Source organism: Sulfuriferula nivalis (assembly GCF_009937995.1).
GTDB lineage: Bacteria > Pseudomonadota > Gammaproteobacteria > Burkholderiales > Sulfuriferulaceae > Sulfuriferula > Sulfuriferula nivalis.
On record NZ_AP021881.1, the window covers coordinates 343,315 to 397,259 of the forward strand.

The following is a 53,945-nucleotide window of genomic DNA, read 5'->3' on the forward strand; positions in this document are numbered from 1 at the left end:
CGGGTATGGGATACTGAATACAATAACGGCGTGCTGATTTACTTGTTAATGGCTGATCATGATGTGGAAATTATCGCCGACCGCGGCATGCACCAGCGTATAGCGACTGGCGAATGGGAAAATGTGTGTCGGGCGATGGAAGCATTGTTGCGGCAAGGTCAATATGAGGCGGCGGTGTTGCAGGGCGTGGCTTTGGTGGGCGCTTTATTGCAGCAGCATTACCCCGCGTTAGGGGAAAAGCGTAATGAGCTGGATAATCGGCCGGTAGTGGTGAAGCATTAGTATTAGTCGATGTCTTGTGTCATTTCGGATCATATAGCATTGTCACAAAATATCGCAGTTCAATGCAATCATGCTAACCCCGTCATCAGTGAAGATGTGTGGATCCGTCGTGGCCAGAAGTCTGTGCACAAAGTAATAGAAAAAATGGTCTTTATTCATAGTGGTTGTGCTTCCGTGTACTGTGCTTCTAGCTTCGCTAACTGGACTCCTTTGCCCGTGGTTATCTGTGCAGAATGCAGGGATAAATGACGGATTGTTGTAGTGTTTGTGTCATTACTCTACAGTACGTCTATGTATCAATCGTGAAGTCACAAGCAAATTAGCACGGTCAATAAAAGGATACTTCATGGATAACTCACTACAGTCACTTAATCAGGTTAAGGCTGATCTGCTCGATATGGCTATCAGGTTTGGTCCTAAGCTGATCGTTGCAATAGCGATACTGATTGCAGGCTATATGGTGGGGCGTTGGGCGGGTCGCTTACTTGAACGGCTGTTGGTACGGTTGAATCTTGAATCACCAGTGATCTCTCTGCTGGTGCGCATTGCGCGGGTGCTGATTCTGGGGCTGTTCACCATCATGGCACTCCAGAATCTCGGGATAGAATTATTGCCGCTCATCGCCGGCCTCGGCGTGGCAGGCGCCGGGATTGCGTTTGCGATGCAGGGAATTATCGGTAATCTTGTTTCGGGTCTTACCATTATCTTTACCCGCCCTTTCCATGTTGGTGATTATATTTCCATCTCTAATGAAGAAGGCGAAGTGCTCGATATCAGCCTTTTCAGTACCATACTGGGACATACGGATCGATCCAAAGTGTAAAGTGGACCCCGATTTCTGGACAATGAATTAAGATGGTAACCTGCTGTAAAAAGGAGCGGGTTGTGAGTGAAACAAATCGTAAGCATTTTTCGGGTGAGTTTAAAGCCAAGGTTGCAGTGGAAGCGATTCGTGGTGTCAAGACGGTTAACGAAATAGGTCAGGAATTTGGCGTGCATCCGACCCAGGTTGGATTGTGGAAGAAAGAGTTGCAAGAACAAGCTGCTGGCTTGTTTAATGCCAAACGCGGCCCGAAGCCAGTGGATCTCTCTGCTAGTCCAGAGCGACTGTATTCCGAGATTGGCAGACTCAAAATGGAATTGGACTGGCTTAAAAAAAAGTCCGGGATCAACCCATAGCACTGCGCAAGCAGTGGATTAGCCAATGCACATCTTTAGCACTCAGTCAGCAGTGTGCATTGGCGGGTGTGGCGCGATCCAGCGTTTATGCGCCCAGATTGATCAAAGCCACTGACGAACAAGAATTGGCATTGCTGACGTTGATAGACACAGAATACACACGGCATCCATTTTATGGCAGCCGCAAGATTAGGCATTACCTGAGTAGCATAGGACACCACATCAATCGCAAACGAGTGCAACGATTAATGCGCACACTGGGGTTAGCTGGCATGGCGCCAGGACCGAACACCAGTCGTGCGCACCCGCAGCATAAGATTTATCCTTACCTGCTCAGAGGTGTCGCAGTGACCCGTCCCAATCAGGTGTGGAGTACGGATATCACTTACCTGCGCCTGCCACGAGGATTCGTGTATTTGGTGGCAGTGATAGATTGGTACTCGCGCAAAGTGCTGGCATGGCGATTATCGAATACGATGGACAGTGGCTTCTGTGTGGACTGTCTGGAACAGGCACTACAGTCGCACGGCATACCTGAGTTATTTAACACTGATCAGGGCAGTCAGTTCACCAGTGACGCGTTTACGGGTGCACTCAAGGAAAACGGCATTACGATTAGCATGGATGGTCGCGGACGGGCATTGGATAACATCTTTGTGGAACGGCTCTGGCGTAGCGTCAAGCACGAAGACGTATATTTGAAAGGCTATGCTACATTACCAGCACTGCTGCTAGGATTGACGGAATACTTTGTGTTTTATAACGCTGAACGTATCCATCAGTCACTGGGTTATAAAACACCAGACGAGGTTTATCGAACAGCCAGTGGCGGTGGTGCCAGCATCGTGGACAAGTTCACTACGTCAGGAAAAGCGTTGTTAGAAAAAGATCGAAAACCAGAAACAAAACCGGGGCAGCGCCGTGCAGCTGCATATGAAAGGTTACCCTCTTAAACTCGACGTATTATTGTCTTGACGGAGGGGTCCACTTTAGTGGTTATTCCTAACCGCAAAATTGTCGGTGAGATACTGCATAATTATGGGCCGATACGACAGCTCAATATCGTGGTGGAAGTGGCCTACGGAACTGACATCAATGTGACCTTGGGTCTGATAGCGGAAATTCTGCATGCCAGTTCTCGCGTGTTGCAGAATCCAGCGCCAGTATGTGGGGTCTCGCGACTTGCCGAATCTGGCATTGCGATCAGTATTACGCCGTGGGTGAATGTGCCAGATTATGTTGCGGCAGTAAACGAGGTTAATAAAACGATACTGGAGAGATTCTCCGCGCACGGAATAGTCATCCCCGTACCGCAACGTGAAGTCAAAATGCTGGGATAATGCGGGCATGATACCTTCCTCCCCTAAACGTACCTGGATTTTTTTGTTACTCAGTTCTCTGGCTTTTTATGTCCCCAGCCTGTTGGCGCCAGCTTCCTGGGACAAAAACGCAACCTATGTAATGTTCTCCAGTCTGTATCAGGGAGGTTTGGTGCTGGCAGGATTCTGGTATGGCCCCGCTATTTGCCGCGCGCTCATCATCACCGAGGTGGTAGACGGACCATTATGGGTAGCGATGGACGCAACGTTGGCAGCATTGCATAACAACCCTGAGCGTACTCAGTTAGCTAATATCCCAGTGGTGCTGGTCGAATATGCTGCACCATTTATTGTTACCGCAGGGTTATTGCCTCAGCACAGCCAGATATTTACTTCTTCTTATATGGTGGAGCGTTTAGGGGCTGATGGGCTACGTTTTGCGCTGGCGCGTGCTCTGGTGCATAGCAACTGGCTGCATCGTCTGACTGCCATATTGCCAGTGCTGATATTGACGGTGATGCTTCCTGATACACCTTCGGATATGCGTGACTGGTTAAGTTTAGGCGGGTTTCTTTTAGGTTGGCTGGTATTGCATTGGTCGTTTGAATTGTGGGTTGATCATCAAGCGGCGCAAGCAATGGGTGCGGCTGAGGCGGTTCGGGGTTTGCGGGAATTGTTAGCTGGCACGACAAAATCGGCTGGCTGGCTTATGCTGCATCCTCCTGTCCGCTGGCGTTTGTATATGGTGGCAGGCAAGTGAATCTTCATATTACTGTAATGTTGTTTAAGTAACTCATGATCTGGTACACCTGACTCAGGTTCCAATATATTTACTGTACGCATAAAAGATGTCATCCCTGACCCAGCCTAGTTTTTCGTATGCGGCTTGCGCAGGTTTGTTGGTTTTTGCTGTTGTCAGATCCATGCGCGATTTACCGTTGTCGACGGCTAACTGCTCGGCACGTTGTAATAGTAGTTTACCTGCGCCAGAGCGTCTGGCTGCTGGCGCTACAAACAAGTCATAAAGCGTGTAAATTGGTTTTGCCTCTACCGAACAGAAGGTGGGGTAAAGCTGGCAGAAGCCAATAGCCTGCTGGTGTTCATCGAGCGCAAGAATAATAACAGACTCGTCGTTCTGTATACGGTTACGAATGAAGTCCGTGGCTAATGGCAGGTCTGGTGCTTGTTCGTAAAACTGGCGATAGGCGTCAAATAGTGTGGCCGTGGCTGCAAGGTCATCTATTGTTGCGATTCGGGTATTGATGGTGGTCATAAAGTTTTATATAAGTTATCCGGTTACAAATCAAAAAATCAAAGATGGAGCATCCGATGTCGGGGAATTCCAGCCAGAACAGGTAGATAGCTAACCATGAAGCATCTGCTATTTTTTCGCATCCTACCATGAAATCTGGTGCGTAAATTGATGTATGTATCGACCTGATATCCAGACCCTGTGGCGGTTTTAAGTAACAGTTAAGTATTCCTGTTTTATCCTCCAACCAATTAATACTTTGAGGCGATATCATGAATAAATTATTTAACCGTGTGCCTGAAATCACGCTGTTTTTCTGGGTAATAAAAATCATGGCCACGACAGTCGGTGAAACGGCCGCGGATTTTCTGGCGTTTACCATGAAGCTGGGGCTGATCAATACATCCTGGGTGATGAGTGGCTTGCTGGTGTTTGCGCTGTTGATTCAGTTCAAATTAAAACGCTATGTACCTGTCAGTTATTGGCTGGTGGTAGTCATGGTCAGTGTGGTGGGTACTCTGATTACCGATAACCTGGTGGACAATCTGGGCGTGAGTCTGGTCACCATTACTGTGGTGTTCAGCATCGCTTTAGCCGTCGTATTTGCGTTGTGGTATGCGAGTGAGAAAACCTTGTCTATACACAGCATTTACACAGCCAGACGCGAATTGTTTTACTGGGCAGCCATCCTGTTTACCTTTGCGCTGGGTACAGCGGCGGGTGATCTGGTGGCCGAGCATATGGCTTTGGGCTATGCAATATCAGCATTGATGTTTGGCTCGGTTATAGCGGTAATCGCACTGGCCTATTATCGATTTAAACTGAACGCGGTATTGGCATTCTGGCTGGCTTACATACTGACTCGCCCATTTGGCGCTTCTATGGGTGATCTGCTGTCGCAGCCTGTCAATGTTGGCGGTTTGGGTTTTGGAACTATCGGTATCAGCGGTGTATTTCTTGGCGCTATAGTGATTTTGATTGCATACTTATCTATGCAGCAAAAACAGCAACTACTTACAGCCAGCTCGGCTGAGTAATAATCAGGATTAAGGTCAGCCATGCGTTTACTGTTGGTAGAAGATGATGCAATGATAGGCGAGAGCCTGCATGAGGCGCTGGTGGGCGAGAACTATGCGGTAGACTGGGTACGTGACGGGCGCAGTGCCGAGCTGGCGCTGGGTAACGATGTGTATGATTTGTTGCTGCTCGATTTGGGATTGCCGAAGAAACAGGGCTTGCAGGTGTTAAGCGAGTATCGGCAGCGTGGTGGCATGTTGCCGGTACTGATTATTACCGCGCGTGATGCAACGGCGGACAGAGTGAGTGGTCTGGATGCGGGAGCAGACGACTATCTGGTCAAGCCATTTGATCTGGATGAATTGTTTGCACGCGTGCGTGCGCTGTTACGCCGTCAGGCAGGGCGTGCCCAGCCGATAATTGCATATGGCGGGGTGACACTCAACCCGGCAAGTCGGGAGGTGTTTCTGAATGGTAGCGTGCTGAATTTGTCTGCGCGTGAGTTTGCCCTGTTGCAAGCCTTGCTCGATCCGCCCGAGCGGGTGCTGTCACTGGCTGAGCTGGAAGAAAAGCTCTACGGCTGGGATCAGGAAATTGGTAGCAATGCTGTGGAAGTCTATATACATCATTTGCGTAAAAAGCTTGGTACCAACTTTATACGCAATGTGCGCGGAGTAGGTTATAAAGTGGCTGCAATATGAATTCTATCCGGCAACGTCTGTTGCTCTGGCTTATCGTCGGCATGCTGATCAGCACTGGTATCGCGGGCTTGAGCATGTACTTGCTGGCACAGGACGAGGCGAATGAGCTATTCGATTACCAGATCAAGCAAATCGCGTTGTCATTGCCCGGCTCTAGCCAATTACCAGTGGTAACTGCGGATGATGAAGATCCCGAAGAAGATAATGTTATTCAGGTGTGGGATGCGCAGGGTAAGCCATTGTTCGTATCGTATCCGTCACGTGCTTTACCCCGTTATGTCGCTACGGGTTTGCATACAGTGAATTACCGGCAGCAACCTTGGCGGTTGTACAACACCCAGCGGCGCGGGCAATTTATTCAGGTTGCGCAGCCGATGACGGTGCGTGAGGAATTGGCGGCGGCGCTGGCATTGCGTATGTTGATGCCGTTTTTTGTGCTTATCCCATTGCTGGCGGGGTTGATCTGGTGGTCAGTGGGGCGTAGTTTGCGCCCCATGCAAGATGTAACCACCGCTTTAGCAACGCGTCATGCCGATGCCATGCAGCCGCTGGATGAAACGGATTTACCACAAGAAATTAAACCCATGGTTATAGCACTCAATCAATTACTCATGCGTCTGGATCAGGCAATGCAGTCGCAGCGGGCATTTGTTGCGGATGCGGCACATGAATTACGTAGCCCGTTGACGGCGTTGAAGTTGCAATTGCAACTGACTGAACGTACTTCAGGTGACGAGCAGCGGACGATTGCTTTTACCAAACTTAACCAGCGTGTGGATCGCAGTATTCATCTGGTGCAACAGTTGCTGACACTGGCGCGTAGCGAGCCACGTTTGGAGCAGGCACAGTTTACGGACGTCGATTTAAGCGCATTAGCGTATGAAGTTGCTCAGGATTTTATGCCCTTAGCTGAAGCACACCAGACCGAATTACGGCTTGAGTTGCAGCCTGATGTTCGGGTGTCGGGACAGCAGGTTGATTTGCGTACTTTGATCAGCAATCTGGTTGATAACGCAATCCGCTATTCGTCCGATGGAAGTCAGGTGCGACTTTGTGTTGCGCGCGAAACGGGTCACGCAGTGTTGCAGGTGATTGATAATGGCAGCGGGATTCCAGCTGATGAGCGTGAACGTGTGTTTGATCGCTTCTATCGGCGCGAAGGTACGGAAGTGATTGGCAGCGGACTGGGGCTGGCCATCGTGCGTAATATTGCAGCAGTGCATCATGCTGATCTGGAGCTATCAGATAATTCGTCGGGCTCGGGTTTGGTAGTGACTGTTATTTTTCCCCTATAGTGGAAGCTTGCTGTGGCGTGCCCATGATGAAATGATGTGTATGACGTATTAATATGAAAGTTGAATAAATGAACTGGATCGCCGGATTGCGACAACTGGGTGTACCTGCGGCATTAGGAGCTGCATTGCTATTTGGTGCAGGCACACCACTGGCTAAGTTGTTGCTCGGTGGTATTGATCCGTGGCTCCTGGCAGGATTGCTGTATTTTGGTTCGGGAATTGGCCTGACGCTTTATCGTTATCTGATCCATGCACCCGCCGTTCACCTGCCGCGCAACGAGCTGCCCTGGTTTGCAGGCGCGGTAGTGATGGGTGGGATGGTTGCGCCTGTGTTGTTGATGACGGGGCTGACGAATATGGCAGCTTCTGGCGTTTCACTGTTGCTGAATGCCGAGAGTGTGTTTACCGCGTTGTTGGCGTGGTTTGTGTTCAGGGAAAATTTTGACCGGCGTATTGCGCTGGGTATGCTGTTTATCGTCGCTGGTGCGCTGGTACTAAGCTGGCCGTCGCAAGCTGGTGCAGTGCAACTATGGCCGATGCTGGCGGTGCTGGGGGCATGCCTGGCATGGGGTATCGACAATAATCTGACGCGCAAGGCGTCACTTAGCGATGCGACCTGGATCGCTTCCGTGAAGGGTCTAGTATCGGGTAGCGTGAATTTGCTGCTGGCTTTATGGCTGGGTGCTGCATTTCCCTCTGTGCCGCATGTGGTTGGCGCAATGGTGGTGGGGCTGTTCGCCTATGGGGTGAGCCTGACGTTGTTCGTGGTGGCAATGCGTCATTTGGGCACAGCGCGTACAGGTGCGTATTTTGCTGTAGCGCCGTTCTTTGGCGCGCTGCTTGCATTACTGATGGGCGAACCACTTACACTGCCACTGATCATAGCTGGATTGCTAATGGCACTGGGCGTGTGGCTGCATTTGACGGAGCATCATGTGCACAGGCATACCCATGAAGTCATGGAACATGAGCACGAGCATTCCCACGATGAGCATCATCAGCACCATCATGATAATCAGCCGCCACTTGGCAGCATGCATAGCCACCCGCATCGGCATGAACCCTTGTCACACGAACATGCACATTTTCCGGATGCCCATCATCGACATCATCATTGACGATGCAGGAGGTTGGCAGCATGAGAGGGGTAAGTCAGAACGCAATAATAATGACGGAGCCAGCTGCGATAAGCATGCCGCCCAGTGCGACAGTCCAGCTCAGTTTTTCCCCGAGAAATATGATACCTAGTGCGATGGCAAGCACGACACTGAGTTTGTCTATCGGTGCGACTTTCGATACCGGCCCCAGTTGCAGGGCACGGTAGTAGCATAGCCACGAAAGCCCGGTAGCTACACCTGACAGCACCAGAAACAGCCAGCTGCGTGCTGAGATCAGATCGAGTTTCTGCCATTCGCTACGCAACGAAACGATGCTGGCAATGATAGCGAGGATGACGATGGTTCTGATCAGTGTGGCCAGGTTGGAGTTCAGCCCGGTAACACCGATTTTGCCAAAAACTGCGGTGAGTGCGGCAAAGAATGCCGATCCTAGCGCGTAGATTACCCAGCTTTCCCTAAACATTGTGCGCCTTTCATGGTGGTCTGCCGATATTTTAACGGTGTTCGGCGATAATTCATGAATGAATTTGGAAAGGTGCTAAATAAAAAATAACGTAATTTTTAAGTATTAGTTAAGTGTTGACCCCTTACTCTGTGAATATGGCAAAACATTTCGTTGCGCTGTTTTAATAAAGGAGTTCCATCATGGTTCAGAATAAAAGCGTAATAGCAGTGGCATTGGTGTTGTTGTTGGGTGCGGTGAGTGCGCAGGCTTATACAGGTGTAGCATTGGCAAAACATGCTAAGGTGACAATGACTGAAGCGCGTGCAATCGCATTGAAAGCTCACCCAGGCAAAATTACCGATGAAGAGCTGGAAAAAGAGACTGGTGGTAGCGGGCTGCGCTATTCGTTCGACATTCAGAACGGCAAGGTCACTCAGGAAGTAGGCGTTGATGCACAGACAGGTGCGTTATTGGAAAACAAAGCTGAGGGTGCCAATCCGGATTAATGGTTGGCTACATCTTGATGCCACGGCAACTTGACAATGACTAAAACGGAATAGAACAATGAATACAAAACAGCAAGCGATATTCAGTAAGGTGCCAGAGGTAACGCTGGTGTTCTGGATAATCAAAATTTTTGCCACTACGTTAGGTGAGACTGGCGGTGATGCAGTATCCATGTCCATGCGTCTCGGTTATCTGCTCAGTACCGGGATATTTGCGGCCATATTTATGGTTGCGGTCATTGTGCAGATTGCTGCCAAGAAGTTTCATCCTGTCATTTACTGGACAACCATTATTGCCACAACCACAGTTGGCACGACGCTGGCAGATTTTGCAGATCGTTCGCTGGGTATCGGTTATGCGGGTGGTACAGCAATTCTGTTTACTTTACTGATGGCATCTCTGTTTATCTGGTATCGCGCACTGGGTACGATAGCGGTGGATAGTGTGAGCTCACCTAAATCAGAGATGTACTACTGGATCACCATCATGTTTTCACAAACGCTGGGTACGGCGCTTGGTGATTGGACGGCGGATACGGCAGGTCTCGGATATGGCGGTGGTGCTATTGTGTTTGGTGCGATGTTGGCGATTATTGCTGTGGCGTATTACCGAACCAGAATTTCACACACCGTGCTTTTTTGGGCAGCATTCATACTTACCCGGCCGCTTGGTGCGGTGGTTGGTGACTTTCTGGATAAACCTATCAGTAAGGGTGGGCTGGCGTTAAGCCGTTATTCGGCTTCGGCGACATTAGTTGCGTTGATTGTGATTGCTATCTTCATGTTTTCGCATAAACCAGCAAAACAAGGGCATTGAACATCCTTATTTCATTGCCCTTGCGTAGTCCTCAAACTGAGCCGCTGTCAGAGGTTTGCTAAAGTAGTAGCCTTGAGCCTCATTGCAGCCTTGTGAACGCAGGAAGTCCAGTTGCTCAGCCGTTTCTACCCCTTCTGCTATAGTCTGCAAACCAAGATTGCTGGCCAAATTAATGATGGCGGTTACGATAGCTCTGTCTTCAAGATCGACAATGATGTCTCTTACAAAGGACTGGTCTATTTTAAGCTTATATACATTGAATTTTTTTAGATAACTCAGGCTGGAATAGCCGGTGCCAAAGTCATCAATGGCCATGCGGATACCTTGATCATGTAACTTGTCCATGACGACTATGGCAGTCAGTGGGTTATCCATTGCCACTGCTTCAGTTAATTCAAGCTCAAAATATTGATGCGGTAACTCGACTTCATCCAGGATGCTGGTGATGAGTTCTGGTAAATTACTCTGGCGGAATTGTACGGCGGATAAATTAACTGCCATCACCATAGGCTTAAAGCCACTGACTATCCAGTATTTCAATTGCTGTGCTGCAGTACGCAAAACCCATTCTCCAATTGCGATAATAAGTCCGTTACTTTCGGCTATAGGAATGAACTCGGCTGGTGACACCATTCCCAGCTCAGGGTGATACCAGCGCAGCAAGGCTTCCACGCCGATGATATGCCCTGTATTAATCGACAATTGCGGTTGGTAATGCAGCTGCAATTCGTTGCGTTCCAATGCGTGACGTAGTGCATTGGCCAGAGTCAACTTACGTGCATATTGTGTTTGCATTTCAGGCGTGTAAAAACTGAATTGGTTGCGCCCCTCATTCTTGGCTCGATACATTGCAATGTCGGCATTTTTGGATAGTAATTCGAGAGTGGTGCCGTCATTGGGGTAGATGGCGATGCCAACAGATGCTGTAACGGATAATTCATGCTGTTCGATAAGGCATGGTAGTGCAATTATTTCGATTAGCTTGGAAGCTACCAGTGCTGCACCATCAGCATCGGTGTTAGGCAGGATCAGAATAAACTCATCTCCACCCTGGCGTGACAGAATATCTTGTTCGCGCAGTACAGACTTAAGTCGATTTGCTATTTCCATCAGAACTTTGTCGCCTATGCTGTGACCTAGTGTGTCATTGATATCTTTAAAATGATCAAGATCGAGGAATAGTACCGCTATGGGTTCATTGTTACGCTGGGCCAGGTTGATCGCATATTTGAAACGGTCATTTAATAATAAACGATTGGGCAAGCCTGTCAGCTGATCAAAATGAGCCAGTTCTTCGATTGCCAACTCAGTCTGCCTGCGTTCGGTAATATCTTGCAGGGTACCGACTATAGCGAGAGGTATGTTATGTGCATTCAGTACGACCATTCCCTTATTGCGTACCCAGCGTTTAGATCCATCACTTTGGCGAGTTATCCAGTATTCCTGTTCTATTTTCAGATTGTGTTCAAGCGCTTTATTCAGATATGCCTGTACTTCCTGACGCAAATCCGGGGTGACCAGTTGTTGCCAATGTTGAACGAAGCCGCTATCGCGGAGAAATATTCCCGAACCATCAAATTACGCAGCATAATTTCGTCTCCCCCAGCAATGGAATTTTGATTACTGTACCACGAGGAGACGACATTGACAGCCCCCACACCCATCCCCGCGCACTTCGAGCACAATCACCAGCGACTGCTGAATTGCCTCAAGCTCAGAGGCATGCAGCCTAAAACCATCGCCTTGTATTCACACGGCGTACGGCGCGCAGCGGTGTATTTTAATGACCAGATAGACGCGCTCACCAAGCCACAATTAACCGACTATTTTGTTCGCATCCTGGATACCCATTCATGGAGTACGCTCAAACATGATCTGTATGGACTGAAGTTCTATTATGCCCATGTACTCAGCCAACCCTGGCCAGGTGCGGATCTGGTTAAACCACCCAAGTCATATAGCCTGCCCGACATCATTACCGTCGCCCAGGCACAACAAATCTTCATGGCCACCCGCGTATTGAGCTACCGCGTATTCTTCTTCACCCTCTACAGCCTGGGCTTACGATTAGGCGAAGGCTTACGCTTGCAGGTAGGGGATATCGATGCGGATCGGATGCGGGTGCAAGTACGCAACGCCAAAGGCAACCGTGATCGATTGGTGCCGTTATCAGAGAACACCTTGCAGGTATTGCGCCGTTTCTGGCTCACCCATCGCAACCCAAGCTTGCTCTTTCCTAATCGACACGGCGGTCTTGCCAAATCGCACTTGGCACGCACCCCGCTGGATCGTGGTGGTATCCAGACCACCTTGGGTCAAGTGACCCGTGACTGTGGCTTAAAAAAAGAATTACACCACACAGCCTGCGCCACAGCTATGCCACCCACCTGATAGAAGCTGGCATCGATTTACTCGAAATTCAGCAGATACTCGGACACCAGTCCATCCTCACCACCATCCGCTACACCCACCTCACCGAACAACGCCATCAGAGCGCACACACTCGCCTTAATCAATTAATGGAGAAATTCCACATTCATTGGGGCAAAGTCAAATGATCAGACTGGCGCACATCGTAGCAACCTACGCAGCTAAACTGCTTGCACAACACGGTCATCACCTATTGCCCAGCCAGCAAGCTGCCTTAACCGCCTTTCAAACCTGCCGTAGCCAGATGAGCCCGAGGATGCAACTTGCCTGTGATGATTGTCAAACACCCAGCTACCTGCCACATTCCTGCGGTCATCGGCATTGCCCGCATTGCCAGGCGCACGAATCACAGCGCTGGATAGACCAGCAATTACACAAATCCATCCCCGCCAACTACTTCATGCTCACCTTCACCGTGCCCGCCCAGTTGCGCACACTGGCCTGGCAACATCAGCGCGTCATGTATGACTTGATCACACGCTGCGCGTGGGAAACAGTCAACACCTTCAGCCAAAACGACAACAAGCTGCGCGGCAGCGCAGGGGCGGTGACTGTACTGCATACCCATAACCGCCGACTGGACTATCACCCCCATGTGCATCTCGTCATGCCCGCTGTCGCCTTTAACCCCAAACAGCGACGCATGCGTCATAAACACGGCAACTACCTGTTTAACCACAAAGCCCTGGCCAAAGTATTTCGTGCCAAATTACTGGCAGGCATCAGACAAGCAGGACTCACCCTGCCAAACGATTACCCGACCGATTGGGTGGTGGATTGCAAAGCCGTCGGCACTGGACAGCACGCTCTGATCTACCTTGGGCGCTATCTGTATCGGGGGGTGATACAGGAGAAAGACATCCTCTCCGACCGGCATGGTCAGGTCACCTTCCGTTACCGGAACAGCCAAACCAAACAAATGGAAACCCGTACCTTGAGTGGTGTAGCCTTCCTGCGACTGATACTGCAACACATTCTGCCCAAAGGCTACCGCCGCGCCCGCAACTTTGGCTACCTGCATCCCAATAGCAAACTACTCACCCAGCTACAGCTGACCCACCTATGGCGACGGAACAATCCGCCGCCAGCGCAACCCAGACCAGCGATACGTTGCCAATGTTGCGGTGGGGTGATGAAGATAGTGCGCACACGTATCAAAGCGATACCGCTAGCCACATCAGCCCCATCTATAAAACGGGAACACAGAGCAGATGACACAGGGTGGGAGACCATGCGCTAAACCAGCCCACACCGCCCACCTGCCAGACTAGGCAGGTATGGCCGTGCTCGCCCTGAAGAAGGCTGAAATTGGGTTAACATGCCCGAAAAGCCGACTAAAAACGGTGAGTTGAATAGAATAAGTTGCTGCAATGGCAACGTGAAGGTCGTGAAATGGCGGGTGGGATGCGTAACGCGTCCAGTTATGCCAGCATAGTCAAAAAGATATTTCCATAAGCGCTCAAGCAACACCCGCCCCAGCCATGCCGGGCTTGTCCAACAAACGGTTCAGATTGTGGCTCGCTTCGCGATCACAATCTAACCTTATTCGTTGTGCATCGTGAGGATAGTCTGGGGTAATGCCTAAAATTCGATCAAGTGTAGTCGAGCTGGTCCAGTGGCCGGTTTTTAAGTCGATAGTATAGTTGCCGAGATTCGCTATTTCTTGTGCTTCAGTAAGTGTCACCATGCTTTTTTCCTGGTTATGCCAGGCGCTGGTGATGAGTCGTGCAAATGCTAATGTTGCTAAAATAAACGCAGCCACCAGTCCAGCAAGTGTCCATGCCTGTTTGTGCCATACTTCCAATGCGGCTTCTCTTGATATCCCGACATTAACGTAATAGCCATATTTTGCGCTACGTCGATAGGATTGCGTGCGGCTGATAGCATCAATACTTGTTCCCCCGCTAATGTAGGTGCCTAGCTGTGGATTTGCCCTAAGCGCATCAGCAAAAGGCTGGGCAATTTTTTTATTACCGGGAATAACAGGTTTGTTTAGGTTAAACACATGGCGTGCAATAACCCCGAGTTGTGCATCGCGCAGCGTCGCGACATCGCCCGTATTTAATGTGGTCTTAGTCAGCATTTCATCCAGTTTGTCGACATAAATACTGGCAGTTACGGTTCCGTCAAATGAACCATCTGGCTTGTTGATACGTCTGGCAAATAACCATACCCATTTATTGTTTGTTCTTAAAAACAATGGGCTGCTGATATATAAGCCCGCATTAGCGTTGTTCTTTAACGTTTTAAAATGCTCACGGTCAGAAACATTGACGTGGGGGTTAAGAATGTCCTGCCCATATACGATATTGCCATGCTCATCGGTCACGCGTATGAAAGCGATACTGGGTAGGCGCGACTTTTGGCGTACCAGATATTGTTCAATTGATTGTGAACTCATATCTCCGCTATGTATTTGCCCGCTTAGTTCATCGGCTGTAGTAAGTAGCGCAATGTCTATGGTATCAATCAGGCCGTCGTAGGTTTGTTCCATAGACTTAGCCATATTTTCTGTGGTGATGGCAGTCCGCTCATCGGTCATTTGACGCATTTTTATTAACGCAAACAGCACGATAAATACCATAATAATGATGGCCAGCGTCATGCCGCTGTAGAGCAGCATGCGATTGCGTTGAAATGATGAAGAAGATGATCTATTTTTCATTTTTTATTAGATTCCATCATTCAAAAATATGGACGATATTAGTATTTTTTGTTCAGTGCGTTGTGTTGAAGATATTACATTGAAATTGTGAAGCTGTTGCAGAAACCTTTATTCAAACAGTGTTTATCGTAGAAGGCAAAAATTTGATCAACTGGAATTATGCGATGAAGCGTATCGTAAGCCGTTGCCAGTTTCAGTTATGCTGAACTGGCAACGGACTCGTGCTTGCCTATTTCATGGTAGGCATGACGAATTCTGCGGCTAACCGGGTGCCGGCTGGCCAACGTGTGGTCAAGGTTTTGAGACGGGTGTAGAAGCGCACGCCTTCCGGACCGTAGACGTGATGGTCGCCGAACAGTGAGCGTTTCCAGCCGCCAAAGCTGTGGAATGCAATCGGCACTGGTAGTGGGATGTTGATGCCGACCATGCCGACCTGTACCCGACGTCCAAATTCGCGTGCAGTATCGCCGTCACGCGTGAAGATGGCAACGCCATTGCCGAATTCATGGTCGTTGATTAGCTTCAGTGCAGTTTCGAAATCATTGACGTGCATAACTGATAACACCGGTCCGAATATCTCTTCCTGATAAATTTTCATATCGGTGGTGACATTGTCGAACAGGCAAGGACCCATGAAGAACCCGTCTTCGTGCCCTGCCAGCTTGAAGTCGCGGCCATCGATGACCAGTGTGGCGCCTTCGGCGACGCCGGAATCGACGTAATCTCTGACCTTGGCAAAGTGCTGTGGGGTGACCAGCGGGCCCATATCGGCTTCTTCGTCCAAGCCCTGGTTAATACGTATGCTGCGGGTTTTTTCTGCCAGTTTTGCCACCAGTGCCGGGCCGACGCCGCCTACCGCAACGGCGACGGTGATTGCCATGCAGCGTTCGCCTGCCGAACCAAAGCCAGCGCCTATGAGTGCATCAGCAACCTGATCAAGGTCGGCATCAGGCATGACTACCAGATGGTTTTTGGCACCACCCAGCGCCTGTACGCGTTTGCCACGTGCAGTGCCGGTGGTGTAGATGTATTCGGCAATTGGCGTTGAGCCGACGAAGCTCACGGCTTGTACGCGCTTGTCTTCCAGTAGTGTATCGACGGCAAGCTTGTCGCCTTGTACTACATTGAATACCCCTGCTGGCAGACCAGCCTGCGCCAGCAGTTCGGCCAGCATCAGGCTGGCGCTGGGGTCACGCTCTGATGGTTTGAGTACGAAAGTATTGCCTGTGGCGAGCGCCATCGGGATCATCCACAGCGGTACCATGATCGGAAAGTTGAACGGGGTGATGCCTGCAACCACGCCCAGTGGCTGGCGCATGCTGTGCGTGTCGATGCCGGTACCGACCTGATCGCTGAACTCGCCCTTGAGCAAATGTGGAATACCACAGGCGAATTCAACGACTTCGATGCCACGAATGATTTCACCACGGGCATCATTGATGGTCTTGCCGTGTTCCAGTGTAATCGCGCGTGCCAGCTCATCACTGTTTTGTTCCAGCAATTCTTTGAATTTGAACATGACGCGAGCGCGCTTCAGTGGCGGTGTAGCCGACCATGCAGGGAAAGCTTCTTCTGCCGCGGTGATGGCGAGACGGACTTCGTCTGCGGTGGCAAAGCTCACCTGCGCTTGTATCTTGCCGGTTGCCGGGTTGTAAATGTCGCCCATGCGCTCGCCGCTACCTGCGACGTTGCGACCATCTATATAGTGGCCGACGATCTGCTGTGTTGCTTGTTGCGTGGTCATGCTGTTTGCTCCAGAGTGGCTTGCTGTTGATGAATTTCCTGTTGGTGTGCGGCCCATAGCTGCTCGTTTTTGAGGTAGCGGGTTGGATCCATCCCTTGCTCGCCTTCGGCGGCAAGTTCGGTAAGGGCTTCAGCGATGCAGCTGAAAATACGGTCGATTTCGTGTTTCTCGATGGTGAGCGGCGGCGAAATAGCGATGACGTCACCGGTATAACGCACCAGGACTCCCATTTCATAGCACTTGAGATAAGTGGCAAATGCGCGCGCACCTGGTCTGCCCGGGGTTGGCTCCAGTTCGATACCAGCCACCAGACCCATGTTGCGTATGTCTTTGACGTAGGGGATGCCCTTCAGGCTGTGCGCGGCTAGTTCAAAGTGTCCGCTGAGGCCGGCGGAGCGTTCCACTAGTTTGTCATTGGTGAATATGTCGAGTGTGGCAATAGCTGCGGCACAGGCGACGGGGTGCCCGCTGTAGGTATAGCCGTGCGGCAACTCTATGGCATTAGCCGGGCTGTTGCTCATGAACGCGTCGTGGATTTCGCGCTTAACCGCGACAGCACCCATGGGCACGGCACCGTTGGTCAGTGCTTTGGCGCAGGTGATGATGTCCGGTACGACGCCAAAGTAATCCGAGGCGAATGTGGTGCCGAGACGACCAAATCCGGTAATGACTTCGTCGAAAATTAGCAGGATGCCATATTTGTCGCAGATCTCGCGCAGGCGCTTGAGGTAGCCTACTGGCGGTAATACTACGCCTGCCGAACCTTGCATGGGCTCAACAATCAGCGCGGCGATAGTGGCCGGGTCGTGCAGGGTGGTGATGCGCTGTTCGAATTCGTTGGCGAGGGCGATGCCGCCATCCTGCGGCAAGCCGCGGGTAAAGGCGTTGCGTGCGATATCCAGCGGGTGACGAATATGGTCGACGCCTGCCAGACCATTACCGAATGATTTGCTGTTACCGGCGATACCGCCAACTGAAAGCCCACCGAAGTTGACGCCGTGATAGCCGCGCTCGCGTCCGATCAGCTTGTTGCGCAACGGATTGCCGGTGACGCGGTGATACGCCAGTGCGATTTTCAGCGCGGTATCGGCAGACTCGGAGCCTGAGCCGGTAAAGAAGATACGGTCGAGACCTTGCGGCATGAATTGCGCCAGGCGTTCCGCAGCTTCGAACGCCAGCGGGTGGCTGTTCTGAAAAGCAGGAGCGTAATCCAGTGTGCGCAACTGCTGCGCTACGGCACTGGCAATTTCCTCGCGGCCATGGCCGGCGGCAACGCACCACAGGCCGGCGGTGCCGTCGAGCAGCGTGCGGTCGTCTATGGTGGTGTAGTAGTTGCCCTTTGCTGCCTTGAACAGACGAGGCATGCTTTTGAACTGGCGGTTGGCAGTAAACGGCAGCCAGTAGTGATCGAGATTCGGCAGGTGTGACACGGTAGCTCCTAGATGAACAATGTAGCCAGTGTCGGGGTGTTCAATACTTACTGTCAAGACTGTATCTGAGTTAATTTAAGTGACTGATTTAATTGGGTTGTGCTATCTTAGTGTTATTGTATGTTTAACAGTTTTAACACTTGGGGGTGAATGTGGATCAGGAAGTGGGTTTTCGTTTGCGCATGGTCAGATTGCGTCGTCAGTTATCACAGCGTGCTTTAGCCAAACAGGCGGGGGTCGCTCATGCGACTATTTCACTGATAGAGTCGGGGCGTACTTCACCCTCGGTGAGTGCGCTCAAACGCATACTGGCAGGCATACCGATGACGCTGGCGGAATTCTTCTCAGACGAATTGCCGCCTGTGGAAAGCAATGTGTTTTATCGTGCCAGCGAGCTGACCGAGATTAGCGGGGGCGACGGTATTTCTTACCGTCAAATCGGTTCAGCACGGGCGGGGCATGTGTTACAGATACTGTATGAGCGTTATGAAGCGGGTGCAGATACGGGGTTGGTGATGCTGCGACATGAAGGTGAAGAGGGTGGCATTATTTTGTCGGGTCAGCTGGAAGTCACAGTGGGTGAATCAACCCGCGTATTGAGTGTGGGTGATGCCTATTATTTCAACAGCCGCCAGCCCCATCGTTTTCGTAATGTGGGTGCGGAGGTTTGTACATTGGTGAGTTCAGGTAGTCCTCCATCATTCTAGGAATGTTTATGTCTTATATAAGACATCATAGACTTCTGTTAAAAATGTACGCTATACTTCGTCCACGATGATGAATGAACAATTAACTCCTAACTTCATGCCGCTGTATGAGCAGATCAAGCGGCTGATCACACGCAGCCTGTCCGATGGAGAGTGGCAGCCGGGTGCAATGATCCCTAGCGAAATGGCGTTGGCGCGCCGGTATCAGGTGAGTCAGGGCACGGTGCGCAAAGCCATTAATGAGCTGGTTGCGGAAAATATGCTGATGCGGCGTCAGGGTAAAGGCACTTTTGTGGCTACCCATGCCGATGATGGCACGACCTACCGCTTTTTGCATTTGCGTAATCTGGCGGGAGAGCAGGAATATCCGCAGAGTCGTTTTGTTAATTTTGGTCGTGGTAAGGCTGATGCGCAGATTGCCAGACGTCTGGATATTCGTAGCGGCAGCGCGCTGGTGCAGATGCAGCGGGTGCTGACCTTGTCTGGCGAGGCAGTGGTATATGACGATATTCGTTTGCCAGCGACCCTGCTCAAGGGTATTTCCAGCGTGATGGTCGAAGAGCACGTCAATGCCTACAAGGGTACGCTGTATTCGTTGTATGAAACCCAATATCAGATACGGATTATCTCGGCACAGGAACGTATACGCGCGGCACTGGCTGATGCGCAGGTTGCAGCGCTACTGGGTGTTGATGTGGGTGCGCCGCTGTTATGCATAGAACGGGTGGCGTTTACCTACAAGAATCAGCCGGTGGAATGGCGTATGAGTTATGTGAATACTGAACATCATTATTATTTTGATGAGCTCAATTAGGAAAACTATGGCTACCCGTCGTCCTGTTTATTTAAATCTGCTGAAAATCAGGCTGCCGTTGCCGGGCATAGTCTCCATCATGCACCGTGCCAGCGGCGCGCTGCTGTTCCTGCTGTTGCCGCTGTTGTTATATGTATTGCAGCAGTCGCTGAGTTCGGCGCAAGGTTTTGCCGAGGTGCAGTCCTGGTTTCAATCGCCGCTGGCAAAACTGGCACTGATAATAGTGATCTGGGCTTATTTACATCATTTTTGCATGGGTCTGCGTTATCTGGCGCTGGATCTGGATATCGGCGTCAAGCTGCCGCAGGCGCGTTTCAGTGCCAAACTGGTGCTGGTAGTTAGCATCGCGCTTACCCTGCTGATCGGAGTAAAAATATGGTAGACCGGATAGTCAGTGGTGCGCATTACGGCCTGAAAGACTGGCTGGCGCAACGCGTCACCGCAGTAGTGATGGCGCTGTATAGCTTGTTCATGGTGGGTTATTTGCTGTTGCAGCCGGTGCTTGATTACGCTGCGTGGCACACGCTGTTCCATAGTCAGCCGGTGCGACTGGTTAGCCTGCTGTTCGTGTTAAGTCTGTTGCTACATGCCTGGGTGGGGATGCGCGATATTTTTATGGATTATGTCCATCCCACGCTGATTCGTCTGGCGTTGCACGTGGCGGTGATACTGGCGCTGGTGGTTTACGCCGCCTGGGCGGTGCAAATTTTGTGGAGCGGATTATGACGATTGCCAAGCGTACATTTGATGCAGTGATTATCGGCGGTGGCGGTGCCGGATTGCGCGCCGCTTTGCAGCTGGCCGAGGCCGATATCAAAGTGGCAGTGGTGTCCAAGGTGTTTCCCACCCGTTCGCATACCGTGTCGGCACAGGGCGGTATCGCCGCCAGCCTCGGCAATGTGAGTGCGGATAACTGGCACTGGCACATGTACGACACGGTTAAGGGTTCGGATTATCTTGGCGATCAGGATGCGATTGAATTTATGTGCCGCCATGCCAATGAAGCGGTGATCGAGTTGGAGCACTACGGCATGCCATTTGATCGGCTGGATAACGGCAAAATCTATCAGCGTCCGTTCGGCGGCATGACTCAGGAATACGGCGGTGCACCTGCGGTGCGAACCTGTGCGGTGGCTGACCGTACTGGTCACGCCATGCTGCATACCTTGTATCAGCGCAATATCGCGGCACGCACGCATTTCTTTGAGGAATATTTTGCCGTCGATCTGGTGATGGACGAGCAGGGCTATGCGCAGGGTGTAGTAGCGATAGGTATAGAGTCTGGTGAGCCGATTTTCATCGAAGCGCGTGCGACCATACTGGCGACGGGTGGCGCGGGGAGGATTTTCTCGGCGACCACCAATGCGCTCATCAATACTGGTGATGGGCTGGGTATGGCGCTGCGCGCGGGCATCCCACTGGAAGATATGGAGTTCTGGCAATTTCATCCCACAGGCATTCATGGCGCGGGCGTGCTGGTGACCGAAGGTGTGCGCGGTGAAGGTGGTTATCTGGTTAACAAAAATGGCGAGCGTTTCATGGAACGTTATGCGCCCAATGCCAAGGATCTGGCCAGTCGTGACGTGGTGTCGCGGGCGATGGCGGTAGAGATATTCGAGGGGCGTGGTTGTGGTGAAAATGGTGATCATGTGCTGCTCAAACTCGATCATCTCGGTGCTGATGTAATACAGCAGCGTTTGCCAGGGATTAGCGATCTGGCGAAGAAATTTGCGCATGTTGACCCTGCCAAGGATCCGATTCCGGTAGTGCCGACTGTGCATTACATGATGGGGGGCATTCCGACTAATTTGCAGGGGCAAGTAGTGATACCGATAGGCACGGGGCCAGAGGAAGTGGTGCCTGGGCTATACGCGATAGGTGAGTGTGCCTGTGTCTCGGTGCATGGCGCTAATCGTCTGGGCAGTAATTCACTGCTCGATCTGATCGTATTTGGTCGCGCTGCTGGTAATGATGTGATTGAGTATTGTCGTGAGAATCCTATCGCGCGGCCTGTTGCGGATGAGGCACTGGATAAAATCATGGCACGACTGACGCGCTGGGATCAAAAAAGTGACGGTATCACCGTGGCGCAATTGCGCGAGGAAATGTGCAAGACCATGCAGTTACACTGTGGTGTGTTCCGCAATGAAGAGGTGTTGCAGGACGGGGTGAAGAAAATGCAGGCGATAGCGGCCAAACTCTCAGAAGTGGTGTTACGCGATCACAGTAAGGTCTTCAACACTGGGCGCATAGAAGCATTGGAGCTGGAAAATCTGATGGCAGTCGCGCTGGCAACCATGGTGTCTGCTGCTGCACGCAAGGAAAGTCGCGGTGCCCATGCTCGTGATGATTACCCAGAGCGTGACGACAGCGGCTGGATGAAGCACACACTTTATCTTGCAGAAGGTCATCGCCTTGATTACAAACCAGTCCGGCAGAAACCGCTGACTGTTGCCGCATTTCAGCCCAAGCCTCGCGTTTATTAGGAACTATCATGCGCTTTTCTATCTATCGCTATAACCCTGAAACCGACAGCAAGCCTTATATGCAGGACTTTGAGCTGGACATCGCGCCAGAAGGCAAAATGCTGCTGGATGCTATTTTGATGATCAAGGAACAGGACGAAACTCTAAGCGTGCGTCGTTCCTGCCGTGAAGGTGTGTGCGGTTCGGATGGTATGAATATCAATGGCCGTAATGGCCTCGCCTGTGTGACACCACTAAGTAGCTTGAAACAGCCTATAGAATTGCGGCCGCTGACCGGATTGCCAGTGATACGCGATCTGATAGTGGATATGAGTCAGTTCATGGATCACTACAAGTCGGTTAAGCCCTACCTGATCAATACCGACCCTGAGCCGGAAATTGAACGTCTGCAATCACCTGAAGACAGGGCTAAACTGGATGGTTTGTATGAGTGTATCCTGTGCGGCTGTTGCACTACGTCTTGCCCTTCATTCTGGTGGAATCCAAATAAATTTGTCGGTCCGGCAGGACTGTTACAGGCTTATCGCTTTATTGCAGACAGCCGTGATAAGGCGGTGAACGAACGTCTGGATGATCTGGAAGACCCTTACCGTTTGTTCCGCTGTCACAGCATTATGAACTGCGTCGATGTCTGTCCTAAGGAACTCAACCCGACTCAGGCGATAGGCAAGATCAAGACTATGCTGGTGAAACGGACGGTGTAGTGATGAACGACGTCGACATTACGGGTCGACTGCGCTGGCGTTGCCGACGTGGCATGCTGGAGCTGGATCTGGTGCTCGCGCATTTTCTGCAGCAACATTGTGCCAGACTGACGGCGCAACAACTGGCCGAGTTTGATGCGCTGCTCGATCTGCCTGATCAGGATTTGTGGTCGTTGGTGCGAGAAAAACATGTTACTGGCTCCGAAGTGGTGGCGTTGTTGCGCGCCAGTCAAGGTGGATTTTGATGGTGCATGAGGTTATGGTCTGCATACAACAGCAGGCATCTGCGCGTGGACTAGTGCTGGATGCGTCACAACAGATAGCCGTAGCCGAGTTGCAACGTTTGCATGATGATCTGCTGCAATCTACTCCATTGCGACATTTGTTGCGCAGTATGTTTAAACCTCATCCTATGCGTGGTGTTTATTTATGGGGTGGAGTAGGCCGCGGTAAAAGTTTTATCATGGATGCGTTCTTTGCCTGCGTGCCGCTAAAGCAAAAACAACGCATGCATTTCCACCATTTTATGCATGATATACATAATCGCCTTGCTGCCATGAAAGGTCAGCCTGACCCGCTGGCTCGCTTGTCACGTGAATTCTCCCAAAGTATGCGCCTGTTGTGTCTGGACGAATTTCATATCAGTGACATAGCTGATGCCATGCTGATGCGGGGGCTGCTGCAGGGATTGCTTGATCACGGTGTAGCCGTGGTAGTCACCAGCAATACCGAGCCAGATGCCTTGTATCGCAATGGTCTGCAGCGCAGTCAGTTCGTGCCGTGCATAGATTTGATCAAGGCGCAGATGGCGGTGCTGCAGCTTGATGGCGGGGCAGATTATCGGCGCAATGCGCTGGAACAGGCGGGTGTCTATCACACACCATTGAACGCAACAGCAGAACAGGCGCTGGACGCTATTTTTCATGCGCAGGCAGGCAATATGGGTCAACGTGACATCAGTTTGCAAGTTGATGGACGTACCATAGTGGCGAGCTATCAGGGTGATGGTGTGGCAGGATTTACGTTTGCTGAATTGTGTGGTGGACCACGCAGTAAGGCGGACTATATCGAGCTTGCAGCGCGTTTCCATACCTTGCTGCTGTCGGGCGTGCCGCAGTTTGGTGAACATACCCAGGCAGAAGCGCGACGTTTTTTATGGCTGGTTGATGAGCTGTATGATCGCCGAGTTAAGCTGATACTTTCCGCTGCTGTCCCGCTGGCACAGCTTGCGCCTAGCGGTTTGTTTGATGGCGAATTTGAGCGTGCCTTAAGCCGCTTGGCAGAAATGCAGTCGCATGAGTATCTGATGCAGTCCCATCGAGCTAATTTCTAAGAGCCAGTAAGTGCTGATGAAGATGCTTAGGGATTAAGGCGCTATCTTGATTTCGTTGCGGCTGTTGAGGCTGACTGATACTACGCCAGCTAATACGAGTAACGATCCAGCAATTTGTATCAGAGAGACGTTTTCATTAAGGAAAACGTGAGCCAGGTAAATGGTAAAAACAGGTCCGATCGAGCCTATCAGCGATGCTTCTCCTGAGCCGATGCGGCTGATGCCTGCAGTCAACAGGAATACGGGTAACACGGTGGAAAATATGGCCATCATGATGGTTAGCTGATAGACCGGCAGCGGCTGGATAAGTGCGGCAAGTGGGTGGGTGATAGTAAACTGGCTCAAACTGATGATGCTGGCAATGATCATGGTATAGGCAGTGAAGCGTATCGTGCCCATGCGCGCAATGGTATGCCCAGCACCTACCAGATAAATGGCGTAGAACAGTGTACTGGCAAAAACCAAAGATGTGCCTAATGCAATGCCGCTCTGGCTGATACTGACATCATGCACAAACACCATGGCAATGCCAACATAACTCAGCATCATCGCGGCTATTACAGGAGGCTTAATGGCGCGTCTGTGGAGTAGTGCGGCAAGTATTACCGTCATTGTGGGATATAGGAACTGGATCAGGCGTTCCAGTCCCGCAGAAATGGAATGCAGGCCGAGAAAATCCAGATAATTAAATAAATAATATCCCAGTCCCAGCGCCACTAAGATCAACCACTCGCGTTTAGCAAGCGCATCCTTGTGCTTAGTCCAGGCCCATACTGCGATGCCTAAGAAAAATGGCAGTGAAAATGCCATGCGCAACGTCAGTAGTGTTAATGCATCTATATGGTATGCATAGGCCAGTTTGACCAGTATGGATTTTACCGAAAAACCGATGGCGGCTAGCAGTGAGTAAGTAATACCGAGGGCAATGTTCTGTTTGTGCGCGGGGGAGTGGGTAATGGATAACATATCTGGAATTCAATTTACCATATTTTAGCCCCGCCAGGACTAAAATATGGGTGGCGCAATATGGCTGATTATGTCGAGCCTACTTCGCCTCACGCAGTTCGTTCAGTATGCTCAATATATCCGCTTCCCAGTGATCAAATATAGGTTTCAGTTTTGGGTCTGGAAAGAATTGCTCCAGCATTTTAGGATGGCTGGCAACTAAGATGGCCTGATCGCCTTCTGCAAATATGGTGATATTGAGTGGCAGAAAAGGTATGAGTTCTGGGTGGCTGGCTGTGACTGCCTTCACTTCGTCGAGTTTGCCAAAGTATACGACTCTGTACATGTCGCTTTTGAAATCGCGTTTAGCCAGATTTTCATTGACCTCTTGCAGTCGGGTTATTTTATAACCCCTTGCGGCAATTGCGCTTTGCAGCAATGTCATTGCTTCTGGAAACTGGTTGTCGGTACGTGCCATCAGCAAGCCTTCAGCCATGGCCGGCAAACTCAAGCTCAATAACAGCGTAGCTAATCCCAGATGTCGCATTAATTTTTTCATAATGTGGCCTCCTCAATAATAGCGGTATAACTTTGCGTCATCTGGTCGCACAGCGGATTTAGTTCGGCATTGTTAAACAAACCACTGAGTACTTTTGGATTGACTGACATGACTTTGACTTTGCCATCTTGCTCGAAAATAGTGATGCGGCAGGGAAGGAACATACCTACTCGTGGATCTATGGCCAAGACCTGATTCAGCAAGCTGATATTGCAGAAATAGACGATAACTTGTTTAGGATTTTCATTCTCAGGCGAGGTAAAACCATACTCCAGCGTTTGCACTCTGCCGTAGAAGAAATTGTTATTGCTGACCGCCTGTTTGACGTTTTCTACTGTCGTTTTTAAATCATAAGGCGAATCGCGCACGATGACTGGGCTTTCTACCGTCAGTACTTTTGCGCTGTCAGGTAATGGCTGCTTTTGTAAACTGCGAACGTAGCTGACCAGGTCATTTATGTCCTTTTCTTTCAGCCCGCGCTTCAAGAAAGACACCATCGGTGTGCCATCTCTGCCATTCATCAATGTAGCCTTGATCATCGCATCGCTGGCCGACGCGAGGAAGCCGGGGTTATGCAGTGCGGGTGCCATGATAGGCAATTCCCGAGGTCGTGAGAATGTGACGCCTGTTCCCTTGCCGCCTTCCGCGTTCACACCATGACAGGCTACACAATAGTTTTCAAATAGCTGGCTGCCATGAACAGGGTCGCCCTTAATTGTGGCGGACGAATAAATGATGGGCGGTTGCTTGTTCCATGCGCGGACATAATGAACAATCGCTTCAATTTCGTCTGGACGTAACTGGGTAAATGCGGGCATGACCCGACCAGGTCGTCCGAGACGTATGGTTTGACGAACATAATCATCACTGATGCTGGCCTGAAATGAGGGTAGTGCTAATGGAATGCCTATCCCGCCAGTCCCTGTTTCACCATGACAGACTGCACAATTTTGCTGATAGAGTTGCGCGCCAGTTGCACCAGCCAGTGCTTGCCCTAGCCCCAGCCACATTAATCCAATCACACTCAAGTAACGCAATAGCATCTTGGTCATCTCCAAATAAGTTAATGCAGACTGCCATATAGCGACAATGATATACCGCAAGTTTAATTAATACCACAGTATCTTTTTATCTTTGTTTTTGACCGGATGATGGGTGAGTAACGTGGATAATATTGGGTTGTCCATGAATGTAATGTCTAGATGAATGGTTGGAAAAATCCATATGGTTTATGTCAGTTTTGTTTGTCAGATTTGCGACAATATTACCCAAGTTATTCACTTCATGTCGTACTTACTACAACGTGTATAGCCCCTGATTTTATATTTAATTATATGATTTAAATAGATAATATTTGTTGGCATGTTTTTGGCTTAGAGGTTGATCGTAAAGATGTTCTTTCGGCAACTTTAGATCAGGGGCGATTCATGCAAGCAAATACGGAACATATCGGGATTGATACGGGCAAGCCACTAGAACAGTTGCTTGAGAAGATTGCCGACCACAAAGGATGTGGTACTTCCAGCGATGGCGGCAAGGCGAGTTGCGGTTCGTCGGACGGTCCGGCGGACATGGCACCTGAAGTGTGGGAAAAGGTAAAAAACCATCCCTGCTACAGCGAAGAAGCGCATCACCATTACGCGCGTATGCACGTAGCGGTCGCGCCGGCCTGCAACATCCATTGTAACTATTGCAACCGCAAATACGACTGCGCCAACGAGTCACGTCCCGGTGTGGTCAGCGAGAAGCTGACGCCGGAACAGGCATCGAAAAAAGTGCTGGCCGTGGCTTCTGCGATACCACAAATGACAGTGCTCGGCATCGCCGGCCCTGGTGATCCCTTAGCTAACCCAGCCAAGACGTTCAAGACTTTCGAGCTGATTGCCAAGACTGCACCGGACATCAAGCTATGCCTGTCCACCAACGGATTGACGCTGCCTGATCACGTCGACACCATTAAAGCTTTCAATGTAGATCACGTGACCATCACCATCAATATGGTTGATCCTGAAGTCGGTCAGCATATTTATCCGTGGATTTTCTACAAGAACAAGCGCTACACCGGTATTGAAGCCGCACGCATACTGACCGAACGTCAGTTGTTAGGTCTGGAAATGCTGACTGCTGCAGGCGTATTGGCGAAGATCAATTCGGTGATGATCCCTGGCATCAATGACAAGCATCTTGTTGAGGTGAATCGGGCAGTTAAATCACGTGGTGCTTTCCTGCACAACATCATGCCGCTGATTTCAGCGCCTGAGCACGGTACCGTATTCGGTCTGAACGGTCAGCGTGGCCCCAGCGCACAGGAACTGAAAGCGTTGCAGGATGCCTGCGAAGGCGAGATGAACATGATGCGCCATTGCCGTCAGTGTCGTGCTGATGCGGTCGGTCTGCTGGGCGAAGATCGTAGTGCTGAATTCACCACCGAAAAAATCGACGAGATGAGTGAAGTGGTTTACGACGCAGAAACGCGCAAGGCTTATCAGGAACTGGTGGAATCCGAGCGTCTGGAAAAGGTTGCCGCCAAGGAAGCTGCGCTGGCAGAAATGTCCGACGACGAAGTGTCCGATATCAAGATATTGATCGCTGTCGCCACCAAGGGACAAGGTCGGGTCAACGAGCACTTCGGTCACGCTACCGAGTTCCAGATTTATGAAATGAGCTCGGCCGGTTCCAAGTTTGTCGGTCACCGTCGTGTGGATTTGTATTGCCAGGGTGGTTTTGGCGAAGAAGAAACATTGCCCTCCGTGGTTCGCGCCATCAACGATTGTCATGCGGTGTTTGTCGCCAAAATTGGCGGCTGCCCACGCGATGAGTTGAAAGCGGCAGGTATCGATCCGGTCGATCGTTTTGCGCACGAGTTCATCGAAGAGTCTGCGATTACCTACTTCAAGGAATACTTGGCCAAAGTACGCAGTCACGAGGTTGTGCATGAAATGCGTGGCGATGCAGACATCCGTCAGGGTGCCTACATCTCTGCAGCATAGTTGTTGAATTTAATTTAAGGAAAAATCATGGCTTACAAAATTATCGCTTCCCAATGCACCGGTTGCTCCGCGTGCGAACCAGAGTGCCCTAACGTCGCTATCCGCGAAAAGAACGGCGTGTTCATTATCGATCCGAAAAAATGTACCGAATGCCTCGGTCATTTCGATGAACCGCAGTGCGTCGCAGTGTGCCCGGTTGATCTGACTTGCGTGATCGACAACGCTTTTCCACGTTATGTCGCACCTGTTTAATTCAATTTAATGAGGAGTAGCCACAATGAATATCACTATCACACCTAAGGCCGAAAAATTTATGCGTCGTATCGTACGCTTTGGCGGCGGTCCCGCAGATTCAGGGTTTCGGCTGACAGTTACTGCTGGTGGTTGTTCTGGTCTGGCTTCAGAGTTTTCGGCTGAAGCGATGCCTAAAGATGGCGATGCAACATTTGATTGGAACGGTCTTAAGGTGTTTTTGCCGGCAGAAAGCCGCTTATTGCTGGATGGTGTGACCATCGATTTTATTGATACTGCATTGGAATCGGGTTTAAGTTTTATTAATCCAAATGCAGCATCGTGCGGTTGCAGCTCGGCAGAATCATCGAGTAAGCCAACCCAGACCACCATCAGTATTGCTGATATCAAGCGTGCCTGAGTAAGCATCATGTCACCTCCCGCATTTAGTCAGCATCCCGATACACCGCCACTGCCGATGAGTGGTGATGATGTTGCGCTGGGGGGATTTGATGAATGGCTTGATAGTGCCTGCCTTGGTGGCGATCTGCCACCAGCAGTGGCAGCTGATTTGCAAAGTGCGGCAGACAATTATCGTTTTGATGAGGTGGCGGAAAGTTATCTTGTGCAGGCTTATGCTCGTGCACCTGATCATCCCGCCGTACATATTGCACTTTATCGTTTTTACTTTTACAAAAATCGTCTGAGTGAGGCACTGGTTGTAGCACAACGTTGCCTGACCAAGACGGCAGTTGATCTTGGCTTGCCAACTGACTGGCAAAAAGTGGCACCAGATCACGTGGTATTTGCGGGGCATGCAGAAAGTTATGCACCTGCACCACGCTTTTATCTGTTCACGCTAAAAGGTTGTGCTTATCTGAACATGCGTTTGGGAAATCTGGATCAGGGCAGAGCACTAGTCGCCAAATTGCAAACCCTGGATCCGACCAATAAATTGGGCGGGGCCGTCTTGCAAGGCATACTTGACAGAGTGGGGAAGAATGATGATGACGATTGACGCTGTTGAAGCTTTTGAAGCGCTCGACTGGCAGGCACAGCCTATAGATTGCGCGACGTGTGCTCATCAAACACTACTTGCATCAGGGCAGTGTGAATCACAACATGCTTGCGTGTTTGATCGCTATGCGCTGCGCATAGATAGATTTTTCCGCTGGAATCCGGCCTTGGCCAAAGATTATCTCAAACATCCGTATTTTGAGGTGCGCGCCATTGCCGCGAAATATGTCGAAGTGTTTTATTTACCGCAGTTGGTGGCCGACGAGGACGAAACCGTGCGCTGGAGTGCGGCACAGAGACTGACATTGTCACAGTTGCGGCTGTTACGGACTGATCCTGATCGCGAAGTGCGGATACGTGTAGCGACTCGTTTGCCTGAAACTGAATTGAAATCGATGTTGCACGACGCCGATTATTACGTGCGCACTATCGTGGCGAGACGCTTACCCATTGGTTTGCTGCCTTTGATGATACATGACGCTGATCGTGAAGTGCGTTCGGAAGTGGCTAAACGTATCGCCCTGAGCAGCTTGCGCCTGATGGCGGATGACCCGGAAGTTCAGGTGCGACTTGTGGTTGCAAGACGGTTGCCCGCAGCGCAACTGAGTTTATATATTCACGATGCAGATTGGCGTGTGCGTTACGAAGTAGCGCAGCGTATCGATGAGAAACAGCTTTACGGATTGCAGGCAGATGACGACGAAGTCGTACGTGAAATTGTGCAGACCCGTCAACGTCTTTCGGCACTTATGTCTTCGGTCAGTTTATCTCAGTGTGGAGTGCAGCTATGAAAATCAGTCGTGATGACAGCATCGTAGAATTAAGTGGTCCGCCAGATTTTAACTATGGGCAAAAGGTTAAAAGCCTGAAAACTGTGCGCAATGACGGCACTTTTCAGGGTAAGGAAATCGGCGATATTCTGGTTAACAAAGGTGATATCGGCTATGTCACCAGCATCGGCACATTTTTGCAGCAGTTTTATATTTATGCAGTCGAATTTGTTGAACACGGTTACCGGGTCGGTATGCGTGGCAAAGAGCTGGATGCGGTTGAAGAAATGAAACCATATGATCAGGAAGTTCAGTTTTAAGGGAGTAAATCATGATAGAGCCCAGAGTAGCAAAATTTCAGTGGGGTCAGCGCGTCGTCGCCGGGATAGATCTGATTAATGATGGTTCCTATCCTGAGTGTGAAGAAAATGCTTTGCTTGTTGCACAGGGCAGCATTGGTGAAGTGGTGCAAATTGGTCATCACGTAGATACAGATACGCCTGTCTATCTGGTTGAATTTGGTACCGATGCGAAGAGTGGTTATGTGGTTGGATGTATGGAAGAAGAAATTTCCCCAGTCTAATCGAGTATGGGAGGTCATCATGAGTAATGGACTAGCAACAAGACAGACGATGACCCAAGCAAATTATCCTATGCCATATTTGGCCTGCCCGCATCCGAATGAATTTGATTTGCGTCGTATCGCACGGTTACTGGCACAGCGCGTGCGCTATCGTTATGTTGAACCTGAAGTTCAAGCCATAGCAGGTGGTTATCAGATAGTCAGCCCATGTTGTTCGCGCAACATTGATGCCAGCGGTGGCACGATAGACATTGCCAGGCTGGAATATGTAGTTCAGGAAAGTCTGTGGCGGCTATATTACAAGGATCACCAGCGCAATATGTGGCAGTTACATCTGGAAGCACCGAAGCTGAAAATGCTGATTACGCAACTGAATGAGGATCCCTTGCGGATATTCTGGCAATGAGCGCCTCAGATACCATTTATGTCGACAACAATGCGACCACACCGCTGGCGCCAGAAGTCCTGTCAGCGATGACTGCGTGTCTGACTGATTGTTATGGCAACCCATCCAGCCTGCATCATGTTGGCGCCATGGCGAAACAGATAGTGATGGATGCGCGTAGCAAAGTGGCAAATTTGCTGGGGGCTACACCGGCAGAGATCGTATTTACCAGTAGTGCTACTGAGAGTAATCACTTGGCAATACTGGGTGCGTTGGGGCGCGATCGGTCGCGGCAGCATGTGGTGACGACAGTGGTGGAACACCCGTCTACACGACTGCTGTTATCGAGGTTGATAAGTGAGGGCGTTACGGTCACTGAAATCGCTGTTGATGGCCATGGTATTCCCGATCTGGCGGCGCTGGAGGCCGCGATCACACCGCATACTGCGTTGGTCAGCATGATGTGGGCGAATAACGAAACTGGTGCAGTGCTGCCAGTGGCCGAAGCTGCGGCAATAGCTGCAGCGCATGGCGTACTGTTTCACACCGATGCAGTGCAGGCGGTTGGCCGCGTGCCTGTGGATATGCGCCAAGTGTCAGCAGATTTGCTGTCATTGTCGGGTCACAAATTACATGCAGCCAAGGGCATCGGTGTGCTTTTTATGCGTAAGGGTTGCAAGTTGCCGTCGCTGTTATACGGGCATCAGGAACGTGGCCGGCGTGGCGGAACCGAAAATGTCGCGGCGATAGCAGGGTTGGGTGTAGCTGCGGAACTGGCGCTGAAAAATCTGGAAACGGACAGTGCTTATGTAGCTGCGTTGCGCCACAGGTTGGAGCGGGGGCTGTTACAGCAATTGCCTTTTGCCAGCGTCAATAGCGGTGGTACACAGCGCCTGGCCAATACCAGCAATATCCGTTTCGGCGAGATTGATGCTGAAATTACATTGGACCGGCTGGATAAGGCAGGAATATGTGCATCCAGCGGGTCAGCGTGTACTGCGGGGGGGACAGAACCGTCACATGTGTTGTTGTCCATGGGGCTGTCCAGAACTGAGGCACTGGCTGCTGTGCGGTTTTCTCTGAGTCGTTACAACACTGTACTTGAGGTGGATCGCATCCTCAAGGTATTACCGGACATCGTGCGACCACTGGCTGGCATGGTCGCATGCTGAAATCAAACCTAGAAACGGCAGTTGACCGCTACTTTGTTGGGCTAACATTATGATGCTTGAAGCTTACTTTGGTTATTTACTTGTCACCCACATGGTGACTACGCTACACGTTGAATTGCACCTCCCTCACGGCGCATGGCGGCGTTGCTTCGCACCTGAATGGAATAGCCATTCAGGTTTGTCGCGCCTTGCCCTGCACCGTGATGAACGTACACTTCAAAGTGTCCAACTACCGTTTCTAGGTTAAACCAACCTTACTGGAATATATACCATGAAAATCATGATCCGCAAAAATGCAGCTGGTGAACTATCTGCCTACGTCCCTAAAAAAGATCTGGAAGAGCCGATTTCTACCATGGAAAAACCGGAAATGTGGGGCGGCATGATTACCTTGGCAAATGGTTGGCAACTGGAGTTGCCCGCCATGGCAGCAGACACACGTTTGCCGATTACAGTTGATGCCCGCAAAGTGAGTGATTGATATGACTATTACTCATGATCAGGTGAGTAGCCTCACCAGTCTGTTAGTGGCATTGCCCAGGGGAGAAAACCCAGTTGCTGCGGTTCGTTCCAGTTTCCCGGAAATGTCAGTGTCGCGTTGCTCTGCTGATGATATGCGTGATGAAACACCGTTTCGTCGCGTGGGTGATTATGACGTGTTTCTGGTTGATACCAGCAATCATTGTTGGCGCATTATTGATGAGCCCGCTACTGCAACCGGCGTAATACTCGCCATGCATAGCTGATAGGAGAATGGTGATGGAAGAAGAATGGATAGCACTGACTGATCCTGATATCAGTACACATGAACTGGCTGCAGTGACTAAAGTGCTGAAGTCGTCACGTTTGTCTGCAGGGCCGGTAGTTGAACAGTTTGAAGACGCTTTTGCAGAAAGTCTGGGGCGCTGTTATGGCATAGCCGTAGCGAGTGGAACGATAGGCTTGATGGTGAGTTTACGTGCGTTGGGTATAGGTGCAGGTGATGAGGTGATCGCCAGTGCGTACTCGTGGCATCAAATTGCCCATGCCATCGTACTGGTTGGCGCAACACCCGTATTTGCCGATATTGATTACTGGTCGGGCACGCTGTCTGCAGAAAAAGCTGCGGCTAAAATTACGCCAAAAACACGTGCGATAGTCGTCGGTAATACCAACGGCCATCCCGCTGCATGGGAACCGTTTCGTGCACTTGCCAATGAGCATGGTCTTAAGCTTATTGAAGATAGTACTGAGGCCATAGGCTCACGTTATAAAGGCAAAGTAGTGGGCACGTTCGGTGATTTGGCGATATTTGATTTTTCTCAGCCATCAGCATTGTGTTGTGGCGAAGGCGCGATGATCGTTACTGATGACCATGATCTCGCCAGTGAGTTGCGCTACCACCGCAGTCGTGGTCTGGACGAACGATTCTCTATCGCCATCGCCAGTCGTGTGCCATATCAGGCTGCTATGAGTGATATGACGGCGGCATTAGGTCTGGCACAACTCGACCGGCTGGACGAAATTCTGGCGCGGCGCAAACGGGTTGAAGGTTACTACGAGGAACACATACTCGCGTTTGAAGGGATCAAGCCTTCCTATGTCGCACCTGATGTCGATGAAGTGCACTGGATGAGCTTTGTTGTTCATCTCGGTACGCGCTTCACGCGCAGCGGACGCAACCAGATAGTTGATGATCTCGCGACCGAACAGGTTGAAGTATTGGCTTACTGCAATCCGCTGCATTTGCAGTATTTTTACGGCACGCTGGGACATAAAAAAGGGGATTTGTTTGTCACCGAGAAAGTGGCTGATCGTTCGCTGGCTTTACCGTTCCATGCGCATTTAGATAGCGATACGGTACATTTTATTGTTACTACCACCAAGGATTCGTCAATTAACGTAGGTGCCGGAGCGGCAATTTACTGAGATTGTTTAACAGTAACCGAGGATTTAGATATGACTACGCAAACAACACTCCCTCCACAAATAATCAGCGGTTTGGCTAGTGGACACGTTATTCCCTATTTCGGACCGGGGGTGCTGGATCTGATTCCTGGTGGTTCGCCTGTACCCGCAGCACCAGAGGCGCTGGCCGCGATCCTTACAGCCAAAGTGACTGTGCCGCATAAGATACGTAACCGCCTGACTGCTGCTGCGCAATTTATTGAAAATTTCAAGCACCGCAAAACATTGACTACCTACATGCGTGAAGCATTTGCACCACAGGTTACACCGTCATCGCTGCATACTTACTTTGCATCCTTACCCAATCTTCCGCTGTGGGTCGATGCATGGTATGACGATGCAACGCAAAATGCGCTGGCAGGGCGAAATGACTGGGGGCAAGTGCAAGGTCTGTCTCAATCAGAACACTTCGGCACCTGGACCGGCTATTACGATGCGGCTGGTCAGGCTGTTACTGAAGCTGATGCTGCTGGCTGGAATATGATGCTTTATAAACCCATAGGTAGCTCGCGCCCAGCCGGTAATTTCCTGATTTCTGATACTGATTACGTTGAAGTGCTCACCGAAATCGATATTCAGACACCGATACCAGCCAAAGTGCAGGAATTGCGTACTGGCCGACACTTTTTGTTTTTGGGCTGCCGCTTCAATGACCAGTTGCAGCGCACCTTTGCACGTCAGGTGATGAAACGTTCCTCAGATCACCACTGGGCAGTATTGCCAGGCGAGCTTACTCGTAACGAATTACGCTTTCTCGAAGAGCAAAATATCCAGCACATCGATATGCCGCTGGAGCAATTTGTCGCGTTATTAACGGACAAAGCGCTGGAAGTGCATTCTTAAATCAACTTAAAACAGGAGTTTCAAACATGCCCATGCTTACCATTAAACCCAGCGGTAAAACTGTAGAAGCCGAAGCAGGAATGAGTCTGCTTGCTGCCATACTTGCAGCTGGTGAATCTATTGCACATAAATGTGAAAGTAAGGCGGAGTGTGGTTCCTGCCACATTTACGTTACTGAAGGTCGCAAAACCTTGTCAAAAATCCAGCGTTTGGAAAACGAAAAACTCGACTCTATCGTCGGTGTAAGTTCCAATTCGCGTCTGGCTTGCCAGGCATTGCTTGGTACTGAAAATGTGACTGTGGAATTGCTCAGTTTCGTTTGAGTGCGTGGTTTCCCATTTTTGCTGTAACAGCGGGATTGGTTCAGGCTATTCCCGTTGTATAACTAATTAAAAGTGTGACTTCATGAAACTCTACATGACACCTGGTTCCTGTTCGACAGGGATACACGTATTGCTAGAGGAGATAGACTTATGTTTCGAGGTCTATCTTGTTAACTTGATGGCCGGGGATCAATATCAGGCTGATTATGTCAGGATCAACCCAAAATCTACCATTCCTACTCTGGTGCGTGATGATGGCTCATCGATAACTGAATTTCAGGCTATCGCGTGGTGGCTGGCACGTAGCTATCCACGAGCCAGATTGTTACCTGGTGATGTGGAGGGTGAAGTTCGGGTGATGGAGATAATGGATTATGTCGTCGGAACTATCCACGGTCAGGGATACACGCGTATTTTTACAGCCAGCAATTACACGACCAATGTAGCCGAACATGATGCAATTAAGGCGCGAGGACACGAGATCGTTGAGCAGTGCTTCGCTGTGATCGATACGCTGCTGGCAGGCAAGCAATATGTTGCAGGCAGTTTCTCAATTGCTGATGCGGCGTTGTTTTATGTTGAGTTCTGGGCTGACAAGATCAACATTACGTTGCCGCCGAATTGCCTCGCACATTACCAGCTTATGCGGACGCGCCCAGCAGTGCAGCGCGTGTTGCATGAAGAAGGATATCGATGATACGGTGTTGTTCTAACCACCTGCTTCAAATTTAACGAACAACTATTTGAATGTCGATGTCGCGGCTCAACCAGCCAACTGTGATCAGGTGAAAAGCGGCATAATCGGCTTCATCCCATATCAAACACAAATGTGCTTCCTGCTCGGTCAGTAATTCGTTGCCACGAAATAGCTTGTCGTTAGCCTTGGCACAAGCAACTGGGTCCACACCATAACGGTCGAATACGGCACTGGCTGCGGCTATACCGCTGCTGATGCTTTCGGGTGTGGCAATCCATGCATCCTGACCTTCGATGCGGATAGCAGGTTGCGTTGCTGGTTTTGTTTGAGCAGCTTCAATTTCTAGGGTTGCGTGCATTGTAGTCTCCTTTTGTTTACATGCGGATGCATGTAAACGCAGCAGCATAAACCATGCCATTTGCTTCGATCTCGTCTAACCCTCGCCAATCAAGGATTCCAGCGTTAGTGCTCATCTCGTAAATACCGGAATCGATATCACACTACGACAATTTGATGTGATGGTTGTCTGTTTTGTCGTAAATCTGACAGCGTGAAATGTCTGTGGTACTGATGAGTGCAAACGAGCCAAAGGCAGCCAGATACCGTGTAGACGTCAATAATCATGTGAATGACAGAACGGGGAACGATATTTGCTAGATTAGCCATATAGTGTATTTCTGGGGGTCATGATGCTGGACACGGCGATAATAGGTGGTGGATTAAGCGGGTTGGCATTAGCGCGGCAACTGCAACAACAGGGTAGCAAATTTGCCTTGTTTGAAGCGCGTGAACGGCTGGGTGGTCGTATCTTGAGTATCCCGGTTGATGGCATGTCACTGGATCTCGGTCCTGCCTGGTTCTGGCCTAAGACCCAGCCACGCATGACGCGTCTGGTGGTGGCGCTTGGACTGGAAGCTTATGCACAATATGATCAGGGCACAGTGTTGAATTTGACTGACCCGGACAAAGCACCTGTGCCATATCCGACAGAAGGTGTGCATGATGGCGCTCAGCGTCTGGTAGGCGGTATGGCCAGCATGGTACAGGCGCTTGCTGCCAGATTGCCTGAAGCATCGATACATTTAGGCCATGTGCTTATTTCAGTTACTCAGTGTAATAACCATGTTGAATTGCAGTTTCGCTGTGGCGATAGTATTGAGCTTGTGCTGGCTCGACGGGTAGTGATGACCGTGCCACCACGATTGCTGGAAGAGCATGTGCGTTTCGAGCCGCCGCTGGATGAATCGTTGCGCCAGAGCATGCGTGCGACCTATACCTGGATGGCGGATCAGGCCAAAGTTGTGACCACATATTCACAGCCATTCTGGCGCAAGGCAGGGTTGGCCGGTAATGCTTTTGTTGAGCATGAACAGGCGATGCTGTACGAAACCTTCGATGCCTGCGATGCCAGCGGAGATCATGCTGCATTGGGTGGTTTCATGGCATTGTCCCCAGCATTGCGCACTTCGTTTCAGGTGGGCATGCCGATACTGATTTCCAGCCAGCTGGTGCAGTTGTTCGGCATGGAGGCAGACGACGGTACTCAATATGTACAAGACTGGGCTACCGAGGTTTATACCAGTAGCACGCTGGATCAGTCGCCACCTACCCGGCATCCGGCTTATGACGATCCGACACTGCGCCGTTCGGTATGGCAATCCAAGCTGTACTTTGGTGGTGCTGAAACCGCGGGTTACGCAGCCGGATACATGGAAGGCGCACTCGAAGCCAGTGAACGTGTGGCGTATTTGTTAGCTGCTGATGTCGGCGTTGCGCGGGCATTGTCGGTCGTATGATAGCCAATAATTTTATCGGCGTGCTGGTCGTGGTCGGCGCGGTGAATACCTTGCGTGCCGACTTGCCCCATCTTACCTATTCAGGAGAAATGTATGATCTACGTAGTCGAGTTTCCGCAGCAAGGCAAACCCCATGCGTGGTTTGCATTCGAGAAAGAGGATCTGCTGCACAAGATATATGTAACTGATACCCGTAAGGAGTGGGAAATATTCGATGTGGTGACTGCACGCGAATTGCTTGAGCTTCTGGGAAAAGTCGCAGATACGACCGATGCGCGTGATGAGTTTCCAGCGATTTGCAGTCTTGGTGACGAGCATGGCTGGGACGCGCCGCTGTACCGGGCGGATTATTTGCTGGGCGACGGCGTATTTCAGACCGAAGCTGTTAGCGAAACCGATGCCTGTGTTGCCGCGCTGGCACGACGTACGCAATCGTACAAAATCTACTGGTCCGATTCGCAAGCCACCGCTGCGCTGGAAAGTGATCCAGTTATCATCGACGATTACTGGGCCAAGGACGCATTGCGCGGGCAACTGGTCGCACTGGAAATACTGGAAGGCATAGAGTAATGAAGCTGCAGATAGAACGGCCCTATGTAGAAGCACTGGTCGACGCATTCCCCGGGCTGGCGTCGTTAAAGGACCAGCTCAAGTTTGGCGACAAGGTCGAAGTACGCTACAGCCAGTTATCGGCACCAGAACGCAGCTTGCTCGGTGAGCTGTATCAGGCCGCAGGGCCGGAGATGCAGGTACGCGCCGCGCAATTCGCTACCTTGCAGCAGGCCATGAACGACGACGGCGTGCGCTTCAAGGCCGACGAGCTGGAAATGGTGGTGCCGGCCATAGCCGATTATTTGATGACTAACGCCATACGCGGCTGGCTGTTTACCGCCAATGCGGCGAGCAAACCGCTGCCTTATGTTGTTACCCGCCTCGACTATACCCCGGCATCGAACGACGAAACCGGCAAGGTAATGGTCGAGCTGAAAGCCAATGCCAAGGGCACTATTACCATGGCGACGTTTCGTATCGGCGCAGGTGATATCGACGGCAAAACCATGGGCGAAATCTTTGCCGCCAAAGGCTATCTGAAGGAAACTACCGCGCTGATCAATGCTTACGACGATACGGTGACGCGTTACTTCGACTGGCGCGCGCAATATGGCGCGCAGTTTTCCGGGCAAGGCACCGGCTTTTATACCGAAGACCCGAATTCGTCGCATCGCAATACCGACTGGTCGCGCAAGGATGTGGTGGTGCTGTCGAGCAGCGGCGGCACCGCTCGGCTAGTCAATGACGAGAGCATACTGACTTCGCGTACCTTAACGCTGGAGGTCACTGGCGACATACTCGGGTCGTATCTGACTAAGGCTGCCAAGAGCAACAAATACGATGCCGAAGACGAGGCCAAGGAATCACAGGCAGCTATCCCCAAGGGTCTGTTTTGCCAGCTGCCAGTGCATGCCTACATACTCATGTTTCACCTGGAACTGCACCATTATCTGTGGGTACATGTGGACGACATGACGCCTTACCAGTATCAGCCCGCGCTGAAGCAGAAGCTGATCCTGCCGCAGGAACAGACCGACCTCATCGATATACTGACCGCCGAAATGGATGTGCTGATGGACGATATCGTCGCCGGCAAATCGGGCGGTACCACGGTGCTGTGTGCCGGACCAGCAGGTGTTGGCAAGACGCTGACTGCCGAAGTCTATTCCGAAATCATCCAGCGCCCGTTGTATCGCGTGCACTCGGGTCAGCTCGGGCTCAACGTCGCCTCCATGGAAACAGCGCTCAAGGAAGTGCTGACCCGCGCCCAGCGCTGGGGAGCGGTGATGCTGATTGACGAGGCCGATGTTTATATCAAGCGCCGCGACGATAACATGACCATGAATGCCGTGGTTGGTGTGTTCCTGCGCGTGCTGGAATATTTCAACGGCCTGCTGTTTCTCACCACCAACCGCGTCGACGACATCGACGAAGCTATCGTCTCGCGCTGCATTGCACTGATCAAGTTTCATCCGCCGCAAAGTGATGCGCGGCGCAAGATCTGGCAGGTGATGACCGAACAGTTCGAGCTGGAAGTGGATGCGGTACTGATTGACCAGCTGGTCGACATGTTTCCCACTGCTACTGGTCGTGATATCAAAGGGCTGGCCAAGCTCACGGCCAAATTCTGCCATCACAAACAGTTGGCACCGAGTGCGGAAGCATTTATGCGCTGCTCAGTATTCCGTGGCATGGATTTCGGTCAGGCGGCGGCATGATTCCGGTAGCTTCAGCGGCTGCGACCTCGCGTTTTTACGTCGCGGAAATGATCACCCATAATTTCATTTTTAAGGGTGTTGGGCGACAGAAGGAAGAAGCTCGGGCAGTGCTGCTCGAAGCGTGGACGGCGCACCGTACTGCGCTGCTGGCACAATATCCGGAGCGCACTGATAGCATTCCAGCAGCCGATAAAATGGAGGACCATTTTCGCATTTATTATCTGGAATTTGACATGGATGCAGGCTATCGTGGCAATGACAGGCTGGTGTAAGCTGCTTTCGAAATCATTATTTAAAAGGTTGAATTAGATGAATTACGCTTTTGCCCCTGCTCCCATTGTCAGCATACCGGCGATGTCCAGCAACCCGTTTCCAGTACGGCGTATCTATTGCGTCGGTCAGAATTATGCTGCGCACGTGCAGGAGATGGGCGGCGACGCAACACGTGAAGCACCGTTCTTTTTCACCAAACCGGTACAGGCCATCCTGCCCAATAATTCGGTGATGCCTTATCCGCCAGGCACCAGCGACCTGCAACACGAAGTTGAACTGGTGGTTGCCATGGCTATCGGCGGCCGCAATATTGCGCTGGAAAAAGCCAACGACTATATTTTCGGCTATGCCGTCGGCCTCGACATGACCAAGCGTGATGTGCAACGTGCCGCACGTGAGCAAGGGCGGCCGTGGGATATGAGCAAAGGCTTTGATCACTCGGCACCGTGCTCCGCGATTACGCCAGAGTTCTACACCGGCGTGATTGCCAGAGGCAAAATCGAACTGAAAGTAAACGGCGAGATCCGTCAGAGCAGTGATGTCGGCGACATGATCTGGAAGATACCCGAGATCATTAGCTACCTGTCACAGCAGGTCGAGCTCTGCCCCGGCGATCTGATTTTCACCGGCACTCCAGCAGGCGTTGGCCCCGTGGTTACGGGTGATGTTATTGAAGCTACTGTCGCCGGGCTGGAACCACTGATTATTACCATAGGCTAGGCAAAGGATAAATCATGAACGTCGCACAGTTGATAGCAGCGTTGCAGACCATGCCGCAGCAGGCGGTGGTGCTGTTTGAAGGCGATGGCGGTTACTCGCTGGTCGCCGGCATGAATCTGGAAAAGAACACCAATGGCTTGCCGGATGAAGTGATACTTTTTCCGGATATGAACGAGTAGTTTTACCTTTGAAAGGATCAACATGCTGACAGCGAACGAAATAAAAGGCTACATCACCAGCGGCCTGCCTTGTGATCACGTTGAAGTGCTGGGTGACGACGGCCAGCACTTCGAAGCGGTCATCGTCAGCCCACAATTTATCGGCAAGAGCAAAGTGCAGCAGCACCAGCTGGTTTACAAGGCGTTAGGCGACCGCATGCAGGCAGAAATCCACGCGCTGGCCATACGTACTTTCACGCCCGAAGTCTGGGCGCAATCAACTACCCATTAATTCAGGAGCAGTAAAATGAGCATACAGGAAAAGATACACACCCAGGTCACCACCAGCCCCATCGTGTTGTACATGAAAGGCACGCCGCAGTTCCCACAGTGTGGTTTCTCCGGCGCGACGATACAGATATTGCAGGCGTGTGGGTTGAAAGATTATGTCACCGTCAATGTGCTCGCCGATCCTGAAGTCCGCGACGGTATCAAGGCATATGCCAACTGGCCGACTATTCCGCAACTGTACATCAACGGCGAATTTATCGGCGGCGCTGACATCGTGCGCGAGATGTTCCAGCAGGGAGAGTTGCAGAAGTTGATAGCAGCAGCGCAGGGTTGATGTTTCAGGGATCCGGATATGTTGAATGCATCATTGTTATCCATCATCGAAGAAGCCTGCACGGCGGTGTTAATCCTGACTGAAGGTCTGGAAGAGGAGGAGTTTCTCCACTCCAGACTGACTCGAGCGGAGGTTATTCGGCAAGTCAGAATAATTACCGACATTGCCGGTAAATTGCCTCAACAGACCATCACCACCTTGGCTGAAGTGGATTGGGATGGATGGGCAGCCACGGCCAGACAATTGGCCGAGTCAGGTGCGGCGGCAGATGTGGCATTATGGTTTGTGGTCAGGTCGCTTATCCCAGCGACGATCATGTGGTTGCGGGTGTATCGTAAAAATCAGCCGGAGTTGTTTGAGTATGTGCCTGTGATTTAGTGTGGAAGTTAGTTTGTGACAATGCTCAAGTCAAATCAAGTCAGCTGCAGCGCGTAGTATCGATGCTGTTAAGGGTAATTGATTGCGCTCAAAAGTGGCAATCAGCTCATTTGCAGTTTTTGGTGGATTGCGTAGCCGGGCACGCATGGCTTTGATCGCTGCCAGAGCCTCAATTTCACGCAGTTCCAGTTGATTGGCAATAAAGTCATCTGGATGCTGGGCTTCTATATTAAATGGGCTCAACACTTCCGCCGGGAAATCTTTAAGATTAAACGTGACGATTGCATCCGCGTGTCCGATGATTGTGGCACCCAATACATGGGTATCTCCCGGATCGGGTAATGTTAGCGTGCTCGCAATAGTTTCGTAATTCTCGACCATGCAATCCAGTACGCTGCTATTCATTGCCCGGCAGGTGCGCTCAATATCATCGGACTTTAAATCCGGGCGATTGGCTAGTAAATTTCTGACCCATTCGTTTTGTATGTCACTTGTCCAGCGCGCATGATATAGCCCAGACCGGGCAAGGCTTAATAGCAAATCGCGCAATGGCGCTGGATACAATACACATGCATCGAGAATGGCAGTGTAACGTGCCGACCCGGACATCAGTAACCCATATCCAGAGCTTGCGCCTGGTCAGCCAATGTTTGCAATGCGTCGTCTGCTTCGCGCAGCATTGAATTTTGATACTCGATTAACTTGTCGAACGCAATGCGGCGATGACGGCCAACGCGGATATATTCGATTTTGTTTGCTTCGAGTTGTTTGACCACGAAGGGGCGCGAGACATTCAGGATGTTTGCTGCCTCTTGCGTACTGAGTAACAGTTTTTGCGGGATCAGTGAAAAGGGTTGGCGTTGTGCCATTTTCCCCAGGATTTCCGCGAACAGGCGAAGTGCTTGTGGTGGCACTTCAAGCGTAGGCGGATTGCCGCTTTGATCGTTATCATCAACCAGAATGATTTTGTGCGCACGTGAATGATCCAGAGCGGCCATGATGCAACGCTGGGCAATCTTGGCGAGTTCGGCGTCGTGCTCATTGAGTGCTGATTCATTTAGTGTAGATGTGGACATGGCATTTACCTCTGTTTTTGACGTTAATTAGTCAACCTTAATTGTTGATAATTATAGACCATAAACGAAATAAAGTAATTATTCGAAATAAACGAAACCGCTTTGTTTGAGTGGTGATAATGACTTATCTGTGGTTGTTATTTTTGGTATGGTAGTTCGAGATTTGTTCGAACTGAATTTAGACTATAATTAGTCTTGTTATGGTTATTTTCAGGAGTGTTGTAATGAAATTCTCTACTCAGGTTAAACCCGTCAGCTATTTAAAAAGTCATGCAGCGGAAATCATCAAGGATATCACCGAGAGCCGTGAACCTATGCTTATTACACAAAATGGTGAAGCGAAGCTAGTTGTCATGGATGTGCGCTCATACGAAGAGCATGAAGAAACGCTAGCTCTTTTGAAGATACTCGCTCTTGGCAACCGTGAAATCGAACAAGGTCATTACAGGTCAGCAAAGGATGTGTTTGCCGAGCTGGATAAGGCGGATAATCAATGAGCTTGAAGGTCGTATTCCTTCATTCGGCAGAGCTAGACCTCAAGGAACTGAGGGGCTACATCATCAAACATTTTGGTGAAGACACATGGCAAGACAGTTACAGCAAGATCAAGGCATCGATTGTAGTCATTCAGACTTATCCGCTGGGTGGACATATACCCGAAGAGTTTGAGAGTTTGAACCTAACGCAATACCGCCAAGTCATGTCAGGTATGAATAGAATCATCTATGAAGTTCGGCAAGACACTGTTTACATACATCTCGTTTGTGATAGTCGGAAAGATATGAAGTCGTTGCTAATGAGGCGGATTTTAAGGGAGGTCTGATTCGGTAGGTCAATTAAAGTAAATGATTTGGCATCTTTTCTGTAAGCGTCCAGCCCATCCACCTGTCATTGCCCGCCAAACTCATGCAATCTAGCTGCTTTTTTATGAAAGGCACGCTAGATGGCTACTCGACACACGCCTGATTTTTGGCAAACGCACCTTACCGCTTGGCAACAAACCAAACTGACCGTCACAGCTTATTGCACCCAGCACGGCTTATGTGCCAAGACCTTTTATCGCTGGCGCAGCCAGCTGACAACAGCGCCCAATCTCACGCGCCAGCCACCGCTAACCCTCATCCCCGTCAGTGTTCAACCTGCGCCTGTCACGGGCACGCTCCAGCTCCACAGCCCCACTGGCTGGCGGGTAGAGCTTCCCATTGCTAGCACGCCCTGGCTAATTGACTTGTTGCGGCAACTGCCATGATATCTGCCCATCCCATCAGCCCCATCGCCACCCAGGTCTGGCTAGTCATCGAACCCGTGGACATGCGCATCGGCATAGATGGCCTTTCCCAGCGCATCCAGCACCGCCTGGGTCGCAGTCCCTGCGACGGCGCCGCCTACGCCTTCCGTAATCGTCGCCAAACGCGGGTCAAGCTCCTGGTCTGGGATGGCACAGGGGTCTGGTTGTGCCAACGCCGACTGCATCGTGGTCACTTCACCTGGCCAGACATCGCTGCCATCACCCATCCTTTAACCCCCACACAGTGGGACTGGCTGATCACAGGTATCGACTGGCAAAGACTCAGTGCCCCAGCCCCTGCCCACTGGCAGGTGTAGCCACTCATGATTCAGTAAAAACATGCCTGAAACCCGCATTATTGCTGGTTTCAGGCGGGGTGAAATGGTATAATTCAAGCATGGATTCAGCCCAACAACTTGCCCAATTTATCCCCGATCCCGCCTTGGCGGCGTATGTGGATAAGCTGTTGGCGCAGGTTAAACAGGATGCTGAACTCATTCAACAAAACACAGTATTACTCCAGCAAAACACCGCACAAATCCTCACGCTGACTAAGCAAATCCAGCACGCCGAACTCAAGAACCAGGCTTTGGTACTGGAACTTGCCTATTACCGCCGCATCCGCTTCGCCAACAAGAGCGAGCAGCTCTCGCCTGAGCAGCGTGCGTTGTTTGATGAGTGCTGGGCAGCCGACATCACGGCCATTGAAGCCCAAATCGGGCAGCCAGATACACCTAATACCGAAGATGCGACAACCGCTATCCCCAAGCCTGCGCGTCCACGCGCAGGTCGTCAGCCACTGCCTGACCATCTGCCCCGCATCATTCATCGCCATGAGCCTGCATCTTGCCAGTGCGGTGCGTGTGGTGGTGCGTTAATCAAAATCGGTGAAGACATCAGCGAACAACTGGATGTCGAACCTGCCCAGTTCACCGTGCATCAACACATCCGTCCACAGTATGCTTGTCGCCACTGCGAAACCGTTGCTGCCGCCCCCATTCCAGCTGCCGTCATCGACGGCGGCGTGGCGACATCAGGTTTGCTGGCGTGGGTGATGATCAGTAAATTCGTTGATCATTTACCGCTCTACCGTATAGAACACATTGCCCAGCGCAGCCAGGTGACCCTGGCGCGTTCCACCTTGGCGGAGTGGGTCGGACGTGTGGGGGTAGCGTTGCAACCGTTGGTCGACAGGCTCACTGAATTACTGCTGGCACGCAGTGTATTGCATGCGGATGAAACGCCAGTGCCACAATTAGACCCCGGGGCGGGCAAAACCAAGAAAGCTTATCTGTGGGCTTACCGCACGGGTGATTTGGCATCCCCTTCATCCGCACCGCCTATCGTGGTGTTTGACTATCAGCCAGGGCGACAGGGATTGCATGCGCGGCACTTTCTGGCAGGTTGGCAAGGACACTTGATGGTTGACGATTACGCTGGTTATAAAGCGTTATTTACCCAAGGCATCACTGAGCTGGCATGCTTCGCACATGCACGTCGGAAGTTCTTTGATTTGCATGCGGCCAACCAAAGTCCAATTGCAGCGGCTGCGCTGCAGCGTATCGCGGCACTCTATGCCATTGAGCAGGCTGCGGACAAGCTGGATGCGGCAGGTCGTTTGCAGTTGCGCCAGACTCAGGCAAAACCGTTATTGGGCGAACTGCATGACTGGTTAATCCAGACTCGCGTCAAAGTGGCCGATGGCAGCGGCACAGCCCGCGCGTTGGATTACAGCATCAAGCGTTGGCCAGCACTGATACGCTATGCGGACAGCGGCATCTTGCCTATTGATAACAACCCAGTCGAAAATGCGATACGACCCATTGCCATCGGCAAAAAGAATTGGCTGTTCGCAGGCTCAGAACGTGCAGGCAAACGCGCTGCAGCGATTCAGAGTTTGTTGGCTACCGCCAAGCTCAATGGCTTGGAACCCTATGCATGGCTCAAAGATACGTTGGAAAAATTACCGGTCTGGCGGTAATCCCCCCAGCAAATAAGTGCATTTAAAAGTAGAATTTTCTTAATTAGGATTTGAGGATTTTTTACATGAAGACTACCCGATTTAGTGACAACCAGATTATGCAGATATTGAAGCTGGCGGAGGCAGGCACGCCAGTGCCTACACTATGCCGAGAGCACGGCATGAGTTCAGCGACATTTTACAAATGGCGCGCCAAATTTGGCGGCATGGATGCCTCCATGATGGCCAGGCTCAAAGAGCTGGAAGACGAGAACCGTCGGCTTAAAAAGATGTATGCTGAAGAACGCCTCAAAGCCGAAATCGTTTCAGAGGCGCTTGCAAAAAAGTGGTGAAGCCATCTCTGCGCCGCGAGATGGCTGTGTTGGTAGTGCAAACTAGGCAAATCAGCATCAGTACTGCCTGCGCTGCCTTTAATATCAGCGAAACCTGCTATCGCTATCAGGCTAAGCTGTCGTCAGAGAATGCCCTCATCGCCGACTGGCTGATACGTTTGACCACCAACCAACGCAACTGGGGGTTTGGCTTGTGTTATTTTTACCTGCGTAATACCAAACAGTTTCGTTGGAACCACAAGCGGGTTTACAGAATATATCGCGAGCTGGAATTGAACCTACGCATCAAACCCAGACGTCGTCTGGTACGGGAGAAACCAGAGGCGCTTGCCGTACCAACACAAATCAACGAAGTCTGGTCAATGGACTTCATGCACGACCAGTTAGCGGATGGCCGCTGTATCAGGCTATTCAACGTCATTGATGACTTTAATCGTGAAGGTTTGTGTATTGATGTGGATTTCTCGCTGCCGTCAGAACGTGTGATTCGGTCACTGGAACAAATCATCGAATGGCGTGGCGTACCCAAGGTGATTCGATGTGACAACGGCCCTGAGTACATCAGCAATATGACTAAGGAATGGGCTGAACAGCGGGGTATCAAACTTGACTTCATTCAGCCAGGCAACCCCCAGCAGAATGCTTATATCGAGCGCTATAACCGCACAGTGCGCTATGACTGGTTGGCGCATTACTTGTTCGATACCGTCGAGGAAGTGCAAAACTTTGCGACAGCTTGGTTATGGACTTACAATAACGAACGACCAAACACGGCGATTGGCGGTATCCCGCCTAAACACAAACTCGCTATGGCCGCTTAACCTCTACTTTTAACTGCGGTTATTAATGGGGGGATTACCTGGCCTAATAGCCAGATTGATGAATTGCTGCCGTTTAAAAATGAACTACCATAAGTAGTGAAGGGATTGGAGTGGCTGGGCTGGACGCTTACTCTTTTCTTATATTCTAGGGTTTATTGTAATGTTAGAACTGACCTTTATTATTTGGATTGAAGTTAATCGTTTTGTTCATTATTTTTCAATGTTCGCGGAACATGAACATGGCGTATACCTTAGTTAAGTGTAAAGCTTGTAGTTAGTAGCCTTAAAACCACCCCTCGGTCTTACGTGACTACGATTTGCTACATAGCTGGATCAGACTTCACATTTCCTGTGATTTGTGTGAATGTTAGAACAGACCCCGTTATCTCATCCCAATCAAAGGGAGGGATGTGCTCTTGAAGAATTTCAGGGACAACCTTGGGCATAGAGGAAGGGCTAAAACTTCAATAACCAGCACGCATTAGCGCGACGCGCGAAGGCGCCTTGTTAATTGATTTGTTAGGAGGCATTTAGCCACCCCTGTTCCACAGCGTGCTCGACCTTTGAAATAAACCATTTGTAGATCTCTGGGTTCTCCTGCTCTATAAATTGGTGCATTTTCAATACTTGGCATTTTTTAATTCCGTTATCCTGCCATGCGCGGCCTTCGCTGGAAATGTTATGGAGAAAAGGTAGTAGGCGGTCTATAACCTTAAGCAGCTTCGCTTCCTTGCTCGTGCCAACCTCTTGCTCTTCCCAGAGATCAACTAAGTTCCCAATTGAGTTTCCCGAATGTGAAGCTATTTTCTCTATACTTTTGCGCTCTTCCACATGGGCAGTATTTCTATTTTCGCTATAGAGAAATGTGTCTCCGGCATCTATTTCACCCAGATCATGAACCAAGGCAAGTTGGATAAGTTTCAACATGTCAAAATCGTCTTTCAACAGCTCGGCGAAAGCCCAGCATGCCATTGCCAAATGCCAAGAGTGCTCAGCTGAGTTTTCAACTCTTTCTCCGCCATTAATGTAAGTCCGACGATTAATAGATTTTAAACCATCTAACTGAAGCAAAAAGTCTGATATGGGTGAAATTCTGTCGGTCATACCTGCCCTCCTAACGGTGGATGTAACGGGCGCCGGAGCGCAGTGGATGGAGCTTTTCAATATTTTCATTGGCTATATTGCAATTCAACATTGTAACTAAACAGAGAGCATGACCTCTCGAATATTTTTTGCAATGGCATTAAGCTCTGATCGACTGGCGGCTTGCATTGTGCCTTCAAACTCCGCACGGCAGGTTATGTCCTCCGGACTATATATGGGCGTGATATGCCAATGTGCATGCGGGACAACGATACTAGCAGTCACCATCCCAATCTTTGGGGGTTGGAATATTTTCTTCAAACTAAGTGCGATCGAATTTGCAATTGGGATTAGGCGGCTAATCTCATCCTGCGGGGCAACAAAAATGTCTTCATAGTGGGCCTTGGGCATCAATAGTACATGCCCTGGATTTACAGGCTCTAAAGTCATAAAGCCGATGGACAGGTCATCCTCATAGATGATCGACGACTCATATCTTTTGTTAATAATTTCGCAGAAAATGCAAATGGTCATGCTTTTCCTTCTAACGTAGAGTTGAGCGGGCTGCGCGGCTGTTTGAGCAGCTTCGCTCGAACGCCGGGTTGAACGAAGCCGCTATCGCGGAGAAATATTCCCGAACCATCAAATTACGCAGCATAATTTCGTCTCCCCCAGCAATGGAATTTTGATTACTGTACCACGAGGAGACGACATTGACAGCCCCCACACCCATCCCCGCGCACTTCGAGCACAATCACCAGCGACTGCTGAATTGCCTCAAGCTCAGAGGCATGCAGCCTAAAACCATCGCCTTGTATTCACACGGCGTACGGCGCGCAGCGGTGTATTTTAATGACCAGATAGACGCGCTCACCAAGCCACAATTAACCGACTATTTTGTTCGCATCCTGGATACCCATTCATGGAGTACGCTCAAACATGATCTGTATGGACTGAAGTTCTATTATGCCCATGTACTCAGCCAACCCTGGCCAGGTGCGGATCTGGTTAAACCACCCAAGTCATATAGCCTGCCCGACATCATTACCGTCGCCCAGGCACAACAAATCTTCATGGCCACCCGCGTATTGAGCTACCGCGTATTCTTCTTCACCCTCTACAGCCTGGGCTTACGATTAGGCGAAGGCTTACGCTTGCAGGTAGGGGATATCGATGCGGATCGGATGCGGGTGCAAGTACGCAACGCCAAAGGCAACCGTGATCGATTGGTGCCGTTATCAGAGAACACCTTGCAGGTATTGCGCCGTTTCTGGCTCACCCATCGCAACCCAAGCTTGCTCTTTCCTAATCGACACGGCGGTCTTGCCAAATCGCACTTGGCACGCACCCCGCTGGATCGTGGTGGTATCCAGACCACCTTGGGTCAAGTGACCCGTGACTGTGGCTTAAAAAAAGAATTACACCACACAGCCTGCGCCACAGCTATGCCACCCACCTGATAGAAGCTGGCATCGATTTACTCGAAATTCAGCAGATACTCGGACACCAGTCCATCCTCACCACCATCCGCTACACCCACCTCACCGAACAACGCCATCAGAGCGCACACACTCGCCTTAATCAATTAATGGAGAAATTCCACATTCATTGGGGCAAAGTCAAATGATCAGACTGGCGCACATCGTAGCAACCTACGCAGCTAAACTGCTTGCACAACACGGTCATCACCTATTGCCCAGCCAGCAAGCTGCCTTAACCGCCTTTCAAACCTGCCGTAGCCAGATGAGCCCGAGGATGCAACTTGCCTGTGATGATTGTCAAACACCCAGCTACCTGCCACATTCCTGCGGTCATCGGCATTGCCCGCATTGCCAGGCGCACGAATCACAGCGCTGGATAGACCAGCAATTACACAAATCCATCCCCGCCAACTACTTCATGCTCACCTTCACCGTGCCCGCCCAGTTGCGCACACTGGCCTGGCAACATCAGCGCGTCATGTATGACTTGATCACACGCTGCGCGTGGGAAACAGTCAACACCTTCAGCCAAAACGACAACAAGCTGCGCGGCAGCGCAGGGGCGGTGACTGTACTGCATACCCATAACCGCCGACTGGACTATCACCCCCATGTGCATCTCGTCATGCCCGCTGTCGCCTTTAACCCCAAACAGCGACGCATGCGTCATAAACACGGCAACTACCTGTTTAACCACAAAGCCCTGGCCAAAGTATTTCGTGCCAAATTACTGGCAGGCATCAGACAAGCAGGACTCACCCTGCCAAACGATTACCCGACCGATTGGGTGGTGGATTGCAAAGCCGTCGGCACTGGACAGCACGCTCTGATCTACCTTGGGCGCTATCTGTATCGGGGGGTGATACAGGAGAAAGACATCCTCTCCGACCGGCATGGTCAGGTCACCTTCCGTTACCGGAACAGCCAAACCAAACAAATGGAAACCCGTACCTTGAGTGGTGTAGCCTTCCTGCGACTGATACTGCAACACATTCTGCCCAAAGGCTACCGCCGCGCCCGCAACTTTGGCTACCTGCATCCCAATAGCAAACTACTCACCCAGCTACAGCTGACCCACCTATGGCGACGGAACAATCCGCCGCCAGCGCAACCCAGACCAGCGATACGTTGCCAATGTTGCGGTGGGGTGATGAAGATAGTGCGCACACGTATCAAAGCGATACCGCTAGCCACATCAGCCCCATCTATAAAACGGGAACACAGAGCAGATGACACAGGGTGGGAGACCATGCGCTAAACCAGCCCACACCGCCCACCTGCCAGACTAGGCAGGTATGGCCGTGCTCGCCCTGAAGAAGGCTGAAATTGGGTTAACATGCCCGAAAAGCCGACTAAAAACGGTGAGTTGAATAGAATAAGTTGCTGCAATGGCAACGTGAAGGTCGTGAAATGGCGGGTGGGATGCGTAACGCGTCCAGTTATGCCAGCATAGTCAAAAAGATATTTCCATAAGCGCTCAAGCAACACCCGCCCCAGCCATGCCGGGCTTGTCCAACAAACGGTTCAGATTGTGGCTCGCTTCGCGATCACAATCTAACCTTATTCGTTGGGCCGTTTTAATATTTTTCACAATTAGCTGTGGCATAGCCATCTTTCCATTCGCAACTCGGGCAAAGCTCCGCTTCCTCACCGTATTCACATGAAGAAAATATATATGGCTCTTTGCACCATTTACACTCCAGTACTTCTTCGCTATGCCCGCACACAAGACATTTTTCTGCATCAACATCAAATGTTTCGTTGTGGCATGAGGTACATTTAATTACATATATTTCTTCTAATTCGATTTTCTTTTGAGCTTTGCAAAGCAAATCATTATAAAACTCTGTGTACTGACGAAAAACCCACCACTTTTCATCTTTCAAATGGGAATCCTTCCAATCCAGATTTAGGTGTTCGCCAGCAAAGCTAAATATGAATGAAAGCACCTGACCTACGAGTGCTTTAGCTTCTTGTTCAGTTATTGAAAACTCGTAATGCTCGATTTCGTTTCTTTTTTCTCTCGCAGTATTTATGGCGCTTATTTCATCTTTAGAAAATTGAATATTGCAGATACTCTGAAGCCGTTTAAATGCTTTCTCGGCTCCGACTGTGAATGTAATATTTGATGGGTATTTGTCAATATTATCGAAAACGAAAGCGGGATGTGTTTGGCGAAGCTTTTCTTTGAACAACAACTCAACCACATGAGCGAAGTCGACAATTATCCGTTTCCAGTCACCGGCACCATTCTGATTAATTGGCCCCATGTGTTGGATGGCATGCTCCAATGAATCGTTTGCATTTTCGATCAAATTGAATCTATGCATATGCAAGCCCAACAGTTATTAGACAGACCCAATGGTCAGTACTATTGTTAATAATAAGGAGTGCTGTTTTATTGCAATCTGTTTATTCATAGTGACTCCATTAATTTTGATGTCCACACATGAAGCAATCATACTTCAAATCGATGTCAATCATATGATTGGTAGGAGATAAGGAAAATTCAGTAATCTGGGTAACTGCTGTTGAGTATATGAAGGCTTTTGATAAGTTGGTTATGACCAATATTTTGCATATGGTTCAAACAACTTAGTGTGAATTTTGTATGAATTCTTAATTGCAAATGTATTTTAAGCCCGCCGCAACATCATCAAACACTCCAAATTCCCCACCACATCCAGTGCCGTAAAATCATCCAGCGATTTAAGCTTGGTATCTGCCCCAGCTTGTAGCAGTTGCTCTACCACAGCGGTTTTGCTGGCAGAGGAGGCGTACATCAGGCAGGTGCTGCCGTTGTCGTTCTGGTTGTTCAAGTTGATACCACTATTGATTAACAGCTCTATGACTTGCGGGTCGCCGTTGAAGCATGCCAGCCACAGCGCGTTATTGCCGTCGTTGTTGGTGGCGTTGAGTTCTACGCCGCTTTGAATTAACTCGGCGGCGATGGCGAG

The 53,945-nt window shown here is 50.5% G+C and carries 66 protein-coding genes and 3 pseudogenes (2 of these 69 only partly in view); 53 read left to right on the forward strand and 16 right to left on the reverse strand.

What is annotated here, in order from left to right; genetic code table 11:
* The 5 genes and pseudogenes from SFSGTM_RS01745 to SFSGTM_RS01765 all read left to right on the forward strand — a co-directional run.
* Window positions 1-282, forward strand: the 3' portion of a protein-coding gene (locus SFSGTM_RS01745) for a TPM domain-containing protein (protein WP_162083655.1). 222 nt of this gene lie to the left of the window's left edge; the window shows 282 of its 504 coding nt (coding positions 223-504); its start codon lies beyond the left edge, outside the window; its stop codon occupies window positions 280-282.
* Between the two features lie 346 nt (window positions 283-628).
* Window positions 629-1,105, forward strand: a complete 477-nt coding sequence (locus SFSGTM_RS01750) for a mechanosensitive ion channel family protein (RefSeq protein ID WP_162083656.1) — start codon at window positions 629-631, stop codon at window positions 1,103-1,105.
* A gap of 32 nt (window positions 1,106-1,137) precedes the next feature.
* A pseudogene (locus tag SFSGTM_RS01755) lies at window positions 1,138-2,318 on the forward strand (IS3 family transposase); the annotation flags it as partial.
* A 135-nt stretch (window positions 2,319-2,453) separates the two neighbouring features.
* Window positions 2,454-2,801, forward strand: a complete 348-nt coding sequence (locus SFSGTM_RS01760) for a mechanosensitive ion channel domain-containing protein (protein ID WP_198420596.1) — start codon at window positions 2,454-2,456, stop codon at window positions 2,799-2,801.
* Window positions 2,802-2,808: 7 nt separating this feature from the next.
* Complete coding sequence (locus SFSGTM_RS01765; RefSeq protein WP_162083657.1) at window positions 2,809-3,540, forward strand: hypothetical protein; 732 nt, start codon at window positions 2,809-2,811, stop codon at window positions 3,538-3,540.
* Between the two features lie 54 nt (window positions 3,541-3,594).
* On the opposite strand, the gene SFSGTM_RS01770 is transcribed toward SFSGTM_RS01765, so the two are convergent.
* Window positions 3,595-4,053 (reverse strand): GNAT family N-acetyltransferase, encoded by a 459-nt coding sequence (locus SFSGTM_RS01770; protein ID WP_162083658.1) that lies wholly within the window; start codon window positions 4,051-4,053, stop codon window positions 3,595-3,597.
* A 251-nt stretch (window positions 4,054-4,304) separates the two neighbouring features.
* Between SFSGTM_RS01770 and SFSGTM_RS01775 the strand changes: the two genes are divergently transcribed.
* The 4 genes from SFSGTM_RS01775 to SFSGTM_RS01790 all read left to right on the forward strand — a co-directional run bounded on the left by SFSGTM_RS01775 (window position 4,305) and on the right by SFSGTM_RS01790 (window position 8,163).
* Window positions 4,305-5,069, forward strand: coding sequence for a COG4705 family protein (locus SFSGTM_RS01775; RefSeq protein WP_162083659.1), 765 nt, complete (start codon window positions 4,305-4,307; stop codon window positions 5,067-5,069).
* Window positions 5,070-5,090: 21 nt separating this feature from the next.
* Window positions 5,091-5,750, forward strand: a complete 660-nt coding sequence (locus SFSGTM_RS01780; protein WP_162083660.1) for a response regulator — start codon at window positions 5,091-5,093, stop codon at window positions 5,748-5,750.
* Window positions 5,747-7,045 (forward strand): ATP-binding protein, encoded by a 1,299-nt coding sequence (locus SFSGTM_RS01785; RefSeq protein WP_162083661.1) that lies wholly within the window; start codon window positions 5,747-5,749, stop codon window positions 7,043-7,045. The genes SFSGTM_RS01780 and SFSGTM_RS01785 overlap by 4 nt, the downstream gene beginning before the upstream one ends.
* 68 nt (window positions 7,046-7,113) lie before the next feature.
* Entirely contained in the window at window positions 7,114-8,163 is a 1,050-nt protein-coding gene (locus SFSGTM_RS01790) for a DMT family transporter (protein ID WP_162083662.1), read from the forward strand.
* A 34-nt stretch (window positions 8,164-8,197) separates the two neighbouring features.
* On the opposite strand, the gene SFSGTM_RS01795 is transcribed toward SFSGTM_RS01790, so the two are convergent.
* Entirely contained in the window at window positions 8,198-8,626 is a 429-nt protein-coding gene (locus tag SFSGTM_RS01795) for an EamA family transporter (protein ID WP_162083663.1), read from the reverse strand.
* 182 nt (window positions 8,627-8,808) lie between these two features.
* Here SFSGTM_RS01795 and SFSGTM_RS01800 point away from each other — a divergent pair, with 182 nt between their 5' ends.
* Together SFSGTM_RS01800 and SFSGTM_RS01805 are read left to right on the forward strand one after the other, a co-directional pair.
* Window positions 8,809-9,114 carry a PepSY domain-containing protein gene (locus SFSGTM_RS01800; protein WP_162083664.1) on the forward strand — a complete coding sequence of 102 codons (306 nt, stop codon included), beginning with the start codon at window positions 8,809-8,811 and terminating at the stop codon, window positions 9,112-9,114.
* A 58-nt stretch (window positions 9,115-9,172) separates the two neighbouring features.
* The gene (locus SFSGTM_RS01805; RefSeq protein WP_162083665.1) at window positions 9,173-9,931 is read left to right on the forward strand and encodes a COG4705 family protein; all 759 of its coding nucleotides are present in this window, start codon (window positions 9,173-9,175) and stop codon (window positions 9,929-9,931) included.
* A 6-nt stretch (window positions 9,932-9,937) separates the two neighbouring features.
* Here SFSGTM_RS01805 and SFSGTM_RS01810 read toward each other — a convergent pair whose 3' ends face one another.
* Window positions 9,938-11,494: a putative bifunctional diguanylate cyclase/phosphodiesterase gene (locus SFSGTM_RS01810; RefSeq protein WP_269780093.1), complete on the reverse strand. Its 1,557-nt coding sequence runs from the start codon at window positions 11,492-11,494 to the stop codon at window positions 9,938-9,940.
* Between the two features lie 81 nt (window positions 11,495-11,575).
* Here SFSGTM_RS01810 and SFSGTM_RS01815 point away from each other — a divergent pair.
* Window positions 11,576-12,489, forward strand: a pseudogene (locus SFSGTM_RS01815) (tyrosine-type recombinase/integrase).
* On the forward strand, window positions 12,486-13,601 hold the full coding sequence (locus tag SFSGTM_RS01825; RefSeq protein ID WP_162083488.1) for an IS91 family transposase: 1,116 nt from the start codon (window positions 12,486-12,488) through the stop codon (window positions 13,599-13,601). The pseudogene SFSGTM_RS01815 and the gene SFSGTM_RS01825 overlap by 4 nt, the downstream one beginning before the upstream one ends.
* A gap of 219 nt (window positions 13,602-13,820) precedes the next feature.
* Here SFSGTM_RS01825 and SFSGTM_RS01830 read toward each other — a convergent pair whose 3' ends face one another.
* The 3 genes from SFSGTM_RS01830 to aptA form a co-directional block, all read right to left on the reverse strand.
* Window positions 13,821-15,026, reverse strand: coding sequence for a PDC sensor domain-containing protein (locus tag SFSGTM_RS01830; RefSeq protein WP_162083666.1), 1,206 nt, complete (start codon window positions 15,024-15,026; stop codon window positions 13,821-13,823).
* 229 nt (window positions 15,027-15,255) lie between these two features.
* On the reverse strand, window positions 15,256-16,770 hold the full coding sequence (locus tag SFSGTM_RS01835; RefSeq protein ID WP_162083667.1) for a CoA-acylating methylmalonate-semialdehyde dehydrogenase: 1,515 nt from the start codon (window positions 16,768-16,770) through the stop codon (window positions 15,256-15,258).
* Entirely contained in the window at window positions 16,767-18,200 is a 1,434-nt protein-coding gene (gene aptA, locus SFSGTM_RS01840) for an omega-aminotransferase AptA (protein ID WP_162083668.1), read from the reverse strand. The genes SFSGTM_RS01835 and aptA overlap by 4 nt, the downstream gene beginning before the upstream one ends.
* A 152-nt stretch (window positions 18,201-18,352) precedes the next feature.
* Between aptA and SFSGTM_RS01845 the strand changes: the two genes are divergently transcribed.
* The 8 genes from SFSGTM_RS01845 to zapE all read left to right on the forward strand — a co-directional run bounded on the left by SFSGTM_RS01845 (window position 18,353) and on the right by zapE (window position 24,244).
* Window positions 18,353-18,907 carry a cupin domain-containing protein gene (locus SFSGTM_RS01845; RefSeq protein ID WP_162083669.1) on the forward strand — a complete coding sequence of 185 codons (555 nt, stop codon included), beginning with the start codon at window positions 18,353-18,355 and terminating at the stop codon, window positions 18,905-18,907.
* A gap of 67 nt (window positions 18,908-18,974) precedes the next feature.
* A complete protein-coding gene (locus SFSGTM_RS01850) occupies window positions 18,975-19,721 on the forward strand; it encodes a GntR family transcriptional regulator (protein WP_174237383.1) in 747 nt (248 codons plus the stop codon).
* A gap of 7 nt (window positions 19,722-19,728) precedes the next feature.
* Entirely contained in the window at window positions 19,729-20,103 is a 375-nt protein-coding gene (sdhC, locus tag SFSGTM_RS01855) for a succinate dehydrogenase, cytochrome b556 subunit (protein WP_198420598.1), read from the forward strand.
* Window positions 20,097-20,447, forward strand: coding sequence for a succinate dehydrogenase, hydrophobic membrane anchor protein (gene sdhD, locus SFSGTM_RS01860; protein ID WP_162083671.1), 351 nt, complete (start codon window positions 20,097-20,099; stop codon window positions 20,445-20,447). Before sdhC ends, sdhD begins: the two co-directional genes overlap by 7 nt.
* Window positions 20,444-22,207, forward strand: coding sequence for a succinate dehydrogenase flavoprotein subunit (sdhA, locus tag SFSGTM_RS01865; protein ID WP_162083672.1), 1,764 nt, complete (start codon window positions 20,444-20,446; stop codon window positions 22,205-22,207). Before sdhD ends, sdhA begins: the two co-directional genes overlap by 4 nt.
* A gap of 8 nt (window positions 22,208-22,215) precedes the next feature.
* On the forward strand, window positions 22,216-22,911 hold the full coding sequence (locus SFSGTM_RS01870; protein ID WP_162083673.1) for a succinate dehydrogenase iron-sulfur subunit: 696 nt from the start codon (window positions 22,216-22,218) through the stop codon (window positions 22,909-22,911).
* Window positions 22,912-22,913: 2 nt separating this feature from the next.
* Window positions 22,914-23,156 carry an FAD assembly factor SdhE gene (locus tag SFSGTM_RS01875; RefSeq protein WP_162083674.1) on the forward strand — a complete coding sequence of 81 codons (243 nt, stop codon included), beginning with the start codon at window positions 22,914-22,916 and terminating at the stop codon, window positions 23,154-23,156.
* Window positions 23,156-24,244 (forward strand): cell division protein ZapE, encoded by a 1,089-nt coding sequence (zapE, locus tag SFSGTM_RS01880; RefSeq protein ID WP_198420599.1) that lies wholly within the window; start codon window positions 23,156-23,158, stop codon window positions 24,242-24,244. Before SFSGTM_RS01875 ends, zapE begins: the two co-directional genes overlap by 1 nt.
* A gap of 33 nt (window positions 24,245-24,277) precedes the next feature.
* On the opposite strand, the gene SFSGTM_RS01885 is transcribed toward zapE, so the two are convergent.
* The 3 genes from SFSGTM_RS01885 to SFSGTM_RS01895 form a co-directional block, all read right to left on the reverse strand.
* On the reverse strand, window positions 24,278-25,210 hold the full coding sequence (locus SFSGTM_RS01885) for a DMT family transporter (protein ID WP_162083675.1): 933 nt from the start codon (window positions 25,208-25,210) through the stop codon (window positions 24,278-24,280).
* Window positions 25,211-25,289: 79 nt separating this feature from the next.
* Entirely contained in the window at window positions 25,290-25,748 is a 459-nt protein-coding gene (locus SFSGTM_RS01890) for a DUF302 domain-containing protein (RefSeq protein ID WP_162083676.1), read from the reverse strand.
* A complete protein-coding gene (locus SFSGTM_RS01895; RefSeq protein ID WP_162083677.1) occupies window positions 25,745-26,791 on the reverse strand; it encodes a c-type cytochrome in 1,047 nt (348 codons plus the stop codon). The genes SFSGTM_RS01890 and SFSGTM_RS01895 overlap by 4 nt, the downstream gene beginning before the upstream one ends.
* Before the next feature lie 384 nt (window positions 26,792-27,175).
* Between SFSGTM_RS01895 and nifB the strand changes: the two genes are divergently transcribed.
* The 15 genes from nifB (at window position 27,176) to SFSGTM_RS01970 (ending at window position 36,706) form a co-directional block, all read left to right on the forward strand.
* A complete protein-coding gene (gene nifB, locus SFSGTM_RS01900) occupies window positions 27,176-28,738 on the forward strand; it encodes a nitrogenase cofactor biosynthesis protein NifB (protein ID WP_162083678.1) in 1,563 nt (520 codons plus the stop codon).
* Window positions 28,739-28,765: 27 nt separating this feature from the next.
* Complete coding sequence (locus SFSGTM_RS01905; protein ID WP_162083679.1) at window positions 28,766-28,990, forward strand: 4Fe-4S binding protein; 225 nt, start codon at window positions 28,766-28,768, stop codon at window positions 28,988-28,990.
* A 25-nt stretch (window positions 28,991-29,015) separates the two neighbouring features.
* Window positions 29,016-29,390: a HesB/IscA family protein gene (locus SFSGTM_RS01910; protein ID WP_162083680.1), complete on the forward strand. Its 375-nt coding sequence runs from the start codon at window positions 29,016-29,018 to the stop codon at window positions 29,388-29,390.
* 9 nt (window positions 29,391-29,399) lie between these two features.
* A complete protein-coding gene (locus tag SFSGTM_RS01915) occupies window positions 29,400-29,987 on the forward strand; it encodes a tetratricopeptide repeat protein (protein WP_162083681.1) in 588 nt (195 codons plus the stop codon).
* Window positions 29,971-30,777 (forward strand): 4Fe4S-binding leucine-rich repeat protein, encoded by an 807-nt coding sequence (locus SFSGTM_RS01920; protein ID WP_198420600.1) that lies wholly within the window; start codon window positions 29,971-29,973, stop codon window positions 30,775-30,777. Before SFSGTM_RS01915 ends, SFSGTM_RS01920 begins: the two co-directional genes overlap by 17 nt.
* Complete coding sequence (locus SFSGTM_RS01925; RefSeq protein WP_162083682.1) at window positions 30,774-31,076, forward strand: nitrogen fixation protein NifZ; 303 nt, start codon at window positions 30,774-30,776, stop codon at window positions 31,074-31,076. The genes SFSGTM_RS01920 and SFSGTM_RS01925 overlap by 4 nt, the downstream gene beginning before the upstream one ends.
* An 11-nt stretch (window positions 31,077-31,087) precedes the next feature.
* Entirely contained in the window at window positions 31,088-31,339 is a 252-nt protein-coding gene (locus SFSGTM_RS01930; protein WP_162083683.1) for a nitrogen fixation protein NifZ, read from the forward strand.
* Window positions 31,340-31,358: 19 nt separating this feature from the next.
* A complete protein-coding gene (locus tag SFSGTM_RS01935) occupies window positions 31,359-31,745 on the forward strand; it encodes a DUF3024 domain-containing protein (protein ID WP_198420601.1) in 387 nt (128 codons plus the stop codon).
* The gene (locus tag SFSGTM_RS01940) at window positions 31,742-32,896 is read left to right on the forward strand and encodes a cysteine desulfurase family protein (protein ID WP_162083684.1); all 1,155 of its coding nucleotides are present in this window, start codon (window positions 31,742-31,744) and stop codon (window positions 32,894-32,896) included. The genes SFSGTM_RS01935 and SFSGTM_RS01940 overlap by 4 nt, the downstream gene beginning before the upstream one ends.
* A gap of 271 nt (window positions 32,897-33,167) precedes the next feature.
* The gene (nifT, locus tag SFSGTM_RS01945; protein ID WP_162083685.1) at window positions 33,168-33,377 is read left to right on the forward strand and encodes a putative nitrogen fixation protein NifT; all 210 of its coding nucleotides are present in this window, start codon (window positions 33,168-33,170) and stop codon (window positions 33,375-33,377) included.
* Between the two features lies 1 nt (window position 33,378).
* Window positions 33,379-33,642, forward strand: a complete 264-nt coding sequence (locus SFSGTM_RS01950; protein ID WP_162083686.1) for a DUF6129 family protein — start codon at window positions 33,379-33,381, stop codon at window positions 33,640-33,642.
* Between the two features lie 13 nt (window positions 33,643-33,655).
* The gene (locus SFSGTM_RS01955; RefSeq protein ID WP_162083687.1) at window positions 33,656-34,804 is read left to right on the forward strand and encodes a DegT/DnrJ/EryC1/StrS family aminotransferase; all 1,149 of its coding nucleotides are present in this window, start codon (window positions 33,656-33,658) and stop codon (window positions 34,802-34,804) included.
* Window positions 34,805-34,834: 30 nt separating this feature from the next.
* Window positions 34,835-35,686 carry an SIR2 family NAD-dependent protein deacylase gene (locus SFSGTM_RS01960; protein ID WP_162083688.1) on the forward strand — a complete coding sequence of 284 codons (852 nt, stop codon included), beginning with the start codon at window positions 34,835-34,837 and terminating at the stop codon, window positions 35,684-35,686.
* A gap of 26 nt (window positions 35,687-35,712) precedes the next feature.
* Window positions 35,713-36,009 (forward strand): 2Fe-2S iron-sulfur cluster-binding protein, encoded by a 297-nt coding sequence (locus SFSGTM_RS01965; RefSeq protein WP_162083689.1) that lies wholly within the window; start codon window positions 35,713-35,715, stop codon window positions 36,007-36,009.
* An 82-nt stretch (window positions 36,010-36,091) separates the two neighbouring features.
* Window positions 36,092-36,706 (forward strand): glutathione S-transferase family protein, encoded by a 615-nt coding sequence (locus SFSGTM_RS01970; protein ID WP_162083690.1) that lies wholly within the window; start codon window positions 36,092-36,094, stop codon window positions 36,704-36,706.
* Window positions 36,707-36,737: 31 nt separating this feature from the next.
* Here the strand turns inward: SFSGTM_RS01970 and SFSGTM_RS01975 are convergent, their stop codons facing one another.
* Entirely contained in the window at window positions 36,738-37,064 is a 327-nt protein-coding gene (locus SFSGTM_RS01975; protein WP_198420603.1) for a hypothetical protein, read from the reverse strand.
* Window positions 37,065-37,392: 328 nt separating this feature from the next.
* Here SFSGTM_RS01975 and SFSGTM_RS01980 point away from each other — a divergent pair, with 328 nt between their 5' ends.
* The 9 genes from SFSGTM_RS01980 to SFSGTM_RS02015 all read left to right on the forward strand — a co-directional run bounded on the left by SFSGTM_RS01980 (window position 37,393) and on the right by SFSGTM_RS02015 (window position 42,926).
* Window positions 37,393-38,502, forward strand: coding sequence for a flavin monoamine oxidase family protein (locus tag SFSGTM_RS01980; protein ID WP_162083691.1), 1,110 nt, complete (start codon window positions 37,393-37,395; stop codon window positions 38,500-38,502).
* 93 nt (window positions 38,503-38,595) lie between these two features.
* Window positions 38,596-39,072, forward strand: coding sequence for a hypothetical protein (locus tag SFSGTM_RS01985; RefSeq protein WP_162083692.1), 477 nt, complete (start codon window positions 38,596-38,598; stop codon window positions 39,070-39,072).
* Window positions 39,072-40,772 (forward strand): ATP-binding protein, encoded by a 1,701-nt coding sequence (locus tag SFSGTM_RS01990; RefSeq protein WP_162083693.1) that lies wholly within the window; start codon window positions 39,072-39,074, stop codon window positions 40,770-40,772. The genes SFSGTM_RS01985 and SFSGTM_RS01990 overlap by 1 nt, the downstream gene beginning before the upstream one ends.
* The gene (locus SFSGTM_RS01995) at window positions 40,769-41,044 is read left to right on the forward strand and encodes a hypothetical protein (protein WP_162083694.1); all 276 of its coding nucleotides are present in this window, start codon (window positions 40,769-40,771) and stop codon (window positions 41,042-41,044) included. Before SFSGTM_RS01990 ends, SFSGTM_RS01995 begins: the two co-directional genes overlap by 4 nt.
* A 37-nt stretch (window positions 41,045-41,081) precedes the next feature.
* Complete coding sequence (locus SFSGTM_RS02000) at window positions 41,082-41,765, forward strand: fumarylacetoacetate hydrolase family protein (RefSeq protein ID WP_162083695.1); 684 nt, start codon at window positions 41,082-41,084, stop codon at window positions 41,763-41,765.
* 14 nt (window positions 41,766-41,779) lie between these two features.
* Window positions 41,780-41,944 (forward strand): hypothetical protein, encoded by a 165-nt coding sequence (locus tag SFSGTM_RS16980; RefSeq protein WP_174237384.1) that lies wholly within the window; start codon window positions 41,780-41,782, stop codon window positions 41,942-41,944.
* A 22-nt stretch (window positions 41,945-41,966) separates the two neighbouring features.
* Window positions 41,967-42,215, forward strand: a complete 249-nt coding sequence (locus SFSGTM_RS02005) for a BolA family protein (protein WP_162083696.1) — start codon at window positions 41,967-41,969, stop codon at window positions 42,213-42,215.
* A gap of 15 nt (window positions 42,216-42,230) precedes the next feature.
* Window positions 42,231-42,548, forward strand: coding sequence for a Grx4 family monothiol glutaredoxin (gene grxD / locus SFSGTM_RS02010; RefSeq protein WP_162083697.1), 318 nt, complete (start codon window positions 42,231-42,233; stop codon window positions 42,546-42,548).
* Between the two features lie 18 nt (window positions 42,549-42,566).
* A complete protein-coding gene (locus SFSGTM_RS02015; protein WP_162083698.1) occupies window positions 42,567-42,926 on the forward strand; it encodes a ribonuclease HepT family protein in 360 nt (119 codons plus the stop codon).
* Window positions 42,927-42,956: 30 nt separating this feature from the next.
* On the opposite strand, the gene SFSGTM_RS02020 is transcribed toward SFSGTM_RS02015, so the two are convergent.
* Entirely contained in the window at window positions 42,957-43,535 is a 579-nt protein-coding gene (locus SFSGTM_RS02020; protein ID WP_162083699.1) for a PIN domain-containing protein, read from the reverse strand.
* Window positions 43,535-44,002 (reverse strand): helix-turn-helix domain-containing protein, encoded by a 468-nt coding sequence (locus tag SFSGTM_RS02025; protein WP_162083700.1) that lies wholly within the window; start codon window positions 44,000-44,002, stop codon window positions 43,535-43,537. The genes SFSGTM_RS02020 and SFSGTM_RS02025 overlap by 1 nt, the downstream gene beginning before the upstream one ends.
* Before the next feature lie 224 nt (window positions 44,003-44,226).
* Between SFSGTM_RS02025 and SFSGTM_RS02030 the strand changes: the two genes are divergently transcribed.
* From SFSGTM_RS02030 to SFSGTM_RS02055, 6 genes are all read left to right on the forward strand, one after another.
* Window positions 44,227-44,499, forward strand: a complete 273-nt coding sequence (locus SFSGTM_RS02030; protein WP_162083701.1) for a type II toxin-antitoxin system Phd/YefM family antitoxin — start codon at window positions 44,227-44,229, stop codon at window positions 44,497-44,499.
* Window positions 44,496-44,825 carry a type II toxin-antitoxin system RelE/ParE family toxin gene (locus SFSGTM_RS17290; protein ID WP_162083702.1) on the forward strand — a complete coding sequence of 110 codons (330 nt, stop codon included), beginning with the start codon at window positions 44,496-44,498 and terminating at the stop codon, window positions 44,823-44,825. The genes SFSGTM_RS02030 and SFSGTM_RS17290 overlap by 4 nt, the downstream gene beginning before the upstream one ends.
* Window positions 44,826-44,945: 120 nt before the next feature.
* Entirely contained in the window at window positions 44,946-45,251 is a 306-nt protein-coding gene (gene tnpA, locus SFSGTM_RS02040; RefSeq protein ID WP_162083703.1) for an IS66 family insertion sequence element accessory protein TnpA, read from the forward strand.
* A 62-nt stretch (window positions 45,252-45,313) separates the two neighbouring features.
* Window positions 45,314-45,607: an IS66 family insertion sequence element accessory protein TnpB gene (gene tnpB, locus SFSGTM_RS02045; protein ID WP_232526076.1), complete on the forward strand. Its 294-nt coding sequence runs from the start codon at window positions 45,314-45,316 to the stop codon at window positions 45,605-45,607.
* Between the two features lie 80 nt (window positions 45,608-45,687).
* Window positions 45,688-47,271, forward strand: a complete 1,584-nt coding sequence (tnpC, locus tag SFSGTM_RS02050; RefSeq protein WP_162083705.1) for an IS66 family transposase — start codon at window positions 45,688-45,690, stop codon at window positions 47,269-47,271.
* Window positions 47,272-47,336: 65 nt separating this feature from the next.
* Window positions 47,337-48,424, forward strand: a protein-coding gene (locus SFSGTM_RS02055; protein WP_162083368.1) for an IS3 family transposase whose coding sequence is annotated in 2 segments (ribosomal slippage) — window positions 47,337-47,589 and window positions 47,589-48,424 — 1,089 coding nt in all. Because the reading frame shifts where the segments join, the coding sequence is not laid out codon by codon here.
* Between the two features lie 519 nt (window positions 48,425-48,943).
* On the opposite strand, the gene SFSGTM_RS02060 is transcribed toward SFSGTM_RS02055, so the two are convergent.
* Window positions 48,944-49,528: an HD domain-containing protein gene (locus SFSGTM_RS02060; protein WP_162083706.1), complete on the reverse strand. Its 585-nt coding sequence runs from the start codon at window positions 49,526-49,528 to the stop codon at window positions 48,944-48,946.
* A gap of 96 nt (window positions 49,529-49,624) precedes the next feature.
* Complete coding sequence (locus SFSGTM_RS02065; protein ID WP_162083707.1) at window positions 49,625-50,041, reverse strand: HIT family protein; 417 nt, start codon at window positions 50,039-50,041, stop codon at window positions 49,625-49,627.
* A gap of 179 nt (window positions 50,042-50,220) precedes the next feature.
* On the opposite strand from SFSGTM_RS02065, the pseudogene SFSGTM_RS02070 reads away from it, so the two are divergent.
* Both SFSGTM_RS02070 and SFSGTM_RS02080 read left to right on the forward strand, forming a co-directional pair.
* Window positions 50,221-51,134, forward strand: a pseudogene (locus SFSGTM_RS02070) (tyrosine-type recombinase/integrase).
* Window positions 51,131-52,246: an IS91 family transposase gene (locus SFSGTM_RS02080; protein WP_162083488.1), complete on the forward strand. Its 1,116-nt coding sequence runs from the start codon at window positions 51,131-51,133 to the stop codon at window positions 52,244-52,246. Before SFSGTM_RS02070 ends, SFSGTM_RS02080 begins: the two are co-directional and overlap by 4 nt.
* A gap of 319 nt (window positions 52,247-52,565) precedes the next feature.
* Here SFSGTM_RS02080 and SFSGTM_RS02085 read toward each other — a convergent pair whose 3' ends face one another.
* Entirely contained in the window at window positions 52,566-53,318 is a 753-nt protein-coding gene (locus SFSGTM_RS02085) for a hypothetical protein (protein WP_162083708.1), read from the reverse strand.
* A gap of 306 nt (window positions 53,319-53,624) precedes the next feature.
* Window positions 53,625-53,945 carry the 3' portion of an ankyrin repeat domain-containing protein gene (locus tag SFSGTM_RS02090; RefSeq protein WP_162083709.1) on the reverse strand. Its footprint extends 120 nt past the window's final position, so only the last 321 of its 441 coding nucleotides appear in the window; its start codon lies beyond the right edge, outside the window — the gene reads right to left on this strand; its stop codon occupies window positions 53,625-53,627.

What these genes read in the sequence shown, in the direction of transcription:
- SFSGTM_RS01750 (WP_162083656.1), top strand. Translation starts at nt 629, where the DNA reads ATGGATAACTCACTACAGTCACTTAATCAGGTTAAGGCTGATCTGCTC.
- SFSGTM_RS01765 (WP_162083657.1), top strand. Translation starts at nt 2,809, where the DNA reads ATGATACCTTCCTCCCCTAAACGTACCTGGATTTTTTTGTTACTCAGT.
- SFSGTM_RS01770 (WP_162083658.1), bottom strand. Translation starts at nt 4,053, where the DNA reads ATGACCACCATCAATACCCGAATCGCAACAATAGATGACCTTGCAGCC.
- SFSGTM_RS01775 (WP_162083659.1), top strand. Translation starts at nt 4,305, where the DNA reads ATGAATAAATTATTTAACCGTGTGCCTGAAATCACGCTGTTTTTCTGG.
- SFSGTM_RS01780 (WP_162083660.1), top strand. Translation starts at nt 5,091, where the DNA reads ATGCGTTTACTGTTGGTAGAAGATGATGCAATGATAGGCGAGAGCCTG.
- SFSGTM_RS01785 (WP_162083661.1), top strand. Translation starts at nt 5,747, where the DNA reads ATGAATTCTATCCGGCAACGTCTGTTGCTCTGGCTTATCGTCGGCATG.
- SFSGTM_RS01790 (WP_162083662.1), top strand. Translation starts at nt 7,114, where the DNA reads ATGAACTGGATCGCCGGATTGCGACAACTGGGTGTACCTGCGGCATTA.
- SFSGTM_RS01795 (WP_162083663.1), bottom strand. Translation starts at nt 8,626, where the DNA reads ATGTTTAGGGAAAGCTGGGTAATCTACGCGCTAGGATCGGCATTCTTT.
- SFSGTM_RS01800 (WP_162083664.1), top strand. Translation starts at nt 8,809, where the DNA reads ATGGTTCAGAATAAAAGCGTAATAGCAGTGGCATTGGTGTTGTTGTTG.
- SFSGTM_RS01805 (WP_162083665.1), top strand. Translation starts at nt 9,173, where the DNA reads ATGAATACAAAACAGCAAGCGATATTCAGTAAGGTGCCAGAGGTAACG.
- SFSGTM_RS01825 (WP_162083488.1), top strand. Translation starts at nt 12,486, where the DNA reads ATGATCAGACTGGCGCACATCGTAGCAACCTACGCAGCTAAACTGCTT.
- SFSGTM_RS01830 (WP_162083666.1), bottom strand. Translation starts at nt 15,026, where the DNA reads ATGAAAAATAGATCATCTTCTTCATCATTTCAACGCAATCGCATGCTG.
- SFSGTM_RS01835 (WP_162083667.1), bottom strand. Translation starts at nt 16,770, where the DNA reads ATGACCACGCAACAAGCAACACAGCAGATCGTCGGCCACTATATAGAT.
- SFSGTM_RS01850 (WP_174237383.1), top strand. Translation starts at nt 18,975, where the DNA reads ATGATGAATGAACAATTAACTCCTAACTTCATGCCGCTGTATGAGCAG.
- sdhC (WP_198420598.1), top strand. Translation starts at nt 19,729, where the DNA reads ATGGCTACCCGTCGTCCTGTTTATTTAAATCTGCTGAAAATCAGGCTG.
- sdhD (WP_162083671.1), top strand. Translation starts at nt 20,097, where the DNA reads ATGGTAGACCGGATAGTCAGTGGTGCGCATTACGGCCTGAAAGACTGG.
- sdhA (WP_162083672.1), top strand. Translation starts at nt 20,444, where the DNA reads ATGACGATTGCCAAGCGTACATTTGATGCAGTGATTATCGGCGGTGGC.
- SFSGTM_RS01870 (WP_162083673.1), top strand. Translation starts at nt 22,216, where the DNA reads ATGCGCTTTTCTATCTATCGCTATAACCCTGAAACCGACAGCAAGCCT.
- SFSGTM_RS01875 (WP_162083674.1), top strand. Translation starts at nt 22,914, where the DNA reads ATGAACGACGTCGACATTACGGGTCGACTGCGCTGGCGTTGCCGACGT.
- zapE (WP_198420599.1), top strand. Translation starts at nt 23,156, where the DNA reads ATGGTGCATGAGGTTATGGTCTGCATACAACAGCAGGCATCTGCGCGT.
- SFSGTM_RS01885 (WP_162083675.1), bottom strand. Translation starts at nt 25,210, where the DNA reads ATGTTATCCATTACCCACTCCCCCGCGCACAAACAGAACATTGCCCTC.
- SFSGTM_RS01890 (WP_162083676.1), bottom strand. Translation starts at nt 25,748, where the DNA reads ATGAAAAAATTAATGCGACATCTGGGATTAGCTACGCTGTTATTGAGC.
- SFSGTM_RS01895 (WP_162083677.1), bottom strand. Translation starts at nt 26,791, where the DNA reads ATGCTATTGCGTTACTTGAGTGTGATTGGATTAATGTGGCTGGGGCTA.
- nifB (WP_162083678.1), top strand. Translation starts at nt 27,176, where the DNA reads ATGCAAGCAAATACGGAACATATCGGGATTGATACGGGCAAGCCACTA.
- SFSGTM_RS01905 (WP_162083679.1), top strand. Translation starts at nt 28,766, where the DNA reads ATGGCTTACAAAATTATCGCTTCCCAATGCACCGGTTGCTCCGCGTGC.
- SFSGTM_RS01910 (WP_162083680.1), top strand. Translation starts at nt 29,016, where the DNA reads ATGAATATCACTATCACACCTAAGGCCGAAAAATTTATGCGTCGTATC.
- SFSGTM_RS01915 (WP_162083681.1), top strand. Translation starts at nt 29,400, where the DNA reads ATGTCACCTCCCGCATTTAGTCAGCATCCCGATACACCGCCACTGCCG.
- SFSGTM_RS01920 (WP_198420600.1), top strand. Translation starts at nt 29,971, where the DNA reads ATGATGATGACGATTGACGCTGTTGAAGCTTTTGAAGCGCTCGACTGG.
- SFSGTM_RS01925 (WP_162083682.1), top strand. Translation starts at nt 30,774, where the DNA reads ATGAAAATCAGTCGTGATGACAGCATCGTAGAATTAAGTGGTCCGCCA.
- SFSGTM_RS01930 (WP_162083683.1), top strand. Translation starts at nt 31,088, where the DNA reads ATGATAGAGCCCAGAGTAGCAAAATTTCAGTGGGGTCAGCGCGTCGTC.
- SFSGTM_RS01935 (WP_198420601.1), top strand. Translation starts at nt 31,359, where the DNA reads ATGAGTAATGGACTAGCAACAAGACAGACGATGACCCAAGCAAATTAT.
- SFSGTM_RS01940 (WP_162083684.1), top strand. Translation starts at nt 31,742, where the DNA reads ATGAGCGCCTCAGATACCATTTATGTCGACAACAATGCGACCACACCG.
- nifT (WP_162083685.1), top strand. Translation starts at nt 33,168, where the DNA reads ATGAAAATCATGATCCGCAAAAATGCAGCTGGTGAACTATCTGCCTAC.
- SFSGTM_RS01950 (WP_162083686.1), top strand. Translation starts at nt 33,379, where the DNA reads ATGACTATTACTCATGATCAGGTGAGTAGCCTCACCAGTCTGTTAGTG.
- SFSGTM_RS01955 (WP_162083687.1), top strand. Translation starts at nt 33,656, where the DNA reads ATGGAAGAAGAATGGATAGCACTGACTGATCCTGATATCAGTACACAT.
- SFSGTM_RS01960 (WP_162083688.1), top strand. Translation starts at nt 34,835, where the DNA reads ATGACTACGCAAACAACACTCCCTCCACAAATAATCAGCGGTTTGGCT.
- SFSGTM_RS01965 (WP_162083689.1), top strand. Translation starts at nt 35,713, where the DNA reads ATGCCCATGCTTACCATTAAACCCAGCGGTAAAACTGTAGAAGCCGAA.
- SFSGTM_RS01970 (WP_162083690.1), top strand. Translation starts at nt 36,092, where the DNA reads ATGAAACTCTACATGACACCTGGTTCCTGTTCGACAGGGATACACGTA.
- SFSGTM_RS01975 (WP_198420603.1), bottom strand. Translation starts at nt 37,064, where the DNA reads ATGCACGCAACCCTAGAAATTGAAGCTGCTCAAACAAAACCAGCAACG.
- SFSGTM_RS01980 (WP_162083691.1), top strand. Translation starts at nt 37,393, where the DNA reads ATGATGCTGGACACGGCGATAATAGGTGGTGGATTAAGCGGGTTGGCA.
- SFSGTM_RS01985 (WP_162083692.1), top strand. Translation starts at nt 38,596, where the DNA reads ATGATCTACGTAGTCGAGTTTCCGCAGCAAGGCAAACCCCATGCGTGG.
- SFSGTM_RS01990 (WP_162083693.1), top strand. Translation starts at nt 39,072, where the DNA reads ATGAAGCTGCAGATAGAACGGCCCTATGTAGAAGCACTGGTCGACGCA.
- SFSGTM_RS01995 (WP_162083694.1), top strand. Translation starts at nt 40,769, where the DNA reads ATGATTCCGGTAGCTTCAGCGGCTGCGACCTCGCGTTTTTACGTCGCG.
- SFSGTM_RS02000 (WP_162083695.1), top strand. Translation starts at nt 41,082, where the DNA reads ATGAATTACGCTTTTGCCCCTGCTCCCATTGTCAGCATACCGGCGATG.
- SFSGTM_RS16980 (WP_174237384.1), top strand. Translation starts at nt 41,780, where the DNA reads ATGAACGTCGCACAGTTGATAGCAGCGTTGCAGACCATGCCGCAGCAG.
- SFSGTM_RS02005 (WP_162083696.1), top strand. Translation starts at nt 41,967, where the DNA reads ATGCTGACAGCGAACGAAATAAAAGGCTACATCACCAGCGGCCTGCCT.
- grxD (WP_162083697.1), top strand. Translation starts at nt 42,231, where the DNA reads ATGAGCATACAGGAAAAGATACACACCCAGGTCACCACCAGCCCCATC.
- SFSGTM_RS02015 (WP_162083698.1), top strand. Translation starts at nt 42,567, where the DNA reads ATGTTGAATGCATCATTGTTATCCATCATCGAAGAAGCCTGCACGGCG.
- SFSGTM_RS02020 (WP_162083699.1), bottom strand. Translation starts at nt 43,535, where the DNA reads ATGTCCGGGTCGGCACGTTACACTGCCATTCTCGATGCATGTGTATTG.
- SFSGTM_RS02025 (WP_162083700.1), bottom strand. Translation starts at nt 44,002, where the DNA reads ATGTCCACATCTACACTAAATGAATCAGCACTCAATGAGCACGACGCC.
- SFSGTM_RS02030 (WP_162083701.1), top strand. Translation starts at nt 44,227, where the DNA reads ATGAAATTCTCTACTCAGGTTAAACCCGTCAGCTATTTAAAAAGTCAT.
- SFSGTM_RS17290 (WP_162083702.1), top strand. Translation starts at nt 44,496, where the DNA reads ATGAGCTTGAAGGTCGTATTCCTTCATTCGGCAGAGCTAGACCTCAAG.
- tnpA (WP_162083703.1), top strand. Translation starts at nt 44,946, where the DNA reads ATGGCTACTCGACACACGCCTGATTTTTGGCAAACGCACCTTACCGCT.
- tnpB (WP_232526076.1), top strand. Translation starts at nt 45,314, where the DNA reads ATGCGCATCGGCATAGATGGCCTTTCCCAGCGCATCCAGCACCGCCTG.
- tnpC (WP_162083705.1), top strand. Translation starts at nt 45,688, where the DNA reads ATGGATTCAGCCCAACAACTTGCCCAATTTATCCCCGATCCCGCCTTG.
- SFSGTM_RS02060 (WP_162083706.1), bottom strand. Translation starts at nt 49,528, where the DNA reads ATGACCGACAGAATTTCACCCATATCAGACTTTTTGCTTCAGTTAGAT.
- SFSGTM_RS02065 (WP_162083707.1), bottom strand. Translation starts at nt 50,041, where the DNA reads ATGACCATTTGCATTTTCTGCGAAATTATTAACAAAAGATATGAGTCG.
- SFSGTM_RS02080 (WP_162083488.1), top strand. Translation starts at nt 51,131, where the DNA reads ATGATCAGACTGGCGCACATCGTAGCAACCTACGCAGCTAAACTGCTT.
- SFSGTM_RS02085 (WP_162083708.1), bottom strand. Translation starts at nt 53,318, where the DNA reads ATGCATAGATTCAATTTGATCGAAAATGCAAACGATTCATTGGAGCAT.